Below are 57,671 nucleotides of genomic sequence, written 5' to 3' on the forward strand. Positions count from 1 at the left end.
CATCGGCGCCTACCAGCGCGGCAGCGATCCGGCCACCGACGAAGCATTGGCGCGCTGGCCGGAGATCGTCGAATTCCTCGGCCAGGACGTCCACCGGGCCGCCGACCTGCCCGACAGCCTGTCCGCGTTGCAGCGCCTGGTCGAACCCGAGAACTAATCCATGATGCAATCCAAACGGATCGATCCGCTGCTGCGCCGCGCCCAGGAACAGGAAGACAAGGTGGCGCGCGACCTGGCCGAGCGCCAGCGCGCCCTGGACACCCACCAGTCGCGTCTGGAAGAGCTGCGCCGCTACGCCGAGGAGTACGCCAACAGCCACATGGCCGGCACCAGCGCCGCTGCGCTGAGCAACCGCCGCGCCTTCCTGGACCGCCTGGACAGCGCGGTGCTGCAGCAGGCGCAGACCGTGGAGAACAACCGCAACAAGGTGGAAGCCGAGCGCACCCGGCTGCTGCTGGCCAGCCGCGAGAAGCAGGTGCTGGAGCAACTGGCCGCCAGCTACCGCGCGCAGGAGAACAAGGTGATCGAGCGCCGCGACCAGCGTGAGATGGACGATCTCGGCGCGCGTCGTTCGCGCCTGACCCGCAGCGAAGACGCCCACGGAGAATCCGCATGAACCCCCTGTCCGCTTTTGCCGCCGGCCTCGGCGCCCTCGCCGGCACCGGCAGGAAATCCAGCTACAGCGATCCGGCGTCCGAGCCGGATGCCGGCCAGGACCCGTTCGCGCGCATGCTCAATCCGGCCAACACGCCGAACCAGGCCCCGCCGCAGGCGCCCGAGCGCGTGCCGGCCAGGCAGGCCGCGCCCAAGCCCAACCAGCCCGACAGGCAGCGCAGCGACGACGACCGCGGCGACGATGCGCCCGGCGATGCCACTGCACGCCCGCGCGCGCAGGACGGCGATGCCAAGGCCCCCACGTCCGGTTCCGCCAGGGAACCGGCTGCCGCCGACGCCGGCAGCGCCGCCGGCACCCCCAAGACCGGCAAGGGCAGCAGGACCGCCACCAACGGCGACGACGCGCCGGCCGATGCAGCCGGTGCAGCCGACACTCGCTGGCCACCGCCGGGCCTGGGTGGCTTCGGCATGGGCCTGCTGACGCAGGCGCTGCCCGGTGGCGATGTCCTGGCGGCCGCGGCGGCGGCACTGGCGGCCGGCGTGAGCGCTGCTGCCGGCACCACGCCGAGCGCAGCCGCGCTGCCGACCGACGCGAGCGCAGCCGGCGCGGCCGCAACCGCCGGCACCGCCCTGCCCGCGTTGGGCGCGCTGGCACCGGCTGCCGCCGCCGGCGCCAAGCCCACGTCCGTCACTGCCTTGAGCGGCGAGGCCCAGACAGCCGCGCTGATGAGCATGGCCGCCAGGGCGCTGGAACCGTCCACCGATGACAGCCCTGCCCCGGCAGCGCCGGACGCCCCGGCGTTCGTGCTGCCGACCACCACCGCGGCCGCGCTCGGCCGCCTGCAGGATCCGGCGCCGGTGTTCAGTGCCTCGCCCACCCCGACCCCGGAGATGGGCAGCGACAGCTTCGACGATGCCATCGGCGCACGCATGAGCTGGCTGGCCGACCAGAAGATCGGCCATGCCCATATCAAGGTGACCCCGAACGAGATGGGCCCGGTCGAGGTGCGGCTGCACCTGGACGGCGACAAGGTCACTGCCAGCTTCAGCTCCGCCAACGCCGACGTGCGCCAGGCGCTGGAGCAGAGCCTGCCGCGCCTGCGCGAGATGCTTGGCCAGAACGGCTTCCAGCTCGGCCAGGCCGATGTCGGCCAGCAACAGCAGGGCCAGTCCGGCAACCGCAATGGCGGCGGCAGCGATGGCAATGGCCTCAGCCTGGACGACAGCCCACCCGTCGGAATTCCGTCGGTGGTGTTACGCCAGCGTGGATTGCTGGACGCCTACGCCTGAGCCGGCGCACCGGGCACGCCCCGGCGCCGCCAAAACCCGGGTGCCGGCGATCTCCGGCACCGCCCTTCGACCCTCGCAGCGCAAGGCCTGCGGGGGTTTTTGCATCTGCCATGCCTGCGCGCCGGGAAACCGTCGCCGGATTGGCATGCCAATTGCATCCACCGGGTGAGCATTCCCCCTGGAGCAGACTGTGGCAGCCGCGGAAAAACCCAAGAAGACCGAAGACAAAGACGACAAGGGCGAAAAGAAGAAGGGCGGCAAGAAACTTCTGCTGATCGCCGTCGGCGTCGTGGTGCTGGCGGCTGCCGGTGGCGGCGCCTGGTTCTTTCTCGGCCACAAGGGCGACGAGAAGGGCGGCAAGCACGACGCCCCCAAGGTTGCCGAAGTGCCAAAGCCGGCACAGTACTTCCCGATGGACCCGGCGATCGTGGTCAACCTGGCCGACCCCGGCGACGGCCCGCAGTACCTGCAGGTCGAAGTGCAGCTGGTCACCCGCGACCCGGAAGACCTCAAGTTGATCACCGAAAACGCCCCGGCCATCCGTGCGCACCTGCTGATGCTGCTGTCGCAGGTCAAGGCCACCGATGTGGCCGACCTGGTCGGCAAGCAGAAGCTGCAGAAGGCGGCGCTGGCCGAAGCGCAGAAGGTCATGACCGGCGAGACCGGCAAGAAGTGCGTCGAAGAACTGCTGTTCACCAGTTTCGTCACCCAGTAAGGCCTGCCCCATGAGCGTCAGCGATCTGCTTTCCCAGGACGAAATCGATGCCTTGCTGCACGGCGTGGATTCGGGTGCGGTCAACACCGAGCCGGAGCCGCTGCCCGGCGAGGCGCGCCAGTACGACCTGTCCAGCCAGGACCGCATCATCCGCGGCCGCATGCCGACCCTGGAGATGGTCAACGAGCGCTTCGCGCGGCTGTGGCGCATCGGCCTGTTCAACCTGATCCGGCGCTCGGCCGACCTGTCGGTGCGCGGCATCGACCTGGTCAAGTTCAACGAGTACATGCACTCGCTGTATGTGCCGACCAACCTCAACCTGATCCGCTTCAAGCCGCTGCGCGGCACCGGCCTGATCGTGTTCGAACCCACGCTGGTATTCACCGTGGTGGACAACTTCTTCGGCGGCGACGGCCGGTACCACACCCGTATCGAAGGCCGCGAATTCACCGCCACCGAGATGCGCGTGGTGCAGCTGATGCTCAAGCAGACCTTCGCCGACCTGAAGGAAGCCTGGGCGCCGGTGATGGACGTGGACTTCGAGTACATCAACTCGGAGATCAACCCGCACTTCGCCAACATCGTCACCCCGCGCGAGTACGTGGTGGTGTGCCGCTTCCATGTCGAACTGGAAGGCGGCGGCGGCGAGATCCACATCACCCTGCCGTATTCGATGCTGGAGCCGATCCGCGAACTGCTCGATGCAGGCATCCAGAGCGACCGCAACGACCGCGACGACTCCTGGAACGTGATGCTGCGCGAGCAGCTGGACACCGCCGAGGTGACCCTGTCCAGCGTGCTGGCCAGCAAGCGCATGAGCCTGCGCCAGCTCACCGGCCTGAAGGTCGGCGACATCCTGCCGATCGACCTGCCCGCACAGGTGCCGCTGTGCGTGGAAGAGATCCCGTTGTTCACCGGCGAATTCGGCGTTTCCAATGGCAACAACGCCGTCAAGATCACCGCGATACGCCCGCCTGGCGTGCAAGCCCCACGCGCCGTTCCCTCCCAGGATTCCAGCAAATGATCAACTCCGACATCCTCGACGCCGCGCCTGCCACCTTCGACAGCCTGCAGGCCGAGCACGACCAGAACGCCTCCGACCTCAACCTGGACGTCATCCTGGACGTGCCGGTGACGCTGTCGCTGGAAGTGGGCCGCGCGCGTATACCGATCCGCAACCTGCTGCAGCTCAACCAGGGCTCGGTGGTGGAGCTGGAGCGCGGCGCCGGCGAACCGCTGGACGTGTACGTCAACGGCACCCTGATCGCGCATGGCGAAGTCGTCGTCATCAACGACCGCTTCGGCATCCGCCTGACCGATGTGGTCAGCCCCAGCGAGCGGATCCGGAGGCTGCGGTGATCGGCCTGCTGGCCACCGCCGCGCCGGTCGCGGCCAAGGCCACCCAGGTCGGCGCGCAGGCGCCAGCCTCGCCCAGCCTGTTTGGCGCGGTGTTTGCATTGCTGCTGGTGCTGGCGCTGATCGTCGGCCTGGGCTGGTTGCTCAAGCGCATGCCCGGCAGCGGTTTCCGCAGTACCGAGGGCCTGCGCGTGGTGACCAGTCTGGCGGTGGGTGCCAAGGAGCGTGTGGTGGTGGTGGAGGTGAACGGCCAGCAGTTGCTGCTGGGCGTCACCGCCGGCGGCATCACCACCCTGCACACCCTGTCCGAACCGCTGCCGTCCGCGCCCGCTCCCACCCTGCCCGATTTCAGGCAACTTCCCAATTTCGCCCAGCTGCTGGCACAGAAGCTGCGCAAGGATCCGTGACATGTTGAGTCGTTGGAATCGCTGGGGGCGCAGCCTGCGCCTGGTGCTGATCCTGCTGGTGATGAGCTGCCCGCTGCTGGCTGCCGCCACGCCTGCCGCATTGCCGGCCATGGCCCAGGCCGCCGCTCCCGCCGCAACGCCGGCGGCCGCCCCGGCCGGCGCCAGGCAGCTGCCGTCGTTGCCGAACGTGAGCGTCGGCCGCATCGGCGACCAGCCGGTGAGCCTGCCGCTGCAGACCTTGCTGCTGATGACGGCAATCACCCTGCTGCCGTCGATGCTGCTGGTGCTGACCGCCTTCACCCGCATCACCATCGTGCTGGGCCTGCTGCGCCAGGCGCTGGGTACCGGCCAGACCCCGTCCAACCAGGTGCTGCTGGGGCTGTCGATGTTCCTGACCGCGCTGGTGATGATGCCGGTGTGGCAGAAGATGTGGGGCGCCGGGCTGTCGCCGTACCTCAACAACCAGATCGATTTCCAGACCGCCTGGACGCTGACCACCCAGCCGCTGCGCGCCTTCATGCTGGCGCAGATCCGCGAGACCGACCTGATGACCTTCGCCGGCATGGCCGGCGACGGCAAGTACGCCGGCCCGGACGCGGTGCCGTTCCCGGTGCTGGTGGCCTCGTTCGTGACCAGCGAGTTGAAGACCGCGTTCGAGATCGGCTTTCTGATCTTCATTCCGTTCGTGATCATCGATCTGGTGGTCGCCAGCGTGCTGATGTCGATGGGCATGATGATGCTGTCGCCGATGCTGATCTCGGCACCGTTCAAGATCCTGCTGTTCGTCCTGGTGGACGGCTGGGTGCTGGTGGTCGGCACGCTGGCGGCGAGCTTCAACGCGTCGTAGCGGCGCGGTTGCACATGCGTGGCCTGCCGGCGACCCGGCCTGCCGCTCCAAGACGAGGTGCCCGGGCCGGGCAGCAAACGCCGACGCTGCCGCAGAGCAAACGGCAACCGCACCAGCCAGTGCGGCCAATGGCAGCCGAAGCCAGCAGCCGAGCAACGAACCAGCGGAGCCACACAACACGCGTGGCTTCGCCGCGTACCCTCACCCCAACCCCTCTCCCGCTGGAGAGGGGCTAGTTTCTGCAGACCGCACGTTCGCCAGATCACACACCGCTGCACCAGCTCCAATCTCATTCCCGATTCCCGATTCCCGATTCACGAATCCCATNCGTACCCTCACCCCAACCCCTCTCCCGCTGGAGAGGGGCTAGTTTCTGCAGACCGCACGTTCGCCAGATCACACACCGCTGCACCAGCTCCAATCTCATTCCCGATTCCCGATTCCCGATTCCCGAATCCCATCCCCTGGCACCCCACTTGCATTCCCACACCCATGAGCCCTGAAATCGCCCTGACCGAATTGCGTGGTGGCCTGGTCACCGTCCTGTGGATTGCCGGACCGATGTTGCTGGCGGTGCTGGTCGTCGGTGTCGTGATCGGTGTGGTGCAGGCCGCCACCCAGTTGAACGAACCGACCATCGCCTTCGTGGCCAAGGCGGTCGCGCTGACGGCCACCTTGTTCGCCACCGGCAGCATGCTGCTGGGGCATCTGGTGGAGTTCACCATCGCGCTGTTCCAGCGCATACCGCATCTGATCGGCTAGCGGAGCGCAGCGGATGGATGCCGCCACCCAGATGGTGATCGACGGCCAGCGCGCGTTTGCGATGGTCGGGGCGATCATGTGGACGATGCTGCGCACCGGTGCGTTGCTGACCGCGATGCCGTTGATCGGCACGCGCGCGGTGCCGGGGCGGGTCCGGGTGATGCTGGCCGGGACCTTGTCGATGGTGCTGGCGCCGCTGCTGCCGCCGGTGCCGGACTGGGACGGCTTCACCGCGCAGGCGGTGCTCAGCGTCGCGCGCGAACTGGCGGTGGGTGCCAGCATGGGCTTCATGCTCAAGCTGATCTTCGAGGCCGGCGCGCTGGCCGGCGAGCTGGTGTCGCAGGCCACCGGCCTGTCGTTCGCACAGATGTCCGACCCGCTGCGCGGCGTGACCTCCGGGGTGATCGCGCAGTGGTTCTATCTCGGCTTCGGGCTGCTGTTCTTTGCGGCCAACGGCCATCTTGCGGTGATCGCGCTGCTGGTGGACAGCTACAAGGCCTTGCCGATCGGCACCGCGATTCCCGACGCCGCCGCCTTCGCCGAGGTGGCACCGACGCTGTTCCTGCAGATCCTGCGCGGCGGGCTCACCCTGGCATTGCCGATGATGGTGGCGATGCTGGCGGTCAACCTGGCCTTCGGTGCGCTGGCCAAGGCCGCGCCGGCCTTGAACCCGATGCAGCTGGGCCTGCCGCTGACGGTGTTGCTGGGGCTGTTCCTGCTGTCCAGTTTCGCCAGCGAGTTCGCCCCGCCGGTGCAGCGCCTGTTCGATACCGCCTTCGACGCCGCCAGGGAACTGACCGCCTAGCGGACACATCCGTAACCGTGAACTGCCTCAAGTTTTTGCCCGGCCAGCCGTCAACGCCACTGGACGATTGATACCGCCAATCGTCATCACTCCCCCCTCGCCCACGCTCGCGGGAAACGATGCCCAACGTGTCTGCGCTGTTGACTAGGATTGCGTCACGAGGCGGCCACTGGTCGGCCAGGGCCTGCCTTTGGCTTGCCGGGCTGGTGATGTGCAGCCACGCCCAGGCGCAGACCTACAGCTTCCGCGACTACGCCCAGGCCGATGGCCTGCAGGGCATGACCGTCAACAGCCTGCTGGAAGATCGCCAGGGCGTGGTCTGGGTGGGCACCGAGCTGGGCCTGCACCGCTTCGAGCGCGAGAGTTTCATCCCGGTCGGCCAGGAAAGCGGCCTGGATGCGCGCTATATCCGCGCACTGGCGCTGGATGCGGCAGGACGGCTGTGGGTGGCCAGTGCCAACGGCGTGTTCGTACGCGACGGCGGCACGTTCGTGCAGCTGCTGTACGACGGCCAGCCGATCCGCGCCGACAGCGGCAACGTGCTGGCCACCTACGCCGACGGCATGGTGGTGGTCAGCGAGAACGCCTTGCTGCGCCTGTCGCCGGAACCCAGGGGCGGCTGGTCGGTGCGCCCACTGCCGTTGCAGCTGGCCGATGGCACCCGCCTGCCGGTGGGCAAGGCGCTGCTGGCCGATGGCGCGGCGCTGTGGGCCAGCTGCGGGCAGCACATCTGCCGGATCGACCGGAACGGCCGCACCGCGCTGCTCGGCCACGCCGACGGTGTGCCGGAGCGGCAGTGGCGGGCGATCTTTCGCGACCACCAGGACACGCTATGGCTACGCGGCGGCGGGCTGGTGCTGTCGCGGGCGCCCGGCCAGCGCGTGTTCCGCAGTCATCCGGCGCCGGCGGGCACCAGCTTCGACACGCTCTCGGCGGCCACTACCCTGTCGGAAGACGCGCAGGGCCGCCTGCTGACGCGCTCCGATCGTGGCCTGGTGCGCTGGGAAGGCGATCGCTGGCGCTACTTCGGCCACAACCAGGGGCTGCCGATCAGCCCGATGGTCGGCCCGCTGATGATGCAGCGCACCGGCCAGCTGTGGATCGGCACCCGCGGCCTGGGAGTACAGCGCTGGCTGGGCTACGGCAACATCGAGCACTGGGACGAAAGCCAGGGCCTGGCGGAAGCGCCGACCTGGGTGATCCAGCGCCTGCCCAGCGGGGAACTGCTGGTCGGCAGCGATGCCGGCTCCAACGTGCTGGATCCACGCAGCGGGCGCATGCAGCCGTGGACGCTGGAGGACGGGCGGCCGCTGCTGCAGTCGATCTCCATGGCGCTCTCGCCCATCGATGGCGCGGCCTGGGTGGCGCGCTCCTCCGGCGCACTGGCGCGGCGCGATGCGCGCACCGGCAGGACCGTGGACGTGCTGCAGCTGGGCCTGCCGGTCAACAAGCTGCTGTTCGACGCCGCCGGCACCTTGTGGATCACCACCCCGCGCGGCCTGTATCGCATGCCACCGGGTGCGCCGCACCAGGCCAGCCGCGATCCGGGCGTGCCGGCCGCCTTCGTGGGCGACGTCGATCTCGACCAGCAGGGCCGGCTCTGGGCCAGTACCCGCGAGGGCCTGTACAACCGGCGGGCGGACGGCAGCTGGCAACGCGTGCAGGTGCGTGGCGCGCTGCCCAGCCAGGATTTCTTCCTGATCGATTTTGCGCCCGATGGCGAACTGTGGATCTCGCTGCGCGATACCGGGCTGTGGCACGGCCGCCTGCAGGCCGATGGCGTGCTGGCGCTGACCGCGGTCGACGATCCGCTGGTGGCACGGGTGATGCCGTTCATCCTGCGCCACGACCGCAAGGGCCGGCTGTGGCTGGGCAGCAGCCAGGGCCTGGACCTGCTGGAAAACGGCCGCTGGTCGCGGGCCACGCGCACCGAGGGCCTGCTGTGGGACGACATGTCGGCCAATGCGTTCTTCGAGGACGTCGATGGCAGCATCTGGCTCGGCAGCAGCCGCGGCGCCACCCATCTGCTCGATCCGTTGCGCGTGTTCGCCGCACCGCCATTGCGCGTGGACATCCTGCGGGTGCGGCGTGGCAACCAGACGATCACGCCGGGGGCGCAGCTGGATTGGTCGCAGGTGCCGCTGGATGTGGACATCAGCGCACCCGGCGCCGAAGGTGGCCCGGACCGCATCAGCTTCCGCTACCGGGTGGAGGGTCACCAGGCGCGCTGGACCCAGACCTCGCTCAGTCATCTCACCTATCCCCTGCTGCCGCCCGGCACCTACACGCTGGAAGTCCAGGCGCTGGATGCCTACCAGCGCAGCGCCAGCCCGGTGGCACGCTTGCGTTTCGTGCTGCGCCCGCCGTGGTGGCGCGGCGCCCCGGCAGTGGCCGGCTACGTGCTGCTGAGCATTGCGGCGGTGATCGCGCTGCTGCGCTGGCGCACGCGCAAGCTGCTGCGACGCAAGCGCGAGCTGGAGCAGCTGGTGGCCGAACGCACCGCCGAGCTGGAACAGGACAAGCGCGAGCTGGAGGCGGCACGCGCCGAACTCGCGCTCAAGGCCACCCACGACGAACTGACCGGGCTGCTCAATCGCGCCGGCATCCTGCACGCACTGCGCGGCATGCTGGCGCGTGCCGACACCAGCGCGCGGCCGCTGGCGGTGGTGCTGATCGACCTGGACCACTTCAAGCTGGTCAACGATCAGCACGGCCATCTGGCCGGGGACGCCGTGCTGGCCGAGGTCGGCCGGCGCCTGGATACGCTGATGCGCGGGGACGACCGCATCGGCCGCTATGGTGGCGAAGAATTGCTGGCGTTGCTGCCGGGGCTCGGCGCCGAGGCCAGCCACCGCCTGCAGGCACTGCACCGCGGGATCTGCGGCGACTACCCGATCGATGGCGGCGTGTTGCCGGTGACCTGCTCGGTCGGCGTGGCCTGGTTCCAGCCGGGCGAAACCCTGGAGCAGCTGCTGGCGCGCGCCGACGCGGCGCTCTATCGCGCCAAGCGCAGTGGACGCAACCGCATCGATTACGACCATGTGCGCTGGGACGCGGCGGCCAGCGGCTGAGCCTGCGTCCGGACGCAGCAGCAGCAGCAGCGCCGGCGCCGATGCCGCGAATGGCCTGCCGGGCCGGCGCGGCTCGAAAAACCCGCCACGTCATGGCCGTGCACGCTGCGCAATCACGCCGCCGTGTCTGCCCAGGCATTAAAGAATCACGCATGCGCAGCCGCTAGACGGTTGACTGCGGCCGACGATAGCGGCCGCCCATGGCAAGCGTAAGACCCCCGCGCGCGGAGCGCGGACCATACGTGCCGATGCGTGGGAGAGTGCAACGCTCGTGGGGTTTCAGTACTGCCAATGCAGGTCCTCAGGCCGGCGTGCACCGTTGCTGGCGGTGCTGCTGCTGGCCGTGCTGTCGTTGGCCGATGCTGCAGGCGCGCAGAGCGCGAGCATTCGCCGCTATGCCCACGACCAGGGCCTGCTCGGGCTTGCCGGCACCTGCCTGCTGCAGACCCGCGCCACGCTGCTGTGGGTGTGCACCGAAAGCGGCCTGTATCGCTACAACGGGCGCAGCTTTCGGCAGGTCGTGCTGGATGGGCTGCGCAACGAACCGATCACCTCGATGAGCGAAGCCGCCGACGGGCGGCTGTGGGTGGCCGGCTTCCAGGCCCTGTTTGTCGGCGACGAGCACGGCTTTCGCAAGCTGGCCCCCGATGAGGCCGAACACCTGCAGGAAGGCATGCAGCTGGCCAGTCCCTCCTGGGGCACGGTGCTGGCCAATGGCGGCATGCTGGAGCGCTTGAGCGCACGCGGCAATGGCCGCTGGCACAGCGAACCGCTGCTGGACACCGCCACCCGGGCGCGCGTGCCCGAACTGTCCAAGGTGCTGAGCCTGTCGGTGGAAGGCGACACCCTGTGGGCCGGCTGTGCCAGGCGGCTGTGCGCGATCGATGCGCAGCGCAAGGTGCAGGTCTACGGGCCGGACCAGGGCGTACCGGAGGATCGCTGGTACAGCGTGTTGCGCGATCACGACGGCGCACTGTGGGTGCGCGGCACCGGCACCCTGCTGTACCGCGCGCCGGGCGCAAGCAGGTTCAGTGTGCGGCCGCTGCCGTTGCTCGATGGCAGCACCGTCGGGCGCCAGGCGCCGTTGGTGCTGGACCGCGAAGGGCGCGTGCTGGTGCGGCGCAACGACGGGCTGGCGCGCTGGGAAAACGGCCGCTGGCGCAGTTTCGGCGTCGCCAACGGGCTGCCGCCCGGCAGCAGCGATGCGATCGTGGTGGACCGCGATGGCGATGTCTGGATGACCGTCGATGGCGAAGGCCTGGTGCGCTGGGCCGGCTACGAGTGGATCGAGAACTGGGACGCCTCGCAGGGCATGCCGGCCGCCCCCACCTGGTCGATCGCCCGCGACGCGCAGGGGGCGCTGCTGGTCGGCAATGAACACGGGGCCGGCCGCCAGGCCGATCCGGGCGGGCGCTTCGTTCCGGCCTTGCCGGCCTCCGGAATCCAGATCGTGGGCATGCAACGCAGTGCCGACGGCAGCCTGTGGACGCTCAATTCGGCCGGTTTCCTGCACCGCAACTGGCCCGATGGCCGCAGTACCCAGGTCGCCAAGCTGCCGCGCACCGCGCGCCGCCTGCTGATCGACCGGCAGGGGCGGATGTGGATGCTCAGTGCGGGCGGTCTGTTCGTGATCCGGCAGCCGCTGGAGGGCGGCACGATGGAAGCGGTCGCCGGGATGCCCGCGATCGCCTTTACCGACATCCAGCAGACTGCCGATGGCACGCTGTGGGTGTCCACCGCCAACGGCCTGTTCCGCCTGCAGGGCGCGCGCTGGTCCAAGGTCCAGGTGCGGGTCAATGGCGGTGCGGCCGAGCCGTGGATCAGCAATTTCCACATCAGCGATGGTGGCGAGGTGTGGCTGGCGTTCTACCGGCCCGGTGTCTGGCACGGCATGCTGCTGGGCGACCGGCTGGACCTGCAGGCGATCAGCGACGATGCGCTGCGCGATGTCGGTGTCTACCTGATGCACGGTGACAGCTTCGGCCGGATCTGGGTGGGCCATGCGCGTGGCGTGGAGATCTACGACGGCGAACGGTGGGCGCATCTGTCGCAGTCGCAGGGCTTGCTGTGGGACGACATTTCCGAAGCCGCCTTCGCCAAGGACCCGGATGGGTCGGTATGGATCGGCACCTCGCGCGGGGTGAGCCATCTGCTGGATCCGGCGCGGCTGTTCGACGCGCGCCCGCCCAGCGTGCGTATCGACAGCGTCAGCCGTGGCGGCGTACCGGTACAGCACGGCCAATTGCTGGGCTGGAGCGACAAGCCGCTGCATATCGAGCTGTCCACCATGGAGGTGTACGACGACCCGAGCCGCCTGACCGTGCGCTACCGCGTGCGCGGCCTGCACGACGCATGGATCCAGGGCGACAGCCTGTCGATCGACCAACCGCCGCTGCCCTCCGGGCATTTCCGCCTGCAGGTACAGGTGCTGGACCGCTACCGCCGCACGGCCTCGCCGATCGCCGAGCTGGCATTTGCCGTGGCCCCGCTGTGGTGGCGCAGCCCGCCGGCGATCGCCTTGTATGTGCTGATCGGCAGCGCGCTGCTGGCCGGCCTGTGGCGCTGGCGACACCGCCATCTGGTGGCGCGCGAGCGCATGCTGGCCGAACTGGTGGCCGAGCGCACCTACCAGCTGGAACACGAAAAGCGCCATCTGGAAAGCGCGCGTGCGGCGCTGGCACTGAAGGCCAGCCACGATGCCCTGACCGGCCTGCTCAACCGCTCCGGCGTGCTCGACGCCATGGCCGAGCAACTGCAGGCCTGCGCGCACGGCGGGCATCCGCTGGCGGTGGTGCTGATCGATCTGGACCACTTCAAGCTGGTCAACGACGAACACGGGCATCTGGTCGGCGATGCGGTACTGGCCAAGGTCGGCGCCCGCCTGGCCGCCTGCCTGCGCGACTCGGACAAGGTGGGCCGCTACGGCGGCGAAGAACTGCTGCTGTTGCTGCCGGGCATGTCGCGGCATGGCCAGCAGCGGTTGCGCGCCATCCACGACAAGCTCAGCCTGGCACCGTACGAGGTCGGCACCGCGCGGCCGCTGCCGGTGACCTGTTCGGTCGGCGTGGCCTGGTTCCGCAGCGGCGACACCGCCGCCACGTTGCTGGCGCGTGCCGACGAAGCGCTTTACCGCGCCAAGCGGCACGGCCGCAATCGCATCGAACCGGAAGAGCCCGAATCGTCGGTGGCATGAGTCCGCACGGCCACCGGTCGGGCACCGTCATCGCGATCACCGAGCGGAGCTGCGATGCACGCGCCCATGCACGCGGCGGCAGCGACACGCATGCCGATCACCGCGCCGCAGCAGTGCTCCCGCCGCCTCGCACGCAGCCATCCCGGCCCCGCCCCATCGGCGCATCGCGGCTGCCCGCACCGCGCCGGCCAGCCCGGCGGCGATCGATCGCCGCCGGCTGCCCGCAGGCGCTCAAGAAAAGACGCTTGAGGTCGCTGTAAGCTTGGGCAAGCGCGTCCTTCGACGCTGGAAGCGGATGGGTGGTCGGAACCTATAACCCTGGCATGGTGATGCTGTCGCTGGTGGTGGCCATGCTGGCCTCCTACACCGCACTGCATCTGGCCGCACGTGTGACTGCCAGTCGTGGCGGCACGGCCGTGGCCTGGCTGTTGGGCGGCGCGGTGGCGATGGGGGTCGGCATCTGGTCGATGCACTTCATCGGCATGCTGGCGTTCCGCCTGCCGATTCCGCTGGGCTACGACCTGGCGTTGACGAGCTGTTCGATGCTGGCGGCGATCCTGGCCTCGGCCCTGGCGCTGTGGCTGACCTCGCGTACGGATCTGCCATGGCCGCGGCTGGTCATGGGCGCGGTACTGATGGGGATGGGCATTGCGCTGATGCACTACATGGGCATGGGTGCGCTGCGCATGTTCCCGGCCATCAGCTACGACCCGTTGCTGTTCGGGCTGTCCATCGCGATCGCCATCGGCGCTTCGGCGGCGGCGTTGTGGATCGCCTTCCGGCTGCGCCACGACGGCCGCCGCTACAGCCTGCGGTTGATCGCGGCGGCGATCATGGGCGTGGCGATCGTGGGCATGCACTACACCGGCATGGCGGCGGCGCAGTTCGCGCCCGGCAGCATCTGCGGCGCGTCCGCCGACGCGCATCTGCCGCTGCCCTGGCTGGCCGCAGTGGTGGTCCTGGTCACGCTGGCGCTGTTGGCGCTGGCACTGGTGATCTCGGTGCTGTCGCGGCGGTTCCAGCAGCGCACCGATGTGCTCTCCGAATCGTTGGCGCAGGCCAATGCCGAGCTGGTGCTGGCCGCCCTGCACGACCCGCTCACCCGCCTGCCCAACCGCGTGCTGCTGCACGAACACGTGCTGCAGAGCATCGACCGCGGCCAGCGCGACGGGCAGCGCTTTGCGGTGATGCTGGTCAACCTGGATGGCTTCAAGGCGATCAACGACGGCTACGGTCACCAGTTCGGCGACCAGTTGCTGGTGGCGGTAGCCGAGCGCATGCGCGCGCACCGGCGCACCCACGACAGCCTGGCGCGGCTGGGCGCCGACGAGTTCGTGCTGGTGTCGGCCATTGCCGACCCCGAGGATGCCGCCGCGATCGCCACGCACCTGCTGCAGGCGCTGGCGCTGCCGTTTCTGGTCGGCGACCAGGAATTGCGCCTCAGCAGCAGCGTCGGCATTGCGCTGTATCCCGAGGATGCCGGCAGCGAGCATCAGTTGATGATCCATGCCGATGCGGCGATGGGCCACGCCAAGCAGGCCGGCCGCAACCGTTACAGCTTTTTCGAGCGCTCGATGACCGGTACCACCCGCGAGCGCCTGCAGCTGCTGCAGGATCTGCCGCGTGCGCTGGAACTGGGCCAGTTCGTGCTGCATTACCAGCCCAAGTACTGTGCCGAGGACGGCCGTCCGGTCGGCGCCGAGGCGCTGATCCGCTGGCAGCATCCCGAGCGCGGCCTGGTGCCGCCGGACAGCTTCATCCCGCTGGCCGAGCGCAGCGGCATGATCGGCCCGCTCGGCAGCTGGGTGCTGCAGCAGGCCTGCCGGCAGATGCGCGACTGGCGCGAGGCCGGACAGGGGCACTGGCGGGTGGCAGTCAACCTGTCGGCCACGCAACTGGCCTCGCCCAGCCTGCTGGACGAGGTGGCTACCACCCTGGCCGATTACGCGATCCCGCCGGCCCAGCTCACCCTGGAAATCACCGAGAGCATGGCCATGCGCGACGCCGAGGCCTGCCTGCGCACGCTCGCCCAGCTCAATGCGCTGGGCGTGCGCATCGCCATCGACGACTTCGGCACCGGCTATTCCAACCTGATGTACCTGCGCAGGCTGCCCGCGCACGAACTCAAGATCGACCGCAGCTTCGTGCAGGCCCTGGACAACGGCCCGGAAGACATCGCCATCGTCGCCGCGGTGGTGGCGCTGGCCCACACCATGCGCCTGCAGGTGGTGGCCGAAGGGGTGGAGACCATCGCCCAGCGCAACACGCTCGAACGGCTGGGCTGCGACCAGCTGCAGGGCTACCTGCTGGGTCGGCCGCTGGACGCCGAGCGCTTCATCGCGCGGGTGGTCGCCCAACGCGACGGCCCACGCGCCCTGGCCAGCTGAGTCACTACCCGCATCAAGACGCCCGCCGCCCCGGCATCTGGCGGGCAACTCCGGCGCGCCCGCGAACCGGCAATAGGTCTGGACGCGGTCGAGCACGTCCCGGGCCGGCGCGCTGCCCTGCCCGCTCACACCGCAGCCACGATGCGCCGGCGGCTCCACACGATCACCGCTCTCCGACTCCCGATTCCTGACTCCTGACTCCTGACTCCCGGTCCAACTGGAACGCAGCTTGCATGGAACCAGGCTGATCCCCCACCGGCACCTCCATGTCCGAGTCCGAAGACGGCGGCGAACGCACCGAGCTTCCCACCGAAAAACGCCTGCGCGAAGCCCGCGAGCAGGGCAACGTCCCGCAATCGCGCGAGTTGTCCACCGCCGCGGTGTTCGGTGCCGGCGTGTTCGCGCTGATGGCCCTGGCCCGCGGCATCGGCGATGGCGCCAGCGTGTGGATGAAGACCGCGCTCAGCCCGGACCCGAAGATGCGGGAAAACCCGATGGCGCTGTTCGGCCATTTCGGCGACCTGCTGCTGCAACTGCTGTGGGTGATGCTGCCACTGATCGGCGTCTGCCTGCTGGCCGGCCTGGCCGGCCCGTTGCTGATGAGCGGGCTGCGTTTTTCCGGCAAGGCGATCATGCCCGACCTCAACAAGCTCAACCCGGCCAACGGGATCAAGCGCATGTGGGGCAGCAACAGCCTGGCCGAGCTGGTCAAGTCGGTACTGCGGCTGCTGTTCGTCGGCCTGGCCGCCAGCCTGTGCATCTCCAAGGGCCTGCACGGCCTGCGCTCGCTGGTGAACCAGCCGCTGGAACAGGCCGTGGGCAACGGCCTGGACTTCACCAAGAGCCTGCTGTTCTACACCGCCGGCGCGCTGGTGCTGCTGGCCGCCATCGACGCGCCGTACCAGAAGTGGAACTGGCTGCGGAAGCTCAAGATGACCCGCGAAGAGATCAAGCGCGAGATGAAGGAGAGCGAGGGCAGCCCGGAGGTCAAGGGCCGCATCCGCCAGATGCAGATGCAGATGTCGCAACGCCAGATGATGGAGGCGGTGCCCAAGGCCGACGTGGTGCTGATGAATCCGACCCACTACGCGGTGGCGCTCAAGTACGAAGGCGGCAAGATGCGTGCCCCGATCGTGGTGGCCAAGGGCGTGGACGAAATGGCCTTCCGCATCCGCGAAGCCTGCGAGCAGCACCGGGTGGCGATCGTCACCGCCCCGCCTTTGGCACGCGCCTTGTATAGGGAAGCACAAATCGGCAAGGAAATTCCCGTGAGACTCTATTCGGTCGTGGCCCAGGTGCTGTCCTACGTCTACCAGCTGCGTGGCTGGAACGGCGGCCCGATGCCGGAACTGCCGTCGCTGGACGTGGATGAATTCGGCAAGGGAGCCAGCGCATGAGCGCCCAACCCGCCCCGATGAACGCCCGGCGCATCATGGAGTTGCTGCGCAACGGCCTGGGCGCGCCGCTGGCGCTGATGGCCATGCTGGCCATGCTGATGGTGCCGCTGGCCGCGCCGGTGCTGGATGCCCTGTTCACCTTCAACATCGCCATCTCGCTGATGGTGCTGCTGGCGGTGGTGTACGTGCAGCGCCCGCTGGAATTCACCATTTTCCCGATCGTGCTGTTGATGACCACGATGCTGCGGCTGGCGCTGAACGTCGCCTCCAGCCGCGTGATCCTGATCAACGGCCAGGACGGCCATGCCGCGGCAGGCAAGGTGATCGAGGCGTTCGGCCAGTTCGTCATCGGCGGCAACTACGCCGTCGGTATCGTGGTGTTCGCGATCCTGACCATCATCAACTTCGTGGTCATCACCAAGGGTGCCGGGCGCGTGTCGGAAGTAACCGCGCGCTTCATCCTGGACGCCATGCCCGGCAAGCAGATGGCCATCGACGCCGACCTCAACGCCGGTTTGCTGACGCGCGAGGAAGCCAAGGCCCGCCGCGAGGAAGTGCGCGAGGAGGCCGACTTCTACGGCGCGATGGACGGTGCCAACAAGTTCATCCGCGGCGACGCCATCGCCGCCATCCTGATCCTGTTCATCAACCTCATCGGCGGCATGGCGGTGGGCATGTTCCAGCACGGCATGAGCTTTGTGGATGCCGCCTCCACCTACACCCTGCTGTCGATCGGCGACGGCCTGGTGGCGCAGCTGCCGGCGCTGCTGGTGTCGTCCTCGGTCGCCCTGCTGGTGACCCGCGCCTCGCGCGCGCAGGACATGCGCGGGGCCATGATCAGCCAGGTGTTCGGCCAGCACCGCGCCCTCGCGGTGGCCGCGGCCATCCTGGGCCTGGTCGGCCTGGTGCCCGGCATGCCCAACGTCGCGTTTTTGACGCTGGGCCTGATCCTGGGCGTGATCGCCTGGAAAATGTACAAGCGCAGCCTGGTCATCCCGCCGACCGGCGACCCGGCCACCGACCCCAAGGCCGCCGCTGCGGCCAGCGCCGCCCAGGCCAGCTCCGAACTGAGCTGGGACGAGCTGCGCCCGATCGACCCGCTGGGCCTGGAAGTGGGCTACCGGCTGATTCCGCTGGTGGACAAGCACCAGGGTGGCGAACTGATGGCGCGCATCAAGGGCGTGCGCCGCAAGCTCACCCAGGACATCGGCTTCCTGGTGCCGCCGGTGCATATCCGCGACAACCTGGAGCTGTCGGCCAACGCCTATCGGCTGCTGGTGCATGGCGTGCCGGTGGCCACCGCGGAAATCTATCCCGACCGCGAACTGGCACTGGACCCGGGCGGTGCGCTCGGCCAGCTGGACGGCATCCCCGGCAAGGACCCGGCGTTCGGCCTGGATGCCACCTGGATCCAGCCGCATCAACGCGCCTATGCCGAATCGATGGGCTATACGGTGGTCGACCCGGCCACCGTGGTCGCCACCCATCTGTCCCACCTGATCCGCGAACACGCCCCGGAACTGCTCGGCCACGAGGAAGTGCAGCAGCTGCTGGCGACCCTGGCCAAGACCGCGCCGAAGATGGTCGAGGACCTCACCCCCAAGGCGCTGCCGCTGTCGGTGGTGGTGCGCGTGCTGCAGAACCTGCTGATCGAGCGCATCCCGGTGCGCCAGCTGCGCAAGATCGTCGAAGCGCTGGTCGAACACGCCCCGCACAGCCAGGACCCGACCACGCTCACCGCCGCGGTACGCACCTCGCTGGGCCGCTTCATCGTGCAGGAGATCGCCGGCATGTCGGCCGAGCTGCCGGTCTACACGCTGGCCCCGCAGCTGGAGCGCGTGCTGCAGGAATCCACCCACGGCAACGGCGTGGCGCTGGAACCCGGCCTGGCCGAGCGCCTGCACCAGAGCCTGGCCGACTGCGTCGGCAAGCAGGAGGCCCGCAACGAACCGGCGGTGGTGCTGGTCCCCGGCCAGGTCCGCGCCGCGCTGGCCCGCCTGGTCCGCCACAGCGTGCCGAGCCTGTCGGTGCTGGCCTATAGCGAAGTACCCGAAGACAAGCGCCTGAAGCTGGTCGGCACGATCAGCTGAGGCGTAGGAGCGCACCCGGGCGCGACCGGGCTTTCCCAGGACAGCCCCATCGCGCCCACGTGCGCTCCTACGGATCGCCGGGGCCGTGCGTGGCCGTTATGTCTCCACCACGCCGACCGGCGACATCCGCAGACCAGCGATCGACCACCANCCATCTCGTAGGAGCGCACCCGGGCGCGACCGGGCTGTCCCGGGAACGCCCCATCGCGCCCAGGTGCGCTCCTACGACACGCCGCACCGCCCCTGTAGGAGCGCCCTTGGGCGCGACAGGCTTTCCCGAGACGGCCCATCGCGCCCAAGGGCGCTCCTACGGAATCGTCGGGGTCCTGTCTGGCCGTTATGTCTCCACCACGCCGACCGGCGACATCCGCAGACCAGCGATCGACCACCATCTCGTAGGAGCGCACCCGGGCGCGACCGGGCTGTCCCGGAAACGCCCCATCGCGCCCAGGTGCGCTCCTACGGGATCGTCGGGACCCTGCCTGGCCGTTATGTCTCCAACACGCCGACCGGCGACACCCGCAGACCAGCGATCGACCACCATCTCGTAGGAGCGCACCCGGGCGCGACCGGGCTGTCCCGGGAACGCCCCATCGCGCCCAGGTGCGCTCCTACGACACGCCGCGCCGCCCCTGTAGGAGCGCCCTCGGGCGCGACAGGCTTTACCGAGACGNGGCGCGACCGGGCTGCCCCGGGAACGCCCCATCGCGCCCAGGTGCGCTCCTACGACACGCCGCGCCGCCCCTGTAGGAGCGCCCTCGGGCGCGACAGGCTTTACCGAGACGCCCCATCGCGCCCAAGGGCGCTCCTACGGGGTCGTCAGGGGCCTGTCTTCACCACGCCGCCAGCAATGCCTGCAGACCGGCGACCGACCGCCGTAACCGGCGTCGGAAATCCGCCACCGGGCCAGACCTCCAATCGATTGCATGCCGCCGGCCATGTTCGGGCGTTCCGGGCCCTGCAGGGCCGGCGTCCGTCGCGCCAGCGCGTCCGCCCGCACGGGTCACGCCAATGCACTGCATGCGCGGAAAAAGATCAATCAATCCAATGCCTTGATGCCATTGAACCGGACCGGCCGCGCAGCTCCCCCCGCGCCCCGACCCACTGCAACCGCGCGCCGGAACACCGGCACCGCGTTTTGGCACGCCGCGTGCATTAGCTCTGGCGAGACCGCAGCCAGCTCCACCGCTGCGGGGCGGGAGCAGGACTTGGAACAACCGAACGGGACAGGCAACTCATGACGCTGGCAACACACCCACATTCATCGCGCACCCGTCCGGCGTCCGGCAGGTCCCGTTCCTGGAGGCAACTGGCATGAAAATCAAACGCTTCGTTGCCCCGGACATGCGCACCGCATTCCGCATGGTGCGTGAAGAACACGGCCCGGACGCAGTGATCCTGTCCAATCGCCGCACCGCCGAAGGTGTCGAGATCGTCGCTGCCAGCAACTACGACGAGGAACTGGTGCAGCGCGCCCTGGAAACCGCGCGCTCCGAGACGCCGGCCGTTGCCGCCGCGCCGCTGCCGTCGGCACCGCCGCAGCAGACCGCGGCCCCGCAGGCAGCGGCCGCACCGGTCCACGCACCGCGCACGCCGGCCGCCGATGCCGGCACCAGCCAGCGCCAGCGCGTTGCCAGCGCCGCCGAGGACATGATCGCCGCGATGGCGCTGCGCCAGCCGGTCAATGTGCCGCGCCAGCCGCCGGTCGCCGCACCGGTGCGTAGCGCCGCCGTCCCCTCGCCGGCCGCCCAGGCCCTGGCCCGCGCCGTCGCCGTCTCCGCCGCGCCGCGCCAGGAACACGCGCTGTCGGCGGTGCCGGAACAGCTGTTCGCCGACCTGCTGACCACCGCTCCGGTGCAGCGCGCCGCCGAGCAGGTCGCCCCGCTGCAGGCGCCGACCCCGATCATGGCCGCCGCCCCTGCGCAGGCCGGCTACGACCAGGACGAAGACGCGCTGGCCGACGACGCCGACTTTGATCTGGACGCGCTGCCGCAGATCCTGCCGCCGGCCGCGCTGCCGCCGCTGGTAGTCGCCCCGCCGGCGCTGGCCGCGGTGCCGGTCGCCGCCGCCCCGGCGCCGCAGAACGACGAGGAACTCAAGCAGTTGCGCGGCGAGCTGGCGCTGATGCGGCAGATGATCGAGCGCGAAATGAACCGCCTCACCGACGAGCGCCTGCGCGGCTCGCCGGTGCGTGCGCAGGCCCTGGAGCTGATGGACGACTACGGCTTCGATGCCGGCCTGATCCGCGATGTCGCCCTGCAGATTCCGGCCGACACCGAATTGCACCGCGGCCGCGGGCTGATGCTGGGCCTGCTGTCCAAGCGCCTGCCGGTGGCCCCGGTCGACCCGCTGGAACGTGGTGGCGTCATCGCCCTGGTCGGCCCGACCGGTGCCGGCAAGACCACCACCATCGCCAAGCTGGCGCAGCGCTTCGCCGCCCAGCACGCTCCGCGCGACGTGGCCCTGGTCACCACCGACACCCTGCGCGTGGGCGGCCGCGAACAGCTGCACAGCTACGGCCGCCAGCTCGGCATCGCCGTGCACGAGGCCGACAGCGCCGAGAGCCTGCTCGAGGTGCTGGAGCGCCTGCGCGACTACAAGCTGGTGCTGATCGACACCGCCGGCATGGGCCAGCGCGACCGCGCCCTGGCCGCGCAGCTGAACTGGCTGCGCGCCGCCCAGCAGGTCACCTCGCTGCTGGTGCTGCCCGCCAACTCCCATTTCGCCGACCTCGACGAGGTCGTGCGCCGCTTCGCCCATGCCAAGCCCCAGGGCGTGGTGCTGACCAAACTCGACGAGACCGGACGCTTCGGCAGCGCCCTGTCGGTGGTCGTCGATCACCAGATGCCGATCACCTGGGTCACCGACGGACAGCGCGTCCCCGATGACCTGCACCGTGCCAATGCCGCCAGTCTCGTTCTTCGCCTTGAAGATTTGCGGCGCGCTGCCGATAAGCCCTGTACTCCGGAGCACAACCATGCAGTCGCGTGAATACGCAAAGCTGACCAACGCCTTCCCCCTGTCGGCGACCCGTCCCGAGCCCCTGGGCCCGGTGCGCACCATTGCCGTGACCGGTGGCAAGGGCGGCGTGGGGAAAACCAACATCTCCGCCAACCTGGCCGTGGCCCTTGCCGACATGGGCAAGCGCACCCTGCTGCTGGATGCCGACCTGGGCCTGGCCAACCTGGACGTGGTACTGGGGCTGTCGCCCAAGTACACCCTGGCCGACCTGATCGCCGGCCGCTGCACGCTGGACGAGGTGATCATCGAAGGCCCCGGCGGCGTGCTGGTGGTGCCGGCCGCCTCCGGTCGCCGCCACATGGCCGAACTGGCACCGGCCCAGCACATCGGCCTGGTCAACGTGTTCTCCGAACTGGAACGCGACCTGGACGTGATGGTCATCGACACCGCCGCCGGCATCACCGACAGCGTGCTGACCTTCTGCCAGGCCGCCCAGGACACCGTGGTGGTGGTCTGCGACGAGCCGGCCTCGATCACCGACGCCTATGCGCTGATCAAGGTGCTCTCGCGCGAACGCGGCGTGGACCGCCTGCAGATCATCGCCAACATGGTGCGCGACCCCAACGAAGGCCGCCTGCTGTACGACAAGCTCTCGCGCGTCTGCGAGAAGTTCCTCGGCGACGTGTCGCTGAACTACCTCGGCCACGTGCCGCAGGACGACTGGCTGCGCCTGTCGGTGCAGCGCCAGCAACCGGTCATCAAGGCCTACCCCGCCAGTCCGTCGGCCCAGGCCATCGCAGAAATCGCTCGCCGTACCTCGCGCTGGCAGGCCCCCACGGCGCCGCGCGGCAATGTCGAGTTCTTCGTCGAACGCATCATCCAACGGGGAGTGGCCGCATGAGCACCGCTACCGCAACCGCGGCCACCGCGCAGTACCGTGCCGTGCAGCGCAACAACGCCAACGACATCGTCACCCAGCACGCCGACCTGGTGCGCCGCATCGCCCACCACCTGGCCGCGCGCCTGCCGGCGAGCGTGGAAGTGGACGACCTGATCCAGGCCGGCATGATCGGCCTGATCGAAGCCTCGCGCAGTTACGATTCCGAGCAGGGCGCCTCGTTCGAAACCTATGCCTCGATCCGCATCCGCGGCTCGATGATCGACGAGATCCGGCGTGGCGACTGGGTACCGCGCTCGGTGCACCGCCGCGCACGCGACGCCGCCGCGGCGGTGCGCAAGATCGAGCAGCACACCGGCCGCGCCGCCGCCGCCACCGAGGTGGCCGCGGCGATGGAGATGCCGCTGCCCGACTACCTGCGTCTGATGGAAGATGCCGCCCGCGGCCAGGTGCTGAGCCTGGAGTCGCGGATCGAGGATCATGGCGAACTGGACACCACCGCCAAGGGTGGCCCCAATCCACAGCAGATGATGGAGCGTGGCGAATTCGGCCGCGAGCTGGGCAAGGCCATCGGCCAGTTGCCCGAGCGCGAGCAGCTGGTGCTGTCGCTGTACTACGAACAGGAATTGAACCTGAAGGAAATCGGCGCCGTGCTCGGTGTCAGCGAATCGCGCGTCTGCCAGATCCACGGCCAGGCGGTGGTGCGTCTGCGCGGCCGCCTCAAGGTCTTCGAACTGGCCGATGCCGGTGTCGAAATTGACGAATGATTTTTTCGCGTATTTTTTAGTGTTAGGAGCTTGATGTGAACAAGAACATGCGGATCCTGATCGTGGACGACTTCTCGACGATGCGACGTATCGTCAAGAATCTGTTGGGCGATCTTGGCTTCACCAATACCGCAGAGGCCGAAGACGGCAACAGCGCATTGGCGGCGTTGCGGGCCGGCCCGTTCGATTTCGTGGTCACCGACTGGAACATGCCCGGCATGACCGGCATCGACCTGCTGCGCAACATCCGCGCCGACGCCAAGCTCAAGCACCTGCCGGTGATGATGGTGACCGCCGAGGCCAAGCGCGAGCAGATCATCGAAGCGGCGCAGTGCGGCGTGAACGGCTACATCATCAAGCCGTTCACCGCGCAGACGCTGGAAGAGAAGCTGGGCAAGGTGTTCGAACGTCTGGCGGCGACCGCCTGATGAACGCCACCGTGGAAGCCGATGCCGAACGTGCCGCCTTGATCGAGCGCCTGCAACACGCACTCGATGCACTGGAAAGCGGTGACCAGGTCGCCTGGCGGCGCGAGGTGGACCACCTCGCCGCGCTGCGCACGCGTCCGATGATGCAGAGCCTGAGCCGGCTCGCGCGCGAACTCGGGCAGGCGCTGGGCGAGTTGCCCACCGTGCCCGAGGAAGCCGGCGAACTGGACGATGCCTGCTCGCGCCTGGACCACGTGGTGGAGATGACCGAGAAGGCCAGCCATCGCACGCTGGACCTGGTCGAGGAATGCCGCGAGCTGGCCAACCAGCTGCGCGACGGTGGCCTGAACCAGGACCAGGGCGCGCTGATGGACAAGATGCGCCATAACCTGACCGAGCTGTCGCTGGCGCAGAGCTACCAGGACCTGAGCGGCCAGATCATCCGGCGCGTGGCCGGGATCGTGCGGCGCGTGCACGAGGGCTTCGGTGCGCTCGGCCTGCCGCCGAAGAATCCCGAGCCGAAGAAAGACGACGGCGGTCTTGCCGGTCCTGCAGTCAAGGGCCTGGACCGTCACGCGGTGTCGCAGGACGACGCCGACGACCTGCTGTCCGGATTGGGGCTGTAACCATGAGTGCTGTTCCAGACGATATTGCTGCCGATTTCATTGTCGAAGCCCAGGAGATCCTGGATCGCCTTGGCGAACAGCTGGTGTCGCTGGAACAGGCACCGGACGAAGCGGACCAGCTCAACGCGGTGTTCCGCGGCTTCCACACGCTCAAGGGCGGCGCCGGCTTCCTGGCGATCAAGCCCATGGTCGAGCTCTGCCACGCCGCCGAGGAAACCCTCGGCATGGCGCGCTCCGGCCAGGCGGTGTTGCAGGCGCACCACTTCGATGCCGCGCAGCAGTCGCTGGATTATCTGCAGGCCATGCTGGACGCGATGGGCTCGGGCGAAACCGTGCCGCATGCCCCGGCCACGCTGATCGCGCAGTTCGATGCCAAGAGCGGCCCGCCGGCGGTCCAGGCCACGCCCAAGGCCGCCGCCGCGCCTGCGCACGATGATGGACATGGCGCCGCCGCGGCTGGCGCCAAGGCCGCACCGAAGGCAGCGGCCAAGGGCGCCGACGCCGAGCAGACCGTGCGCGTGGACACCAAGCGCCTGGATGCCATCGTCAACCTGATCGGCGAACTGGTGCTGTCGCGCAACCGTCTCAAGACCCTGCGTACCCGCCTGCGCGACGAAGAACTCGACCGCGCGGTCAGCACGCTGGACATCGCCACCGCGCGCCTGCAGACCGCGGTCATGCGCACCCGCATGCAGCCGGTGAGCAAGGTGTTCGCGCGCTTCCCCAAGGTGGCCCGCGACGTTGCGCGCACCTTGTCCAAGGAAGTGGAGCTGGAACTGATCGGCGCCGAAACGGAACTGGACCGTAATCTGGTCGAAGCCCTGGCCGACCCGCTGGTGCACCTGGTGCGCAACGCGATCGACCACGGCATCGAATCGCCGGCCCTGCGCGAGGCCACCGGCAAGCCGCGCAGCGGCCATGTGCGCCTGTCCGCGCAGCAGGAAGGCGACTACGTCAGCATCGAGATCCAGGACGACGGCGCCGGCATCGACCCCGAGCGCCTGCGCGAAATCGCCCGCAACAAGGGCCTGATCGACGCCGAAGCCGCTGCCCGCCTGAGCACCGACGAGTGCCTGCATCTGATCTTCATGCCGGGCTTCTCGACCAAGGCCGAGGTGACCGACATCTCCGGCCGTGGCGTGGGCATGGACGTGGTGCAATCGCGCATCCGCGAACTCAGCGGGCAGATCCAGATCCAGTCCGAACTGGGCCGCGGCAGCCGCTTCATGATCCGCGTGCCGCTGACCCTGGCGATCCTGCCGACCCTGCTGGTGCAAGCCGGCGAAGCGGTCTACGCCTTGCCGCTGGCCCGCGTGGTCGAAGTGCTGCACGCCCCGCAGACCTCGCTGGGCTGGTTCGACGGCCGCGCCGTGCTGGACCGCCGCTCGCACACCCTGCCCCTGATCGACCTGCGCCGTTGGCTCGGCGTGCCGGCCGAACAGCCGCCGCTACTGACCGTGGTGCTGCTGCAGGCCGGCGAAACCCGCTTCGGCCTGGTGGTGGACCAGGTGCGCGGCCGCGAGGAAGTGGTGATCAAGCCCCTGCCCCGCGCCCTGCGCGGCCTGCCCGGCTACGCCGGCGCCACCCTGATCGGCGACGGCCGCATGGCGCTGATCCTGGATGTGGATGGATTGCGTTCCAGCGATCATTGAGGTTGGGGATTCGGGATTGGGATTCGGGATTGGGGGAATAGGGAATCGGGAATCGGGAGTCCTCAAGACGATCCTGGCTGCCTGATCTAACGACAACGGCCGCGTACTGCGGCCGTTGTCGTTTCACTACCAGCATCGCTGCCGATCTATGCCGTTACGCGCGCAGGCATGGGCGCGATGGTCTGGCGACGGTCAGGCTGCCGTGGAAGTGAACCTGGAACCGTTATTTGGACCTCGTTATCTCGTTGCGAAACACTCAGCGCGTCATCGAAGGACCAGCCTGGCTGACCGCTTGCTGGGACTGCTCCAGCGCCTGCTGCTGTTCGCGCGCCTGGGCCTGAGTCTGGTTGATTGCCTGCAGGCGATCGAACGACTGGGCCTCTGGTGTCTGCACGGCGTCCATGGTCGACATATGGGCACGCTGGTGAGCCGGGTCGTTGAGGGCGCCCTGAACGACGAAGACCTTCTCGCCGCCCGCCAGCTGAGCCGTTGGGTTGTTGAGCACCACATGATCCACCCGCGACAACCCTTCTTCTTTTGCCAGCGCAAGCAGACTGGCTGTCATGCGCTCGCTCGATGCATCCCACTGCCTGCCATGTGCGCTATCGAGCTTTTGCACCCCGCCTCTGATCTGCTGGTATAGCGGGTGATCCGCATGGCCTGGATCTGACGGAAGAAGGTGAGGTGACGTCCCTTGCGATGGGGATTCACGTGCACGGAGCTCCTGCTCCAGCTGTTGTGCAGAGATCGGCGAGACATGCAGATGCGTGTTCTTGCTGTGCTGGAACAAGCCCGGCGTCGGTGGCTGCGTGCTGCTGTCGAGGTAAGGCATGGGGCGGGTATTGCTGCCCAGGTCGATGCCGTTGCGCTCCAGTACTTCTTCCTTCAATCCCAAGCGCTGCATGTCCAGGATCATCGGCTGTTCCGGGTCTCCTGGCTTTGGCTTGTTGTAGTGGCGCTCGTAGATGGCAGCCGTTCCAACCACCCAAGGGCCGTAGTGGTTGGCGTAGTCGGACTGACCCGTATAGCCAATGCGAGTGCTCTTGGCATCCTTGTCGAAGAAGTTTGCCCCCATTGCCTCGACGTTGGCAGGAGTGACGGGCATCGTCATATCTGCGTTCAAGGTAAGGTTGGACTTGAGCGCGTAATTGAATTGCGGCATTCCACCAGTTCGATCAATGAAGTCGTGCATACGGCCGGGTGCTTCCCGAAAGATATCCTCAAGGGAGGCATCCGGCTTTGCTTGCTTTACCCTACTGACGGTCGCATTCCAGCCTGCAATTTCTGCGCTTGCTTCATCTACACGGTTGCTTGATAAAACCTTCTCCGCTGCGTCCGAATAATCGTGCGTGGTCTTGGCTATCTGCACCGCAGCGGTTTCGAACGCCTTACGGGAAGCAGCTGCGGTTGGGCTGTACATGGCGTGCTGCAGTTCATGCCCTAGCACAAACGTCATGTCACCGGAATCAAGAAACTTGCCACCAGGCCCATTGGAAAGCCTGGAAAGCGGCAGTCGGATGGAATTCTGATCCGGCGTGAACGTCCCTCCTGCATTCGGATCATTCAGAGGCTTTAGACTGAGTACGCGCTGCTTGGCAACCGCATCATTGAATTGGTCAAGCAACATGGGCGATGCGGCAAGTACACCCTGCAAATTGGTGACATGTTCGGGGGCGACGCCAGGTTGGCGCCCAAATTCATCAACAATAGCTTGCGCCTGTGGACTCAATGGCATGACCTTTCCTTGGATTAACGGATGTAGATCCATTCGACGCAGTGGTGCTCCACCCGCTCCTGCGGTGCATCGGCCTCGCCTCGTGGAAACACTTCCACGCGCATGCCTGGGCGGCTGAAGAAGTCACTCATCCATCGCCCGTCTTCCACCATGTTGCGTTGACGTACAAATCCGATGTCTTCCAGTTTCTTGGTAAACGTATCGAAATCGATCTTGCAGATCTCCGTCATGGGAGGTGAAGAACCCGCCTGCGCCGGAACAAAGGTGAACTCGAACCAACGCCCCGCAGTAGGCGTCTGGTCCATGCCAAAGCTGTAACCCCACTCACTGGTAAGCGGAGCACTGGCGCCGTAGCGCTTAGGATCTGACGCAGCACGCGTCACCGACACCCCCATTTTTGACTGCAGGTAGTCAGGTGTCAGATCGTCCAGTCCGTCAATAGCTTGAATCAACGCAAGCATGCGGGTGAGCGCATCCTCTGCCGTTCGTATTGGCCCGCTGGGTTCGCTGCCAGTGGGAGTGACTGCGGATTCGGATGAGGAACGCATGGCAGATGCCTCCGTGACGGTTGCCGGGGCTGGGGTGGCCGCCGTGTGGGCGCATGCGCCCAGGGCGAAGGTGGCGAGCAAGGCGTAGAGGGGGCGCGCGATCATGAAGCGTCCGTTGTGCGCTGGTGTGGCTGTGACGCTAGTGGCATCGGGCGCCGAGGTCAATTGCAAGGCTTCTGGCAGTTGATCGATGTGACACTTGGTAACTCCAGGCTCATTGCCGAAATCATTCAAAACTCTCAAAGCATCAGGACTGAGTGACATGTCCGCTCCCTGGACTTAACGGATGTAGACCCATTCGACGCATTTGTGCGCTACCAACGCTTGCGGTTCCGCAGCCTCACCACGCGGAAAAACCTCTACCCGCATTCCAGGACGCGTAAAGAAATCACTCATCCAGCGCCCTTCTTCGACGATGTTGCGCTCACGCGCAAATCCCATCTGCTCAAGCTGCTGGGTAAAACGATCAAAGTCCAGGCGACAAATTTCGGTCATCGCAGGCGATGCACCGGACACATTGCGATCGAAGCGGAATTCGAACCATCTGCCATCAAGCTTGGTTTCATCGACTCCAAATCCATAACTCCAATCCTTAGTGAGCGGGCCGAAGGCCCGATATCGGCGTTCGTCGCCTTTCATGAACTGAACCGCCTGCCCCATCGTGGAATTCAGACGCTCGGGAGTGAAGTCGGAGATGTCCTGGCTGCCCTTGATCAACACAAGCAGCTGACCAAGCAAGCCTTCCGCAGTGAGCTTGCTAGGCGGCACAGTGGTAGGACTGGATGAATTTATGGCAGATGTCTCCGTGACGGTTGCCGGGGCTGGGTTGGCCACCGTGTGGGCGCATGCGCCCAGGGCAAAGGTGGCGAGCAAGGCGTAGAGGGGGCGCGCGATCATGAAGCGTCCGTTGTGCGCTGGTGCGGCGGGGACGCTAGTGGCATCCGGCACCGAGGTCAATCGCAAGGGGTCTGGCAGCCGCAGCATCATCGCCGCACGCTGCGCGCCTTGGCCGGCACTTCCACTGACGGCAACACCTCCATCAACAGCTGCCCTTCGCTTGCGGTGATGCGCAGCTTGGTGCCGATGGCAAAGCCCAGTTGTTCCAGCCATAGGCCGCTGAGGCGAACGTGGGGCACGTGCTGGTCGCCACCGTGGTCNGCGGTGATGCGCAGCTTGGTGCCGATGGCAAAGCCCAGTTGTTCCAGCCATAGGCCGCTGAGGCGAACGTGGGGCACGTGCTGGTCGCCACCGTGGTCGTGGGCGCCGGGGTAATGCGTGTAGCTGACGGTGCATTGGCGCGGGCGGCGGGCGCGGCGGGGTGCGCGCAGCGTGCCGGGGCCTTGCGGAGAGGCGTCCGGGTCGGGTGGCAGCATCGGTGGCAGCTTGGTGCGGTCGGGCTCCACAACCACCCACTGCANGTGTAGCTGACGGTGCATTGGCGCGGGCGGCGGGCGCGGCGGGGTGCGCGCAGCGTGCCGGGGCCTTGCGGAGAGGCGTCCGGGTCGGGTGGCAGCATCGGTGGCAGCTTGGTGCGGTCGGGCTCCACAACCACCCACTGCACCCGCTTGGGCGGCGTGGGGCGCGCACGCGTGCGGGTGGGCCGTGCGCTGGCAGATGCCGTGGGTGGGCGGCGGCGTGTCATGGCGCCTCCGATTGGCGGCGGGTAGCGCTGGGTGAAGCGACGCACTGCTGCAACGCCACGTCGATGCGTGCAGAAAGGCTATGCAAGGCCTGCGACAATACGCCGGGCTGGTTGAGCAACTGCTGCGCAAGATCGTCGCTGGCCTGCTCAACGGCCGCGCGTGCGGCCAGCCGGCGCAGCACTTCGCCTACCTCGCTCAGCAAGCTGTGGGCGGAAGCTGGCAACAGATAACCCGGCACCGACGCCGGCATGGATGGTGCAGTAGACATGGCAACGCCCTCCTGGAACAACCCAAGAACCGCCGCCAACGGCGACGGGATGTCGGGAGGTTCGAAACCGCTAAGAGCCGGCGGGCGTATTCCCCTTGCNGGCTTGTACCTGCAGGATGCAGGCACAAAAAACCCACCGGTTTGACGGAGGTGGGTACCGCTCTTAGAGGAGTTTCGACGCTCCTTGGGACTAGATTGCAAGTACACGGTCTGGCGTGTCAATACACACTGGCGGGTCTCGCGCGGCTGTGTGCGCCGCTGGCGCAGTTCCATAAGAGCCACGCAAGCCGAACGCCGTCGCCTGATAAGTGCACCTGACCCCATCACGGTTACCCCATCACGGTTTCACTACTAGCATCGCTGCGATCTATGTCGCCAAGCGCGCAGGCATGGACGCGATAGTTTGGCGAAGGTCAGGCTGCCGTGGAACTGAATGTGGAACCGCTATTGTCAGAACTGTCAGGAACCTTCTGATGGCACCCTTTCTCATGGTCACGGCGGCCAGCCGGGAGAACTGTCTATCTCGGCGAGCGCTCGCCCACAACACTCAGGAATCGCTGCATCATCTCGACGTGAGTTGCACCGCGACCGACGATGGCAAGGAGATCAGGAAGATGCAGATCCACCATCAGACCTCTGCGAGGATTGATAAGAACAGCCTCCTTCCATGCACTCCCATGACCTTCAATCTCTGCCACAAGCGAGAGCATCCAATAGATCAGGACTTGACGGTAGTCTGCACCACCAAAGTTTCCTGAAACACACTTAACCTCGACGAGGCAGTCGCCGACAGCATAATCCCCCCACGAGTTTCCTATCCACTGGCATCCGGGCACCGAAGGACGTACTACAAGGGGTCCACCCATAGTCCCTTCAGCAATCAAAAGTGATCGATAAAGCGAGTCACCCACCAAGCACGCTGTAGACCAATCCTGGTCACCGATCGTTTCGACACGCCTCGCATCATAGAACCTGCTTTGCTGAAGCCACGCCTCTGCAAGACATGACCCAGCATCATCTGCGGCCTCATTCCCTTCGACCAACCTATCAGCCCGGACGCAGGCGACCTCGAAGAGCAAAGCCGGACTCATGACCGAGCTTCTGATCAGATCGTCGCTCACGGGCGCGTCCGGAAGCGCAGACCTTGAGCCATTAAGATGCGCCACGAGGCCTGGAGTGAGGCCGGGGAAAACGATCTCAAAGAGTCCCGGAAGCTCACGTGCGACAGTCCTAGGGTCAACTATCTCAGTTCTCATCATCAGCCCATCTTGCAAAGACTGCCGAAAATGTTTCAGTCTCCGTCCCTTCGAATCCTAAACCCCCGCCTCCCACTAGCGACCTTTGACGCTGTCTACGAAAATCTATGCCTTGATTACCAAAAAATTTGGACGCAACCCAAGCAGCCCGCCGGGCCTCTTGGTGCATTCCTGTCCAGAGATTCGCTATTGAGTTGAGATCTCCATGCGCAGCCCAATGACCGATACAGTCTAGACAACCTCTCTTTACGGTAACAGATTCTGAGTTATCAAAAACGTTCCACACGAAAGCTGACCGCACACCGGACCTTCCAAATCTTAGCGCGCGAAGAAAATGGAGCTGATTTCCCTCATTGGTTAACAGATAGGCTGAGTGTGATATCACGGCATCCAAGCACTGATCAATCTGCAGATGTATCTCGGCATATGCTGGCAAAGACCGCAAATGAGATATACCTCGCATGATGGTGGACCAAGATCCTCTGAAGGACCGCAGGCTGGGTTCAGCCAGCAGCGTCATCACGAGGTCGAGTGCAACAGCTGGCGGGTGAAGCCCGAGAGTTCTGCCAACCTGCGCAACCAAGAAGTTATCCGGCACTGACTTCTCAAGTTCTAGGCTAAGCAACCTCTGAACATCCAACGACTCTACGGTCACTCGGAGACTTTCGTAGTCATCGACAGGCGAGTCGGAGTACGGATCGAAATGAAGATCTATCTGCTTGAGAGCGCCTACGTCCCCGTCGTCAGAGCCCAATTGAGCCCGTGCATAATCAGCAAAGGCGGTCGCCTTTAGCAACGTAGTCTTAGTTCGATTCAGTGACAGACCGTAGTTGGCCAATCTTTTAGACAAGTAGGCCAGATGCTCATGAGCCGTCTGGAAGTCAGGAGCGATTAACACATAGTCATCAACGTATCTTAGCCAATTGATGCCTTTTCTATCTAGAGACTGATCTATAGGAATCATGAAAGCCTCTGCCACGATTCGCGAGAATTGACTTCCAACAGGTAGCGCAAACGATCTACCAGCGGAGAAGCGCGAGAGCAGACCGTTCGCCTGGGCTGCGCACTGGTCACCTACTAGGCTCCTAAGTGTGTCCTCGATATGGTGATGTGACACACGCTCATAGAAGCTTGAGATATCTGTCTGAACAACCACCGCGTCGTCGCCCGCTTCTACAGCAGAAGAGATACAGCCCTCTCTAAATTTTCGCCAACTGTAGGACCGATCGAATATTTCGACCGCGTCATTTGTCGCGAGAAACCTGTACGAGCACGCCCTATGTGACCTCTCTCCTTCAGACGCACGTGCGACTGCTACCCCGATTCCATTGAGGTAGACATTCCAGAACGGATGTATCTTCGTTACGACTCTGAAGCCAGCGGTACCGGTCGCTACAAGCAGACGCTCAGAGAATGGTTCGAGGCCCCAGAGTGTTGCCTTTGCTGCACTAGGACTCGTGGCTGCAAGTTCCTGGTAGAGATTGTTAGCTATGTACGCCAGAGATGCCGCTTTTGCTTTAACGAACCTCGCGTCTCCATCGAATGGAAGAGTGTCGTTATCACCGTGCGCACCAACCTCGCGCGCCGCCCTCATGAAATCCTCTTGATCCATCCCCACCTAACTCCAAACTGCGCGATTCCACATAAAGAGACTGCCGACTTTGAGTGACACGAAGCTCTGCAAAGCCCGCGACACCCTACTGACAGGTGAAGTCCAATGATGCACTTTAGCGTAGACAGTGGAAACTCCGCGCCGAAGCAAATTATCCTGAACCAGCCGACCCGCCCCAAACAAAAAGCCCCGACCAACGCCGGGGCTTTCTGCTGTAACTAGAAATAACGATTCCAGGTTCACTTCCACTATAGCCCAGCCGCCGCCGAACCGTCGCGCCCATACCGCCACGCGGCAGGCATGGGCACGACACGTTGGACCTAGAACTTGTAGGTCAGCCCCAGGTACGCCAGCCGGCCTGCGTAGCCGCCGGTATAGAAGCGGGCGCGGGTGTCCTCGCCCAGGTGCGAGCGGGACTCCTGCTTGGTCAGGTTCAGCACCGAGGCGGTGAGGCTGAGCGCCGGGGTGATGTTGTAGGCCGCGTTCACGTCGATCTGGTAGTACGGCTCCTCAAAGACGTTCAAGCCGGTGACCAGGCCTTGCACCAGCTCACCGCGACGGTTGTACGAGGCGCGCAGCAGCAGGCTGTCGGTTTCGTAGAACACGGTGAGGTTGGTCTGGTTCCTGGCACTGCCCGGCATGGCGGTCTCGCCGGCCTCGGTGCCGTCCTCCAGCCGCACCGCCGCCTTGCTGGCATCGTTGTAGGTGTAGTTGAACTGCGCACCGAGGCCGGACGGCAGCGTGTGCTGCGCGTACAGCTCCACACCCTGCGAGACCGCGTCCTGGCCGCCGGCCTGGGTGCTGTAGTTCTGCACGGTGACCGGTTGCCCGTCGACCGTCATGTTCACGTCGCTGATGACGTCGACCGCGAAGTTCTCCACGTTCTTGCGGAACAGTCCCATACCTGCCACCGAGCCCGGCTGGAAATACCATTCCAGCCCCAGGTCGAACTGGTTGGCCTTGTACGGCTCCAGGTTCTTGTTGCTGCCCGAGCCGTACCAGCCCTGCTCGCTGGCACCGCCGGTCAGGCGCCGGTCGGCCACGTACTCGGGACTGTAAAACTCCAGGCTGCCGGGCGCGGCAATGTCGTTGTAGCTGGGACGTGCGATCACCTTCGCGGCCGCCGCGCGCAGCAGCAGGTTCTCGGTCAGGTCGTAGGCCAGGTTGAAACTCGGCAGCACGTCGGTGTAGTTGCGGTCCAGCCCGCTGACCACGAACGACTCGGTGCGTTGCACGCTGTCGGCCAGGCGCCAGTAGCCTTCGGTCCCGCAATAGGTGTCGGCCGGGGCGCCGCTGGGCATGGCAGCGCCCTGCTGGCAGGCCAGCGGGTTGCCGTCGGCGCCGTCGAAGAAGTAGTCGTTGTAGGCGGTCACCTTGTCGGTGGAATCGGCACGCTGGCCGGTACGCGCCACCCGCACGCCGACGTTGCCACGCAGCCGCTCGGTGTGGAAGTTGAGCTGCAGGTAGCTGGAATAGATCTCTTCGTCGACGTTGTAGACAAAGTTGTCTTCACTGCGGGTCTGCATCGCGCCGTAGGTCTGGTTCAAGTAGCCGATGTAGCCCGGGAAGTTGATCGCCGGGAACGCGCTGGCATTGACGCCACCGGCCAGGTTGTCCTGCGCGAACAGCAGCCCCGGCGAGAACTGGGTGGCGATGGCATTGCAGCGCCCGTTCCAGTAGCGGTTGTCGTAGTCACCCGGGTCGGTACCCGGGCACACCCAGTAGTTGTTGCCGGTACTGCGGTGGATGCCGCCGTCGCGACGTTTGATGCCGAACTGCAGCGAGTCGACGACCTCGCCGTCGAAATGCCAGGTGGTATCGATCTGCGCGTACTGCTGCTGGTTGGTGTTGCGGGTCCAGGACGAGCCGGTCGAGCCCAGGTCGACCTGCAGGATGCCGTCGCGCAGGTTCTGCATCAGCTCCGGCGAGAATGTCATGGACGGCGTGCCGGTCAGGTCCCAGGCGCTGGCAAAGTTGGCATTGGTCCAGCTGCCGTCGGCGTTCTGCAGGCGCGGCTTGATCGGCAGGGAAAACTGCAGCTCCGGCCCGCCCTTGGCCCAGGTGCGGCCGGCCTTGAACGCCACGTCCACCTGCTCGCCACGCCATTCGCCGCCCAGGTCCACCGTCTGCGACTGCGATTTTTCGATGTTGTAGCTGCCGGTGATCTGCGGCGTGGGCACCGTGCAGTCGTCCGAGCCCCAGCCGCCCGGCGGCAGGCCGGCCGCAGCGGCCTGCGCCTCGCTGCAATAGTAGGTCTTGCCCGGGCGCAGGCTGTAGGCGGCGCCGGTGACGATGGTGCCGCTGGGATCGAACTGCAGCCGGTCGAGCAGACGGCCGCCGCGCCAGTTGCCGTCGCCGTTGTAACGGGCGATGTTCCACTCGGGAATCTTGATGGTATTGGTCTGCGAGTCCTGCGACAGGTCGAAGCGGAAGTAGTTTGCGGTCAGCGTCAGGTCGTCGGTCGGCTTGAACTGCAAGGTCAGCTGCCCACCCTTGCGCTCGCGCTCCTCGCGTTTGGCGCCCAGGCTGACCGCGGTCGGCATCATGAAACCGGTGGAGTAATTGCCGTCCTGGGTCCAGAAACCGGTCCCGCCCCACCAGTTGGCATTGAAGTCCGACGGATTGCCGTTGACGTCGACCGCCGGGCCGCCTTCGTCGCGCCCGTACCACTGCCAGCTCTCGGTGCTGGCATCGAGTGTTCGTGCGGTGCGCTTCTGCTGCGTGTAGCCGACGAAGACGCCGAAGCGGTTGTCCTTGTCGTGCCACGAGTACGAGCCGGAGAACTGGCCGTCGGTCTTCTTGCTGGTATCGGACCAGGTGCCCTCGGCGGAAACGAAGCCGGAGTTTGGCTCCAGTTCCAGCGGGCGCCGCGTCTGCAGGATCACCGTGCCGCCGATGCCGCCTTCGTCGATGCGCGCTTCCGGGGTCTTGTACAGCTCCGCGCTGCCCAGCAGGTTCGAGGGCAGCAGCGTGTAGTTGAACGAGCGCGTCGGGTCGCCGTTGGACTCGGCGGTGGCGATGTAGTTGCCGTTCAATTCGGTCAGCACCAGCTCCGAGGACAGGCCGCGCACACTGACGTTCTTGCCCTCGCCGCCGTCGCGGCTGATGACCACGCCGGGCACGCGCTGCAGCGCATCGGCCACGTTCTTGTCGGGGAACTTGCCCACGTCCTCGGCGGTGATCACATCGACCACGGCGTTGGCGTTGCGCTTCTGCTCCAGGCTTTTTTCGATCGCGTAGCGGTAGCCGGTCACCGTCACTGCGTCCAGGTCCGTGGCCTGCACCTCGGCCTGGCCGGTGGACGCCGGCGTGACGTCGGCCTGCTGGGCGACAGCGGTGGTAGAGGCGACGCTCGCGAACAAGACGATGGCGATACCGGCGGACAGCGTGCTGCGGTTGCGTGCGAATGGCATGCAGTTCATTTCGATCATGCTCTCCCAATAGTGATCGGCTTCGGCGGATTCCTGTCGATCCAACGATCGGACAAAGACGCCGCGCGAAGTGACGCAGAAATATCCGGCGCCGTTGCGCCCCCCCCTCCTCTTGCGTCCGCTTCCACGCAGATGCAATTAGATCGTTCTAAAGCCGTGGAAAGCTAAGTAGCACAGCCGATGCGGCAGCGCATTCTGCCCCGCAACAGGCCCGCGGCGTTGCAAGGCATCCACGATGGCCGGCCGGCCCGCCACGCTTGCGCGCGGCAGGGCACGGCCTGCCGCGTTGCCGGCTGCAGCAGCGTGATCGCTGCAAGCAACACACCCTTGCCCGCAACCGGACGCAAGCGGTTTGCCGAAGCGCCAGCACACACCTCATTTGAAACCGAGCTCAGCAAGGGACTGGATCGGCGTGACGGCATCGCCCACCACACGCCGCTTGGCCGCCATCGCCAACGCGGTTGCCACACCGAACATGCGCGCGCTTGTTGCCTGCGTACACGCGCAAGGGCGGCGGGGCCTGCTGCGGCATTGATGACACGCCTTGGTCGGAAGCGCATGCGCCGATGACCTGTCAACCCTGCATCGACGCCAGCGTGGAAGCGGCCCATGCCGCAAAACGACAACTTTCTGGCGCATCGACCGAGCGCATCTATCAAGTCCGCCGCGTTCGCGCCGATATCGCTTCCATGGACAGACTCAGCATTATCGGACTGGTGCTCGCGATCGTGGCGATCGTGGGCGGCAGCGTGTTGAAAGGCGCCGGCATTTCGTCGCTGTGGTCGCCGGCTGCCTTCGTGATCGTGATCGTCGGCACCGTGGCGGCGATCCTGCTGCATACCTCGCCGGCGGTTTTCCGGCGCGCGTTCAAGATCCTGCGCTGGGTGATCCAGCCGCCGGCCAGCGACCGCCCGCAGTTGCTGGCGCGCATCGTCGAGTGGAGCAACATCGCCCGCCGCCAGGGCCTGCTGGGCCTGGAAGACCAGCTCCCGCGCCAGGACGACGCGTTCCTGCGCAAGGGCCTGCAGATGCTGGTCGATGGTGTGGAACCGGAAGCCATGCGCCACATGCTGGAAATCGAGGTGGACAACCAGGAGCGTCAGGATCTTGCCGCGGCCAAGGTGTTCGAGGGCATGGGCATCTATGCGCCCACGCTGGGCATCATCGGTGCGGTGCTGGGCCTGATGGCGGTGATGAAGAACCTGGCCGACCCGGCCATGCTCGGCCATGGCATCGCCGCGGCGTTCACCGCCACCATCTACGGCATCGCCTCGGCCAACCTGCTGTTCCTGCCGGTGGCCGCCAAGCTCAAGAGCGTCATCCACTGCAGCACCAACGAGCGCGAAATGGCGATCGAAGGCTTGATCGCGATCGCCCAGGGCGAGAATCCGCGCAACATCGAGTCGAAATTGGCAGGCTACTTGCATTAGTCCCGCCATGGCCCGCCGTCGCAAACATCACGAAGAGCATGGCAACCACGAAGCGTGGGCGATTCCGTATGCCGATCTGATGACGCTGCTGCTGGCGTTCTTCGTGGTGATGTACGCGATCTCCTCGCTCAACGAGGGCAAGTACAAGGTCATGGCGCAGGCGCTGACCACCGCCTTCGGCGGCGCGTCCACCGCCGCCAGCCCGGTGCAGATCGGCAAGAGCCAGGCCCTGGGCGCCGACTACGACCGCCCCTCGGTGATCAAGGCCGGCGCGCCGATGGCCGCCTCCAACGGACCGACCGACCCGACCCTGCTGCCGTCGATGGCCGCGCAGATGCGCATGCCGGTATCGCTGCGCAACCAGATGCAGCTGGCACGCGCGCAGCGGCAGATGGACGCGGTGGCCCAGCAGCTGGGCAAGACGCTGGCGCCGCTGATCGAGCAGAAACTCATCACCATCCGCCGCAACGATCTGTGGATCGAGGTGGAGATCAACAGCGACATCCTGTTCGGCACCGGCTCGGCCACCCTGGCCGGCGGCGCGCGCGGCACCCTGTCGACGCTGGCGGCGGTGCTGCGCGATGCGCCCAACGGCGTGCGCGTGGAGGGCTATACCGACAACCAGCCGATCGCCACTGCCCAGTTCCCCTCCAACTGGGAGCTGTCGGCCGCGCGCGCCGCCAGCGTGGTGCACCTGTTTGCCGACGACGGCGTCGCTCCGCAACGATTGGCGATGGTGGGCTATGGAGAATTCCGCGCACGTGCCGATAACAGCACTGAGGCGGGACGGAATGCGAACCGGCGTGTGGTGTTGATCATCCTCGCTGACTCGGCTGGCTCACTCGCACCCGATCCGCCATCGCAGATGCATGCGACCGCCGCCGGGGCGCCCAAGCTTCCCAAGTCTGACGGCGGCCAAACGGCCGTCACCACCGAAAGCGGCACAAGTTCCGTCCCCGCCGTAATTCAAGGAGTGCAGTGAGATGCGTATCTGGGCAATCGCCAACCAGAAGGGCGGCGTCGGCAAGACCACCACGACGCTGGCATTGGGTCGTGGCCTGGCCGCGCTCGGCCACCGGGTATTGTTGATCGACCTCGATCCGCACTCCTCACTCACCCGCGCGTTCGGCGTGGCGATCGACCCACCGCCGCGCGGGGTGCTGGACCTGTTCGGCACTCCGCCGAGCGACCTGGCCAGCCTGTCCCACGAAAGCGCCATCCCCGGCCTGTCCTATGTCTGCGCGCAAGCCGCATTGGCCACGCTGGAACGCCGCAGCGCCAACCAGCCCGGGCTGGGCCTGGCCCTGCAGAACGCGATGACCCGGCATGCCGGCCAGCACGACTACATCCTGCTCGACTGCCCGCCCACGCTCGGCCTGCTGATGATCAACGCGCTGGCGGCCTGCGACCGCGTGGTGGTGCCGACCCAGGCCGAGCCGCTGGCGCTGCATGGCCTGGCCAGCATGGTACGTACCGCCGACATGGTGCAGCGCTCGCGCCGGCGCGAACTGCCGGTGTCGATCCTGCCGACCCTGTTCGACCGCCGCACCCGCGCCGGCACCGAGACGCTCAAGGAGATGCAGGACACCTACGGCGCGGTCGTCTGGGAAGACGCGGTGCCGGTGGATACCCGAATCTGCAATGCCGCCGCACTGACCGTCCCCGCCACCGGCGGCGACTACCAGGGCCGCGGCCTGTCCGCCTATCGCCGTGCGCTGGAATGGGTGCTGGCCGATGACGCGATGCGTATGGAGCAAGCCGCATGAGCAACCACACCGCCAACGGTGAGCTGGACGATTATCTGGAAGGCCTGCTGCACGATGCCGGCGTGGAGCCCCCTGCCCCGGCTGCCACTGGCATCGTTGCGGCGGTACCGGCAACTGCCGGGGCAGACCTCACGCTGGCCGAAGCGCCGGTGCAGGCTGCCGCGGCCCCCGAAGCCGCCGCTGTCTCGGAAGCGGCCACTTCCAATGCGATCGCCGCGGTGCTCAGCGCCGATGCGATCGCCACCGACTTCCTCGCCGAAATGGATGCCGACCCGGCCTTTGGCCCGCCGGTGGTCGCCGCGCCCAGCGCCGCGGATATCGCCGCCGATTTCCTCGCCGAGATGGATGCCGACCCGGCCTTCGGCCCGCCGGTGGTCGCCGCGCCCAGCGCTGCGGACATCGCCGCCGACTTTCTCGCCGAAATGGATGCCGACCCGGCCTTCGGGCCGCCGGTGGTCGCCGCGCCCAGCGCTGCGGACATCGCCGCCGACTTCCTTGCCGAAATGGATGCCGACCCGGCGTTCGCCACGGCGGCGCCCAGCCCGTTCATGAGCCTGTCTCTTATACACATCCANCTTTCTCGCCGAAATGGATGCCGACCCGGCCTTTGGGCCGCCGGTGGTCGCCGCGCCCAGCGCTGCGGACATCGCCGCCGACTTCCTTGCCGAAATGGATGCCGACCCGGCCTTCGGGCCGCCGGTGGTCGCCGCGCCCAGCGCTGCGGACATCGCCGCCGACTTCCTTGCCGAAATGGATGCCGACCCGGCCTTCGGGCCGCCGGTGGTCGCCGCGCCCAGCGCTGCGGACATCGCCGCCGACTTCCTTGCCGAAATGGATGCCGACCCGGCGTTCGCCACGGCGGCGCCCAGCCCGTTCATGAGCACCGCCGACCTGATGGCCGAGATGGACGCAGATCCGGCCTTCGCCGGCACTGCCTCCGGCGCCGACCTGCTGGCTGCCGACCTGCTCTCGGAAATGGACGCCGACCCGGCCTTCGCCGATGCCGCAGCTGCCCCAGCGGCACCGGCGCGGCCTGCGCCGGCACCGATGCAGGCCGCGCACCGCGCGCCGCCGTCGCCGTCGCCGATCTATCCGCAAGGCCTGCAGGCCCTGCTGGCCCCCGGCCAGGCCGAGCACATCCAGGCCGAGCGGCGCGCGGCCGAACGCAGCACGCGCTGGCTACGCCTGCGCTGCGGCGAACAGACCTATGCGCTGGAATTGCTCAAGGTGCAGGAGGTGGTACTGCCGGTGCCGCTGCTGCCCCTGCGCGGCACCGCCAGCGCGATGCTCGGCATCATGAACCTGCGTGGCCAGGTGGTGCCGGTGATCGACCTGGGCATGCACCTGGGCTCGGCGCCGATCCACATGGATCTGCAGACGCGCGTGGTGGTGCTGGAGGAAAACGGCGAGACCATGGGCCTGCGCGTGTCGGCGGTGGAAGACGTCACCAGCCTGACCGATCAGCAGATCGAACCGCCGGACAACGCCCGCCTGTGCCGCATTTCCAACAACCTGTTCCGCGGCGTCGCGCGGCTGGGCCATCAGCCGATGATCCTGCTCGATGCCAGCCATCTGCTGCACTGATTCACCGCGCAGCTGACGCGCACCTGCACGCGCAACGATTCACCGTTAAAGCTTTCCCGCCGCCCGCCGTTAGTACGCATAGAACCATCCGTTCGGAGCAACAATGAGCACAGTCACATTGGGTGAGGATCTCGGCATCGAGACCAGCGCCGACCTCAAGCAGAAGCTTGCCGCGTTCCTGACCCAGGACGGCGATCTGGTGCTCAATGCCGGCGAGGTCCGGCGTATCCATACCGCCAGCGTGCAGTTGCTCTGTGCCTTTGTGCAGACCCGCCGCCAGGCGGGCTTGCACACCGAATTCGATGGCTGCAACGACACTTTTAGAGATGCGGCCCGTCTGCTCGGCGTCACCGACGCGCTCGGACTTTCCGCATCCAATGACAACCTGAAATCTGTGGAGAACGCCGCATGAGCGCACGTATCTTGGTGGTGGACGATTCGGCGTCGATGCGCCAGATGGTCTCTTTCGCCCTCACCTCTGCCGGCTTTGCCGTCGAAGAAGCCGAGGACGGCGCCGTGGCGCTGGGCCGCGCGAAGGGCCAGCGCTTCAACGCGGTGGTGACCGACGTGAACATGCCCAACATGGACGGCATCTCGCTGATCCGTGAGCTGCGCCAGCTGCCGGACTACAAGTTCACCCCGATGCTGATGCTGACCACCGAGTCGGCGGCCGACAAGAAGTCCGAAGGCAAGGCCGCCGGTGCCACCGGCTGGCTGGTCAAGCCGTTCAATCCGGAACAGCTGATCGCCACCGTCCAGAAAGTTCTGGGTTAATTCCACTTGCCTCACCATCGGATCTCACGCCCATGAGCATGGACCTGCAACGTTTCCACGCCACCTTTTTCGAGGAAAGCCGCGAAGGGCTGGACGCGATGGAGGCCGGGCTGTTGTCCCTTGAAGAGGGCAACCGCGACCCGGAAATCATCAACTCGGTGTTTCGCGCCGCGCACTCGATCAAGGGCGGCGCTGCCACCTTCGGCTTCGAAGCGGTCGCCGGCCTGACCCACGTGCTGGAAACGCTGCTGGACGAGTTGCGCTCCAACAAGCGCCAGCTCGAACCCAATGCGGTCGATGCCATGCTCGGCTCGGTCGACGTGCTGCGCGCGCTGCTGCGCGAAGCCGAACACGGCACCCCGGCCGACCCGGCCGCGGTCAAGGCCGTGCACACCCGCCTGAACGCCGTGCTGGCCGGCGAAGCGCCGACCGCCGCGGCGGTGGCCAAGCCGAAGGAAGAAGAACCCGAAGCCTGGCACATCGGCTTCACCCCGGCGCCGTCGCTGTTCATGAGCGGCAACGACCCGCTGCGCATCATCCGCGAGCTGGAGCACCTGGGCCCGCTGCAGATTGCCGCACGCCTGGAGCGCATGCCGGGCTTTGAGAACATCGACCCGCTGGAAGCCTACCTGGCGTGGGATCTGGGCCTGATCGGCAAGATTCCGCGCAGCAAGATCGAAGACACCTTCGCCTGGGTGGTGGACGATTGCGAGCTGGACATCCGCCCGATGGCGGTGCCCGGCCCGCCGCCGAGCCTGGCCGTCGAAGCCGCTGCCACCGCACCTGCCGCGCTCGCCGCGGCACCGGCCGCCGCTGCCGAACCTGCCGCCACTGCTACCACGCCGGCCAAGGCCGCCGCTGCCGAAGCGGAAACCTCGATCCGCGTCAGCGTCGACAAGGTCGATGCCCTGATCAATCTGGTTGGCGAGTTGGTCATCACCCAGGCCATGCTCAAGCAGGTCTCCACCGGCCTGGACCCGGCACATGCCGAACAGCTGTTCGCCGGCCTGGATCTGCTCGAACGCAACACCCGCGACCTGCAGGAAGCGGTGATCGGCGTGCGCATGCTGCCGGTGGACGCGGTGTTCCGTCGCTTCCCGCGCCTGGTCCGCGACCTCTCCAGCCGCCTCGGCAAGCAGGTCCGCCTGCGCACCATCGGCGAAGGCACGGAACTGGACAAGGGCCTGATCGAAAAGATCGCCGATCCGTTGGTGCACCTGGTGCGCAACTCGATCGACCACGGCCTGGAAATGCCCGATGCGCGTCGCGCCTCCGGCAAGGACGAGACCGGCACGATCACCCTGGCGGCCTCGCACCAGGGCGGCCACATCGTGATCGAAGTCAGCGACGACGGCCGCGGCCTCAATCGCGCCAAGATCCTGGAAAAAGCCGCCGAACGCGGCATCGCCGTGCCGGACAACCCGACCGACGCACAGGTGTGGGACCTGATCTTCGCACCGGGTTTCTCCACCGCCGATGCGGTGACCGACCTGTCCGGCCGTGGCGTGGGCATGGACGTGGTCCGCCGCAACATCCAGGGCCTGGGTGGCGAAGTGCAGCTGGAAAGCAACGCCGGCAGCGGTACCCGCGTGCTGATCCGCCTGCCGCTGACCCTGGCCATCCTCGACGGCATGACCGTCTCGGTCGCCGGCGAAACCCTGATCCTGCCGCTGGCCTATGTGCTCGAGGCACTGCAGCCGGCGCCGGAAGACATCCGCTCGATGGCCGGCGACGGCCGGGTGCTGCGGGTCCGCGGCGAATACCTGCCGATCCTGTCGCTCACCGATTACTACGGCTTCGGCGGGCAGCAGTCCTCGCAGGAACCGCTGGTGGTGGTGGTCGAAGGCGACGGCCAGAAGATCGCGCTGGAAGTGGACGAACTGCTCGGCCAGCAGCAGGTCGTGGTCAAGAACATCGAGAACAACTACCGCCGTATCCCGGGCGTGTCCGGCGCCACCATCCTGGGCGATGGCCGGGTCTCGCTGATCGTGGACATCGGCGGGCTGGTGCGCTCGCTGCGCGTGCCGCAAGCGGCGTAGGACGCCAAGCCACGCAACAACTGCAATGTGATCCCTTCTCCCACCGGGAGAAGGTGCCCCGAAGGGGCGGATGAGGGTACGAGCACAGCCACGCGCATTTGGAGTCACACGTGGCTGCGCCGGTACCCTCGCACTCCCCCTCTCCCGCAGGGGAGGGGCTCGAAGCGCCCAGGCCGCCACGTTGTGCGGCAACGACAGAGCCCTGGCAGCGATGCCGGGGCTTTGTCGTTGTGGTGCGTCTGTGTGCCCGGTGTTTGCTGCCTGCCTGCCCGTGGCTGAGCACGCCTGCATGCGCGCGGCGTGCTCAGCGTCGGCCGTGCGCGATCTGCAACATGAGCTCAGGTCACCGCGTTCCTCACCCCGCTCTCCCACACGCGCACTGCGCAATGCGTCACATCTGAAGAACGCAAGCGAGCCAACAGACGCCGGTCGGCTCAAGAAAATCGGCTGGCGGACGCTACCGCTGTTCTCCTTTTCCCTCCCTCCCTCCTCCCGAGAACATCATGAAATTCCTGCACTCCCTCACCGTCGGGCGACGCCTGGCGCTGGCATTCGCGTTGCTGATCGTTTTGTTGGCCGGCTCGACCAGCCTGGCGCTGTACGAGTTCAAGACCGTCAAGAACCAGGTCTCGATCATCATCGAAATCAACAACCGCAAGGCGCAGCTGCTCAACCAGATGCGCGAGAGCAATATGCTGGGCGAGCGTTACATCCGCGACTTCATGCTGGCCTCGCCGCAGCAACAGCCCGCGATCGATGCGCAGCTCAAGGCCAATCGCGCGCACTACGCCGCGTTGTGGGCTGCGCTCAAACGCCTGCCGACCACCGCAGACGGCATGCGCGCGCGCCAGACCATCGAAGACAGCCTCACCGCCGCCCGTGCCACCAACAATCGCCTGCTCGGCATGATCCGCGACGGCAACCTGGACGGTGCCAAGCAGTTGTTGGGCGGTGAAGCGCAACCGTTGCTGGAGCGCCGCTCCAGGGCGATCGCTGCCGCAGTGGAACTGCAGAACACCCAGAACGCCGCCGGTGCCGCCGCCATCCTGGGGAGCGTTGCGCTGGCCAATCGCGCGTTGATCGCCTTCGGCCTGCTGTCGGCCGGCCTGGCCGCTGCACTGGCGTGGCTGATCTCGCGCAGCCTGGTACGTCCGCTGACCCAGGCCACCCGGGTCGCCGACGCCATCGCGCACGGCCGGCTGGACAACCCGATCGGCCCGCAGCCCGGCGATGAGCCCGGCCAGCTGTTGACCAGCATGCGCGGCATGCAGGACCAGCTCAAGGCCGTTGCCGCCGCACAGCGGGACATGGCACGCCGCCACGACGACGGCCAGATCAGCTTCCGCATGGACGAAGCGGTGTTTCCCGGCGAATACGGCAGCATGGTGCGCGACACCAATGCGCTGGTCGATTCGCATATCACGGTGAAGATGAAGCTCGCGCAGATCATGTCGCGCTATGCGATCGGCGACCTGAGCCAGGACATGGACCGCCTGCCCGGCGAGAAGGCCGTGCTCAGCGACACCATGGACGCGGTCAAGCGCAATTTGTTTGNCGCTATGCGATCGGCGACCTGAGCCAGGACATGGACCGCCTGCCCGGCGAGAAGGCCGTGCTCAGCGACACCATGGACGCGGTCAAGCGCAATTTGTTTGCGATGAACAGCCAGATCAAGCTGCTGGCGCAGGCCGCGGCCAAGGGCGATTTCAGCGTGCGCGGCGACACGCAGCGCTTCCAGTACGACTTCCTGGCCATGGTGGAGAGCCTCAATCAGCTGATGGCCACCGCCGATGGCAACCTGGGCGCCTTGTCCAAGGTGCTGCAGGCCATTGCCGCCGGCGACCTGACCGAGCGCATGCATGGCCAGTTCCACGGTGTGTTCGCGCAGATGCGCGACGATGCCAACGCCACCACCGAGCAATTGTCCGGCATCGTCGGGCGCATCCAGCACGCCACCGTCTCGATCAATGCGGCGGCCAGCGAGATCGCTGCCGGCAACAACGACCTGTCGCAGCGCACCGAACAGCAGGCTGCCAACCTGGAGGAAACCGCCGCCTCGATGGAGGAGCTCACCTCCACCGTCAGGCAGAATGCCGAAGGCGCCCGCCAGGCCAACCAGCTGGCGATCGGCGCAGCCGACGTGGCCTCGCAAGGCGGCGCGGTGGTCGGCAAGGTCGTCGCGACGATGGCCGACATCCAGGCCTCGTCGAAGAAGATCGCCGACATCATCAGCGTCATCGACGGCATCGCCTTCCAGACCAACATCCTGGCCCTGAATGCGGCAGTGGAAGCGGCACGCGCCGGCGAACAGGGCCGCGGCTTTGCGGTGGTCGCCTCCGAAGTGCGCACCCTGGCGCAGCGCTCGTCCGGTGCGGCCAGGGAGATCAAGCAGTTGATCGACGACTCGGTGAGCAAGGTCGCCGAAGGCACGGTGCTGGTGGACGAGGCCGGCACCACCATGAGCAGGATCGTGGACAGCGTGCAGCGTGTCACCGACATCATGGGCGAGATCTCCGCCGCCTCGCAGGAACAGTCGGCCGGCATCGAACAGGTCAACCTCACCGTGACGCAGATGGACCAGGCCACCCAGCAGAACGCGGCATTGGTGGAAGAAGCCACCGCCGCCGCGCGTGCGATGGAAGAACAGGCCGGGCAGTTGTCCGATGCGGTGGCGATCTTCAGGATCCANGCAGAACGCGGCATTGGTGGAAGAAGCCACCGCCGCCGCGCGTGCGATGGAAGAACAGGCCGGGCAGTTGTCCGATGCGGTGGCGATCTTCAGGATCCAGCCGGATGCTGCGCTGTCGTCGGCGGGCCGCAAATCCGCCACGCGGCACCTGACGGCGGTCTGAGCGCACGCACCTGCGCCCCGCCCGGGTCCGGCGTGCTGCGCGCGCCCTGCTGCGGGCGGAAAAAAACGCCCTGTCCGGCTTGACGCCCTGGCAGGGACAGGCAAAACGCCCCGATCCGGTCGGGGCGTTTTGCCGTCCGGCAGTGGCCGACGAGCGCCCCTGCGACCTCCAGGCAAGGCTGCCGTTGGTCGAAAGGCGATCAAGCCCGGGCTTCGGCGGCCGATACAACGGGGCAATGAGGGCTGCACGGCCCGCGCCACCTTCGAGGAAGTCCGCATGCCTACCATCAACTCACCACGCTCTGCCCGGCACGTGCTGGGTTCGGTGTTCGCCATCGCGCTGCTCGCTGCCAGCGTGTCGTTGCCGCCGTCCTTCGCCGCACCGGCCGCGCCGGTCTCGGTGCTGCTGGACAACGTGCCGATGAGCGCGCTGCAGTCGCTGGCCATCGACCTGGTGCAGCTGCGCGACGACCAGCGGGCGCAGCTTGCCGCGGCGCACGACCCCGCCCGCATCGAGGCCTACGACGAGCGTCTGGGCCACCTGCGTCAACGCATCGCACGGCATGCGGGCTACTTCCAGGCCAGCGCGCCCAAGGGCGAGCAGGCGCGCCAGTTCGCGCTGGTGCAGCAGCAGCTCGGCCAGTACCTGGCCCAGCATCGGCAGGCCAATCGCGCCCTGCACGACGGCGACCTGCGGCATGCGCAAGCGCTGTCGCTGGGCCATGCGGGCGACACGCAGCAGCGGCTGTGGACCGAACTGCAGAGCCTGCAGCAGTCGCTGGCCAGCGTAAGCACCACCCAACGCCACTGAGCACTGCCCGCGTTGCGACCCCGGTGGCCGCAACGGCGTCGCAGCCTTCCCCGCCCGCGCTGCGCCCGACCGGCGGCCTGCCATGCGGGCACGCGTGCGCCCTGCCATCCGCCGTCGATCCTGCGCCCGCGCGCCCTGCTCCGCGCCGGTGCGCGCTGCCGCCGCGTGCCGATGACAGCCCCTGCGAGCGGGGCGGCGTGCGGGTGACGCCGCCCCGGAATGTAATGAAAAACCATCGCCGCACCGGCCGTCGCACTGCGCTCAACATTTTGGGGATCAGGTCGCTATTCGACTTATCCCGGTCACATTCCTTTGCTGGATATCTGCCATGACGTTCAAGACCACGATTGCAAACACGCTGGCCAATGTTCCGCTGAAGCGCAAGTTCCTGGCGCAGACCGCGCTGGTGGCGCTGGGCATCATCGCGCTGGCGGTGATCGCCGCGCGCATGCAATACATGGATCTTACCGATACGCGCCGCGATGGCCTCAAGAGCCAGACCGAAATGGCCATCGCGGTGGTCAATGGCTACGCCGAGCGCGCCGAGAAGGGCGAGATGGACGTGGACAGCGCCAAGAAGGCCGCGCTGCATACCCTGTCCACCATGCGCGCACGCGGCGGCGTGGACTACATCTACGTCACCGACCAGGCGCCGGTGATGCTGATGCACCCCACCCGCCCGGACCTCATTGGCAAGCCGCTCAACGATGTGCTGAGCCCCGACGGCAAGCGCATCTTCCCGGCCTTCGTCACCGCGGCGCAGTCGGGCGGCGGCTACGTCGATTACGCCTGGGCCAAGCCCGGCGAAAAGGAGCCGGTGCAGAAGACCTCGTACGCCTCGCTGTACAAGCCGTGGGGCTGGGTGATCGGCACCGGCGTGTATCTGGACGACACCCAGGCGCAGGCGCTGGTCTTCACCGGCATCGTCACCCTGGCCGGCGGCGCGCTGGTGCTGCTCAACCTGCTGGTGGGCTGGCTGATCGGCAATTCGATCCTGGAGCCGGTGTCGCGCGCGCTCGCCGCCATCAAGGGCGTGGCGCGTGGCGATCTGAGCGTGCGCACCGCCCAGCATGGCAGCGATGAAATCGGCCAGATGCTCAAGGCCACCGACGACATGGTGCATACGCTGGAGCGCTTCTCCGCGCAGACCAAGGTGATGGTGCACATGCACGCCGGCGAAGACGTCAGCCACCGCATGCCGACCGATTTCCCCGGCGTCTACGGCGAGCTGGCCGGCGGCATCAACACGATGATCTTCGAACACCTGGACGCCATCATCGACGCGATCGGCATCCTCAACGACTACGCGCAAGGCGATCTGTCGCGCGACGCCGTGCGCCTGCCCGGCACCCGCGCCATCCTGCACGAGGCGATGGATGCGGCCAAGGCCAGCCTGCTGGCGATCAACACCGAGATCAAGCGCCTGGCCCAGGCCGCAGCCAATGGCGACTTCAGCCAGCGCGGCGATGCCACGCGTTTCAGGCACGACTCGGCGCGCATGATCAGCGACCTCAACGCGATGATGGACGTCAGCGACCGCAACCTGGGCAAGCTGTCCGAGCTGCTGGCCGCACTGGCCGAAGGCGACCTCACCGCCCGCCTGGACGGCGAGTTCCACGGCGTGTTCGCGCGCATGCGCGATGACGCCAACACCACCGCCACCCAGCTGGCCGACATCGTCGGGCGCATCCAGCAGGCCGCCGGCGCCATCACCGGTTCGGCCAGCGAGATCGCCGCCGGCAACAACGACCTGTCGCAGCGGACCGAGCAGCAGGCCGCCAGCCTGGAAGAAACCGCCGCCTCGATGGAGGAGCTCACTTCCACCGTCAGGCAGAACGCCGAAAGCGCGCGCCAGGCCAACCAGCTGGCGATCGGCGCGGCATCGGTGGCCTCGCAAGGCGGCCAGGTGGTCAGCCAGGTGGTCGACACCATGTCCGGCATCCAGACCTCGTCCAGGAAGATCGCAGAGATCATCTCGGTCATCGACGGCATCGCCTTCCAGACCAATATCCTGGCCTTGAACGCGGCGGTGGAAGCCGCTCGCGCCGGCGAGCAGGGNATCATCTCGGTCATCGACGGCATCGCCTTCCAGACCAATATCCTGGCCTTGAACGCGGCGGTGGAAGCCGCTCGCGCCGGCGAGCAGGGCCGCGGCTTCGCCGTGGTCGCCTCGGAGGTGCGCACCCTGGCCCAGCGCTCGGCCGGCGCGGCCAAGGAGATCAAGCACCTGATCGATGACTCGGTCGGCAAGGTCGCGCAGGGCTCGGCGCTGGTGGACCAGGCCGGCAAGACCATGGCCGAGATCGTGTCCTCGGTGCAGCGCGTGACCGACATCATGAGCGAGATCTCTGCCGCCTCGCAGGAACAGTCGGCCGGCATCGAACAGGTCAATCTCACCGTGACCCAGATGGACGAGAGCACCCAGCAGAACGCCGCGCTGGTGGAAGAAGCCACCGCCGCCGCCAACGCCATGCAGCAGCAGGCGCAGCAGCTCGACCAGGCGGTGTCCAGTTTCCGGGTGAGCGCAGCCGCGCCCGCGCAGCGCGAACATGGCCGCAGCGTCGCGCGCGCGGGCGCCTTGCGCGTGGCCAGCTGATCGCCGCCAGGTCGCTTCCGCACCACCTCCCTCACTTCGAAGCCACGCGCATGCCCTCGTCCTCCATGCAATCCCGCTCCGGCGGCAGCCTGGCGTACCGCCTGATGCTCGGCACCGCAGTCGCCGCATTGCTGTGCTTCGGCCTGACCGCGGCGATCAGCTACTGGCAGAGCAGTCGCGCGTTGATCGCTTCGGCGCAGACCACGATGCAGGGCGCGGCGCGCTATCAGGCAGAGCAGATCGGCAACGAGCTGGGGCAGGCATTCACCACCGGCCAGTCGCTCGCCAGCGCCTTGCTGGCGCAGCGTGCGCATGGCGGAGTGAGCCGCGAGGCAGCGGCGGCGATCATGCACGACGCGTTGCAGGATCATCCCGAATGGGTCGGCATGGGCACGTTGTGGGAACCGCAGGCCTTCGACGGCAGGGACGGCGAGTATGTCGATGCCCAGGGCCACGACAGCAGCGGTCGCTTCATGACCTACTGGGCCTACAACGGGCAGTCACTGATCCGCGAGCCGTTGGTCGGTTACGAAAAGCCCGGCGACGGCGACTGGTACCTCAAGCCCCGCGAACTGGGCCGGCAGATCGTGGCCGGCCCCTACGATTACCAGATCGGCGGCAAGCCGGTGCTGATGACCACCTTGTCCACGCCCATCCTGGACCAGGGCAGGTATGTGGGCGTGGTGTCGGTGGATTTCGCCCTGGCCGCGCTGCAGAAGCGCCTGAGCGCGTTGCGCCCGATGGACGATGGCTATGTCGAGCTGATCTCGCCGGCCGGGGTGGTTCTGGCCTCGCGCGACGCTGCGCGGATCGGCAAGCCGGCCGACAGTGCCGACTACCGCGCGATGCTGGCGGCCACCAGGGCCGGCAAGGACTATCTGGACTTCACGCCGGATGCCGCCGGCACGGTCAGCGCCTATGTGCCGTTGCAGATCGGCCAGGCGCAGGAGCGTTTTGCGCTGGGCGTGGTGGTGCCGTATGCGGCGATCATGCAGCAGGCACATCGCCTGCTGTGGACCATCCTGGCCGTCGGCCTGGGCTCGGCGCTGGTGCTCAGCATCGCGTTGTTTGCCCTGCTGCGCCGTCAGGTGGTGGGGCCGCTGGATGCCGCCGCAAAGGTGGCGGACGCCATTGCCTCCGGCAAGCTGGACAACCAGATCGCCGCGCAGCGCCAGGACGAGGTGGGCCGCCTGATGGGCGCCATGCAGCGCATGCAGACCGACCTGCGCCAGCGCATCGAACGCGACGCGCAGATTGCCGACGAGAACCTGCGCATCCGCACCGCGCTGGAACACTCGGAAATGGAAGTGCTGCTGGCCGACGAGCAGCACACGGCGGTGTTCATCACGCAGGCGCTGCACAACTCGTTGAAACGCAGCGAAGCGGCGTTTCATGCCAAGGGCCAGCAGGGCTTCAGCGCCGATGCGGTGGTCGGCAGTCCGCTGGAGTATGTGTTCGGCACCGATGCCGAGGGCAAGGCACGCCTGCAGCGCCTGCAGCAAGTACAGTCCACCACGTTGGAGCGCTACGCCTTCGGCCCGGTGACGCTGGATCTGACCGTGACCCCGCTGTACGCCGCCGATGGCCATCGCAGCGGCAGCATGCTGCTGTGGCGCAATGTCAGTGCCGAAGTCAGCACGCAGGCAGAAGTCGCCGCGCTGGTGCAGTCGGCCTTGATGGGCGACTTCGGCCGACGCCTGGCGCTGGACGACAAGCACGGCTTCTACCTGGAATTCGGCCGCCAGCTCAACGGCTTGCTGGACACCACCTCGCAAGGCCTGGAGCGCGTTTCCCAGCTCCTCAGCGCGCTGGCCGAGGGCGACCTCAGCGTACGCATGGACGGACAGTTCCAGGGCGTGTTCGCGCGCATGCGCGACGCTGCCAATGCCACCGTGGCGCAACTGACCGGCATCGTGTCGGGCATCCAGACCTCGGCCACGCAGATCAACGCGGCCGCCAGCGAGATTGCCGCCGGCAACAGCGACCTGTCGCAACGCACCGAACAGCAGGCGGCCAACCTGGAAGAAACCGCCGCCTCGATGGAGGAGCTCACCTCCACCGTCAGGCAGAACGCCGAGCACGCACGCCAGGCCAACCAGCTGGCGATCGGCGCGGCCGATGTCGCCTCGCACGGCGGCGCGGTGGTGGCGCAGGTGGTCACCACCATGTCCGGCATCGAGGTCTCCTCGAAGAAGATCGCCGAGATCATCTCGGTCATCGACGGCATCGCCTTCCAGACCAATATCCTGGCCTTGAACGCGGCGGTGGAAGCCGCTCGCGCCGGCGAGCANATCATCTCGGTCATCGACGGCATCGCCTTCCAGACCAATATCCTGGCCTTGAACGCGGCGGTGGAAGCCGCTCGCGCCGGCGAGCAGGGTCGCGGCTTTGCGGTGGTGGCCTCGGAGGTGCGCACGCTGGCGCAGCGCTCGGCCGGTGCCGCGAAGGAAATCAAGCAGCTGATCGACGACTCGGTCGGCAAGGTGGCGCAGGGCGCGTCGCTGGTGCAGCAGGCCGGCACCACCATGGCCGAGATCGTGGCCAGCGTGCAGCGCGTGACCGACATCATGGGCGAGATCTCCGCCGCCTCGCAGGAGCAGTCCAGCGGCATCGAGCAGGTCAACCTCACCGTGACCCAGATGGACGAGGCCACCCAGCAGAACGCCGCGCTGGTGGAAGAAGCCACTGCCGCTGCACGGGCGATGGAAGCACAGGCCGGCCAGCTGGCACAGGCGGTGTCGCGCTTCACCCTCGCCGATGCGGCCACGCCGATCGCGGCAGTGCCGGCGCTCGCACCTGCCGCGACCACCCCCAGGCGCTCCGGCGCGGCCGTTCCACGCAAGCCGGCAACCGCATCGACGGGCACCACCGGCACCGACGGGCACTGGCAGGACCTCTGAGCCGCGCGTGCACTCAGCGTTGGCCGCGGCAGCGCGGCCGCGTCTGCCCCGCCATCGCTCTGCCCGCCCTGCCCGCCATGGCGGCGCTGCCGGCGACCTGAGCGCCGCGCACGCAGGCCGGACGCTGCAGCGTTCATCCTTCAAAGATAAAGAATCATGCCCGGCAGCCGTTAGCGTGCTGGAGAGCATTTCCGCGCGACATCCCGGAGTCACTGATGAACAAGTTCAACGATTGGCCGATCCGCCGCAAACTGATGGTGGCATTCTGTCTGAGCGCCGTGCTCACCGCCTTGCTGGGCGGCCTGGGCTACTCACGCATGCGGCAGATGCAGCAGCAGGCCGTGCTGATCAACGAGGAGGTCGTCCCGATCCTGAGCAAGCTCTCGGAGCTGCGCGCCTTCGGCGGCGAATTCCGTATCTACGAATCCGGTCAGTTCGTCAATCTCGAAGACCCGGAGCGCTACGCCTACTTCCTCACCCGCATGGATGAGATCCAGGGCAAGTATGCGCAGACGCAAAAGGCACTGGAAGCCAAGATCGGCGCTGCATCGCCGCTCAAGGCCGCGTACACCAGGCTTGCCGAACAAAGCGCGAGCTACTTTCAGGCCAACCAGACGCTGCGCACGCTCTACAAGCAGCCCGACTATGCGGCGGCAGTGCTGGCAAACAAGCAATCCGGCGACATTCGCAAGGAATTGTTTGCGACGATCGACACGATGTACACCGAGCAGTCGACCGCGCTGGCCAACATGGTTGCCGCCAGCAGCGCCTCGTTCAAGCTGACCAGCGCAGTGTTGCTGCTGGGCACGCTGCTGATGGCGGCGCTGTCGGTGACCTTTGGCTGGCTGATCGCGCGCAGCATCACCAATCCGCTGGCCAAGGCGCTGGGCGCCATCAAGGCGGTCTCGCGTGGCGATCTGGGCGTGCAGGTCAACAAGACCAGCAACGACGAAATCGGCCAGATGCTGGAAGCCACCGGCGGCATGACCCAGATGCTGCGCCGCTTCAGCGAGGAAACCGCGCGCATGTCGCACCTGCACGCGGCAGAAGACATCACCCACCGCATGCCGGAGGATTTCCCCGGCGTGTACGGCACCCTGGCCGGCGGCATCAACACGATGATCTTCGAGCATCTGGATGCGATCACCGACGCGGTGCGCATCCTCAACCAGTACGCACAGGGCGACCTGACCCAGGACGCACGCCGCCTGCCGGCCAGCCGCGCGATCCTGCATGAAGCGATGGATGCGGCCAAGGCCAGCCTGTTGTCGATCAATACCGAGATCAAGCAGCTGGCGCAGGCCGCAGCCGCCGGCGACTTCAGCGCACGTGGCGACGCGGCACGCTTCAAGTACGACTTTGCGGTGATGGTGGCGGATCTGAACTCGATGATGGAAGTCAGCGACCGCAATCTGGGCAAGCTGTCGCAGCTGCTCGGCGCGGTGGCCGACGGCGACCTGACCGCACGCATGGACGGGCAATTCCACGGCGTGTTCGCGCGCCTGCGCGACGATGCCAATGCCACCACCCAGCGCCTGACCGATATCGTCGGGCGCATCAAGCACTCCACGCTGGCCATCAACACTGCCGCTGGCGAAATCGCCGCCGGCAACAACGACCTGTCGCAGCGCACCGAGCAGCAGGCCGCCAACCTGGAAGAAACCGCCGCCTCGATGGAAGAGCTGACCTCCACAGTGAAGCAGAACGCCGAGCATGCGCGCCAGGCCAACCAGCTCGCCATTGGTGCGGCCGACGTGGCCTCGCACGGCGGCGCCGTGGTCGGCCAGGTGGTGGACACCATGTCCGGCATCCAGACCTCGTCCAGGAAGATCGCCGAGATCATCTCGGTCATCGACGGCATCGCCTTCCAGACCAACATCCTGGCCNGACAGGTGGTGGACACCATGTCCGGCATCCAGACCTCGTCCAGGAAGATCGCCGAGATCATCTCGGTCATCGACGGCATCGCCTTCCAGACCAACATCCTGGCCCTGAATGCGGCGGTGGAAGCGGCGCGTGCCGGCGAGCAGGGCCGTGGCTTTGCCGTGGTCGCTTCGGAAGTGCGCACCCTGGCCCAGCGTTCGGCCGGCGCCGCAAAGGAGATCAAGAGCCTGATCGACGATTCGGTCAGCAAGGTCGCCGAAGGCTCGGCACTGGTGAACCGGGCCGGCAGCACCATGAGCGAGATCGTCTCCTCGGTGCAGCGCGTCACCGACATCATGAGCGAGATCTCCGCCGCCTCGCAGGAACAGTCGGCCGGCATCGAGCAGGTCAACCAGACCGTCACCCACATGGACGAAGCCACCCAGCAGAACGCCGCGCTGGTGGAAGAAGCNGCCTCGCAGGAACAGTCGGCCGGCATCGAGCAGGTCAACCAGACCGTCACCCACATGGACGAAGCCACCCAGCAGAACGCCGCGCTGGTGGAAGAAGCCACCGCCGCCGCCCGTTCGATGGAAGAACAGGCCCAGCAGCTCACCGAAGCGGTGGCCTTGTTCCGCCTGTCGGCCGAGCTGGAAGCGGTGACCCGTGCCACCCCGGTGGTGCGCCAGCTCGCTGCCAAGCGGCCTGTCGCCGCCAGCGCACCGGCGCCTAGGCCGCAGGTCGCCAGGCCGGCGGGACGTGCTGCCGTGGCGTTGGCACCGTCCAACGAATCGGACTGGGCCGAATTCTAGGCCACCCCGCAGCGGCCGCGTCCCGGCCCCTGCCCACGGAAGCCGCGCTCCGCAGAGCGCGGCTTTTTTATTGCCGCAGCACGCTCGACGGAGGCACATCAGTCGCGGACAGGGAATAAAACGACCTTAAAATAACTTTCAACTTATGTAATATCTTTTTGATTGTCGAGCCCGGCATTATGTCCGCAGAATACGATTCCACCACCCGATTAAATCGTATCCCCTCGGCACATTATATTTCACAAGCCTGACCGGGTTATATATTTTCCGATATCGAGGTATTCAGCGATGCCGTTGCGCGCCGTTACTGCGCATAGCGATCTGTGATGCAGGCACTGCCTGGCATCACCTGGACGCTTCCATCCAACGCGCACGCCTGCCGGGAATTGATCATGACTGCATTTCTTCAACGCTATAACGTCGGCCCCCGACTGGCGGCGGCATTCGCCGTGCTGATCGTCCTTTCCGCCTGCATCGCCCTCATCGGCTATCGCGGGTTGAGATCGGCACGCACGCTCGTCGATCATCTGGTGCACCAGAACATGGTGAAGATCCGGCTGTCCAACGACATGATGACTGCCAACTACACTATTGCGATGCAGATCCGCAATGTGGTCTTGCCAACCAGCAATGAAGATAATCTCAAGTTTATCGGGATCATCAACAAGGCGCGCGCCGACTACACCAAGGCGCGCGATGCGCTCTATGCGACGCCGCCATCGGACCAGGGCCGCGAAATCCGCGCAGAAATCGATCGCCGGCGCGCCCTGGTCAAGGCGTTGAACGACCAGGTGGTGGACCTGGTCATGACCGGCCGTAGCGATGAGGCACTGCCGTTGCTGCTGACCAAGGCCGCACCCGCGATGCAGCAGTGGCAGGAGAAGATCGCCGAAAACATCGCCCTGCAGGACAAGCTGGCCAGCGAGGCATCCGCTGCCGCACTGCAATCCATGGACGACTCGCGCAAGCTGCTGATCGCCGGCACCGTGCTGGTGGTGCTGCTGAGCGGGACGCTGGGCCTGCTGATCACCCGCAGCCTGACCCAGCCGCTGGGCCGGGCCACCCGCGCGGCCGAATCGATTGCCGGCGGCAAGCTGGATAACGACGTCGACACCCAGTTCAACGACGAAAGCGGCCGCCTGCTCAAGGCAATGAGCAAGATGCAGCTGCAGCTGCGCAACCTGCTCGCCGCGCAGACCGACATGGCCAGGCGCCACGACGACGGCCAGATCAGCTTCCGCATCGATGCCGATGCCTTCCCCGGCGAGTACGGCCGCATGGCGCACGACACCAATACATTGGTGGGCTCGCACATCGCGGTGAAGATGCGCCTGGCACAGATCATGGGCCGCTACGCGATCGGCGACCTGTCCGAGGACATGGAGAAACTGCCCGGCGAAAAGGCCGTGCTCAGCGAGACCATGGCCCAGGTCAAGATCAATCTCGGTGCGATGAATACCCAGATCAAGCACCTGGCGGTGTCTG

General features: G+C 66.7%; 42 protein-coding genes and 4 pseudogenes (2 of these 46 only partly in view). 36 read left to right on the forward strand and 10 right to left on the reverse strand.

Annotated elements, in window-relative coordinates:
• From fliI to C0541_RS11495, 21 genes are all read left to right on the forward strand, one after another.
• Window positions 1–157, forward strand: the end of a protein-coding gene (gene fliI / locus C0541_RS11395) for a flagellar protein export ATPase FliI (protein ID WP_115048444.1). Its footprint begins 1,220 nt before the window's first position; the window shows 157 of its 1,377 coding nt (coding positions 1,221–1,377); its start codon lies off the left edge, out of view; it ends in the stop codon at window positions 155–157.
• 3 nt (window positions 158–160) lie between these two features.
• On the forward strand, window positions 161–616 hold the full coding sequence (fliJ, locus tag C0541_RS11400; protein ID WP_115048447.1) for a flagellar export protein FliJ: 456 nt from the start codon (window positions 161–163) through the stop codon (window positions 614–616).
• On the forward strand, window positions 613–1,905 hold the full coding sequence (locus tag C0541_RS11405) for a flagellar hook-length control protein FliK (protein ID WP_115048449.1): 1,293 nt from the start codon (window positions 613–615) through the stop codon (window positions 1,903–1,905). Before fliJ ends, C0541_RS11405 begins: the two co-directional genes overlap by 4 nt.
• A gap of 190 nt (window positions 1,906–2,095) precedes the next feature.
• Complete coding sequence (locus C0541_RS11410) at window positions 2,096–2,620, forward strand: flagellar basal body-associated FliL family protein (RefSeq protein WP_115048451.1); 525 nt, start codon at window positions 2,096–2,098, stop codon at window positions 2,618–2,620.
• Between the two features lie 10 nt (window positions 2,621–2,630).
• Window positions 2,631–3,644: a flagellar motor switch protein FliM gene (fliM, locus tag C0541_RS11415; protein ID WP_115048453.1), complete on the forward strand. Its 1,014-nt coding sequence runs from the start codon at window positions 2,631–2,633 to the stop codon at window positions 3,642–3,644.
• Window positions 3,641–3,979: a flagellar motor switch protein FliN gene (gene fliN, locus C0541_RS11420; protein WP_115048455.1), complete on the forward strand. Its 339-nt coding sequence runs from the start codon at window positions 3,641–3,643 to the stop codon at window positions 3,977–3,979. The genes fliM and fliN overlap by 4 nt, the downstream gene beginning before the upstream one ends.
• Complete coding sequence (gene fliO / locus C0541_RS11425) at window positions 3,976–4,383, forward strand: flagellar biosynthetic protein FliO (protein WP_115048457.1); 408 nt, start codon at window positions 3,976–3,978, stop codon at window positions 4,381–4,383. Before fliN ends, fliO begins: the two co-directional genes overlap by 4 nt.
• A 1-nt stretch (window position 4,384) precedes the next feature.
• Entirely contained in the window at window positions 4,385–5,230 is an 846-nt protein-coding gene (gene fliP / locus C0541_RS11430) for a flagellar type III secretion system pore protein FliP (protein ID WP_115048459.1), read from the forward strand.
• A gap of 492 nt (window positions 5,231–5,722) precedes the next feature.
• Window positions 5,723–5,992 carry a flagellar biosynthetic protein FliQ gene (locus tag C0541_RS11435; RefSeq protein ID WP_005917968.1) on the forward strand — a complete coding sequence of 90 codons (270 nt, stop codon included), beginning with the start codon at window positions 5,723–5,725 and terminating at the stop codon, window positions 5,990–5,992.
• Between the two features lie 13 nt (window positions 5,993–6,005).
• Entirely contained in the window at window positions 6,006–6,797 is a 792-nt protein-coding gene (gene fliR / locus C0541_RS11440; protein ID WP_115048461.1) for a flagellar biosynthetic protein FliR, read from the forward strand.
• Between the two features lie 119 nt (window positions 6,798–6,916).
• Complete coding sequence (locus C0541_RS11445) at window positions 6,917–9,868, forward strand: ligand-binding sensor domain-containing diguanylate cyclase (RefSeq protein ID WP_115048463.1); 2,952 nt, start codon at window positions 6,917–6,919, stop codon at window positions 9,866–9,868.
• A gap of 271 nt (window positions 9,869–10,139) precedes the next feature.
• Window positions 10,140–13,061 carry a ligand-binding sensor domain-containing diguanylate cyclase gene (locus C0541_RS11450; RefSeq protein ID WP_115048465.1) on the forward strand — a complete coding sequence of 974 codons (2,922 nt, stop codon included), beginning with the start codon at window positions 10,140–10,142 and terminating at the stop codon, window positions 13,059–13,061.
• A 299-nt stretch (window positions 13,062–13,360) separates the two neighbouring features.
• Window positions 13,361–15,448: a putative bifunctional diguanylate cyclase/phosphodiesterase gene (locus tag C0541_RS11455; protein WP_115048467.1), complete on the forward strand. Its 2,088-nt coding sequence runs from the start codon at window positions 13,361–13,363 to the stop codon at window positions 15,446–15,448.
• Window positions 15,449–15,714: 266 nt separating this feature from the next.
• Window positions 15,715–16,845, forward strand: a complete 1,131-nt coding sequence (flhB, locus tag C0541_RS11460; protein ID WP_115048468.1) for a flagellar biosynthesis protein FlhB — start codon at window positions 15,715–15,717, stop codon at window positions 16,843–16,845.
• Window positions 16,846–16,862: 17 nt separating this feature from the next.
• Window positions 16,863–18,935 carry a flagellar biosynthesis protein FlhA gene (gene flhA / locus C0541_RS11465; protein ID WP_193725942.1) on the forward strand — a complete coding sequence of 691 codons (2,073 nt, stop codon included), beginning with the start codon at window positions 16,863–16,865 and terminating at the stop codon, window positions 18,933–18,935.
• Between the two features lie 1,314 nt (window positions 18,936–20,249).
• Window positions 20,250–21,926, forward strand: a complete 1,677-nt coding sequence (flhF, locus tag C0541_RS11470) for a flagellar biosynthesis protein FlhF (protein ID WP_115048472.1) — start codon at window positions 20,250–20,252, stop codon at window positions 21,924–21,926.
• On the forward strand, window positions 21,913–22,797 hold the full coding sequence (locus tag C0541_RS11475) for a MinD/ParA family protein (RefSeq protein WP_161960018.1): 885 nt from the start codon (window positions 21,913–21,915) through the stop codon (window positions 22,795–22,797). Before flhF ends, C0541_RS11475 begins: the two co-directional genes overlap by 14 nt.
• Entirely contained in the window at window positions 22,794–23,561 is a 768-nt protein-coding gene (locus tag C0541_RS11480) for an RNA polymerase sigma factor FliA (protein ID WP_115048476.1), read from the forward strand. The genes C0541_RS11475 and C0541_RS11480 overlap by 4 nt, the downstream gene beginning before the upstream one ends.
• 35 nt (window positions 23,562–23,596) lie before the next feature.
• Window positions 23,597–23,989, forward strand: coding sequence for a chemotaxis response regulator CheY (cheY, locus tag C0541_RS11485; RefSeq protein WP_002813536.1), 393 nt, complete (start codon window positions 23,597–23,599; stop codon window positions 23,987–23,989).
• Window positions 23,989–24,615: a protein phosphatase CheZ gene (locus C0541_RS11490; RefSeq protein ID WP_016904946.1), complete on the forward strand. Its 627-nt coding sequence runs from the start codon at window positions 23,989–23,991 to the stop codon at window positions 24,613–24,615. The genes cheY and C0541_RS11490 overlap by 1 nt, the downstream gene beginning before the upstream one ends.
• A 2-nt stretch (window positions 24,616–24,617) precedes the next feature.
• Entirely contained in the window at window positions 24,618–26,267 is a 1,650-nt protein-coding gene (locus C0541_RS11495; RefSeq protein WP_115048477.1) for a chemotaxis protein CheA, read from the forward strand.
• A 256-nt stretch (window positions 26,268–26,523) separates the two neighbouring features.
• On the opposite strand, the gene C0541_RS11500 is transcribed toward C0541_RS11495, so the two are convergent.
• From C0541_RS11500 to C0541_RS11540, 9 genes and pseudogenes are all read right to left on the reverse strand, one after another.
• The gene (locus C0541_RS11500; protein ID WP_115048479.1) at window positions 26,524–28,002 is read right to left on the reverse strand and encodes an XVIPCD domain-containing protein; all 1,479 of its coding nucleotides are present in this window, start codon (window positions 28,000–28,002) and stop codon (window positions 26,524–26,526) included.
• Window positions 28,003–28,016: 14 nt separating this feature from the next.
• A complete protein-coding gene (locus C0541_RS11505) occupies window positions 28,017–28,655 on the reverse strand; it encodes a hypothetical protein (RefSeq protein ID WP_115048481.1) in 639 nt (212 codons plus the stop codon).
• Between the two features lie 174 nt (window positions 28,656–28,829).
• Window positions 28,830–29,447, reverse strand: coding sequence for a hypothetical protein (locus tag C0541_RS11510; protein ID WP_115050262.1), 618 nt, complete (start codon window positions 29,445–29,447; stop codon window positions 28,830–28,832).
• An 86-nt stretch (window positions 29,448–29,533) separates the two neighbouring features.
• Complete coding sequence (locus tag C0541_RS11515; RefSeq protein ID WP_115048483.1) at window positions 29,534–29,986, reverse strand: SymE family type I addiction module toxin; 453 nt, start codon at window positions 29,984–29,986, stop codon at window positions 29,534–29,536.
• Between the two features lie 122 nt (window positions 29,987–30,108).
• Window positions 30,109–30,192 (reverse strand): annotated as a pseudogene (locus tag C0541_RS21715) (SymE family type I addiction module toxin); the annotation flags it as partial.
• Window positions 30,189–30,461: an XAC0095 family protein gene (locus C0541_RS11520; RefSeq protein WP_104628225.1), complete on the reverse strand. Its 273-nt coding sequence runs from the start codon at window positions 30,459–30,461 to the stop codon at window positions 30,189–30,191. The pseudogene C0541_RS21715 and the gene C0541_RS11520, both read right to left, overlap by 4 nt.
• Before the next feature lie 518 nt (window positions 30,462–30,979).
• A complete protein-coding gene (locus C0541_RS20740) occupies window positions 30,980–31,582 on the reverse strand; it encodes a hypothetical protein (protein ID WP_153064982.1) in 603 nt (200 codons plus the stop codon).
• Window positions 31,583–31,706: 124 nt separating this feature from the next.
• Window positions 31,707–33,329, reverse strand: a complete 1,623-nt coding sequence (locus C0541_RS11535) for an RNA-directed DNA polymerase (protein WP_115048489.1) — start codon at window positions 33,327–33,329, stop codon at window positions 31,707–31,709.
• A 320-nt stretch (window positions 33,330–33,649) separates the two neighbouring features.
• Complete coding sequence (locus C0541_RS11540) at window positions 33,650–36,805, reverse strand: TonB-dependent receptor (RefSeq protein ID WP_193725918.1); 3,156 nt, start codon at window positions 36,803–36,805, stop codon at window positions 33,650–33,652.
• Between the two features lie 644 nt (window positions 36,806–37,449).
• Here C0541_RS11540 and C0541_RS11545 point away from each other — a divergent pair.
• From C0541_RS11545 to C0541_RS11555, 3 genes are read left to right on the forward strand one after another with little or no spacing between them, the layout of a single operon-like run.
• On the forward strand, window positions 37,450–38,190 hold the full coding sequence (locus C0541_RS11545) for a flagellar motor protein (protein ID WP_115048491.1): 741 nt from the start codon (window positions 37,450–37,452) through the stop codon (window positions 38,188–38,190).
• A gap of 7 nt (window positions 38,191–38,197) precedes the next feature.
• The gene (motD, locus tag C0541_RS11550; protein ID WP_115048493.1) at window positions 38,198–39,172 is read left to right on the forward strand and encodes a flagellar motor protein MotD; all 975 of its coding nucleotides are present in this window, start codon (window positions 38,198–38,200) and stop codon (window positions 39,170–39,172) included.
• A gap of 1 nt (window position 39,173) precedes the next feature.
• Window positions 39,174–39,956, forward strand: a complete 783-nt coding sequence (locus C0541_RS11555) for a ParA family protein (RefSeq protein ID WP_115048495.1) — start codon at window positions 39,174–39,176, stop codon at window positions 39,954–39,956.
• Here C0541_RS11555 and C0541_RS21720 read toward each other — a convergent pair.
• Window positions 39,893–40,525 (reverse strand): hypothetical protein, encoded by a 633-nt coding sequence (locus C0541_RS21720; protein ID WP_429001347.1) that lies wholly within the window; start codon window positions 40,523–40,525, stop codon window positions 39,893–39,895. The genes C0541_RS11555 and C0541_RS21720 overlap by 64 nt on opposite strands.
• Before the next feature lie 19 nt (window positions 40,526–40,544).
• Between C0541_RS21720 and C0541_RS11565 the strand changes: the two genes are divergently transcribed.
• The 12 genes and pseudogenes from C0541_RS11565 to C0541_RS11615 all read left to right on the forward strand — a co-directional run.
• Entirely contained in the window at window positions 40,545–41,540 is a 996-nt protein-coding gene (locus C0541_RS11565) for a chemotaxis protein CheW (protein WP_161960020.1), read from the forward strand.
• Between the two features lie 103 nt (window positions 41,541–41,643).
• Window positions 41,644–41,952: an STAS domain-containing protein gene (locus C0541_RS11570; protein ID WP_115048497.1), complete on the forward strand. Its 309-nt coding sequence runs from the start codon at window positions 41,644–41,646 to the stop codon at window positions 41,950–41,952.
• Window positions 41,949–42,314 carry a response regulator gene (locus tag C0541_RS11575; protein WP_002806565.1) on the forward strand — a complete coding sequence of 122 codons (366 nt, stop codon included), beginning with the start codon at window positions 41,949–41,951 and terminating at the stop codon, window positions 42,312–42,314. Before C0541_RS11570 ends, C0541_RS11575 begins: the two co-directional genes overlap by 4 nt.
• Window positions 42,315–42,346: 32 nt before the next feature.
• On the forward strand, window positions 42,347–44,353 hold the full coding sequence (locus tag C0541_RS11580) for a chemotaxis protein CheA (protein WP_115048499.1): 2,007 nt from the start codon (window positions 42,347–42,349) through the stop codon (window positions 44,351–44,353).
• A 503-nt stretch (window positions 44,354–44,856) separates the two neighbouring features.
• A pseudogene (locus C0541_RS21725) lies at window positions 44,857–45,903 on the forward strand (MCP four helix bundle domain-containing protein); the annotation flags it as partial.
• A pseudogene (locus C0541_RS21730) lies at window positions 45,894–47,039 on the forward strand (methyl-accepting chemotaxis protein); the annotation flags it as partial. The pseudogenes C0541_RS21725 and C0541_RS21730, both read left to right, overlap by 10 nt.
• Before the next feature lie 4 nt (window positions 47,040–47,043).
• Window positions 47,044–47,181: pseudogene (locus tag C0541_RS21735) on the forward strand (methyl-accepting chemotaxis protein); the annotation flags it as partial.
• Window positions 47,182–47,481: 300 nt separating this feature from the next.
• Complete coding sequence (locus tag C0541_RS11595; protein WP_115048501.1) at window positions 47,482–48,015, forward strand: hypothetical protein; 534 nt, start codon at window positions 47,482–47,484, stop codon at window positions 48,013–48,015.
• A 328-nt stretch (window positions 48,016–48,343) separates the two neighbouring features.
• Window positions 48,344–50,611, forward strand: coding sequence for a methyl-accepting chemotaxis protein (locus C0541_RS11600; RefSeq protein ID WP_161960021.1), 2,268 nt, complete (start codon window positions 48,344–48,346; stop codon window positions 50,609–50,611).
• A 50-nt stretch (window positions 50,612–50,661) separates the two neighbouring features.
• The gene (locus C0541_RS11605; RefSeq protein ID WP_161960022.1) at window positions 50,662–53,511 is read left to right on the forward strand and encodes a methyl-accepting chemotaxis protein; all 2,850 of its coding nucleotides are present in this window, start codon (window positions 50,662–50,664) and stop codon (window positions 53,509–53,511) included.
• 215 nt (window positions 53,512–53,726) lie between these two features.
• Window positions 53,727–56,186 (forward strand): methyl-accepting chemotaxis protein, encoded by a 2,460-nt coding sequence (locus C0541_RS11610; protein ID WP_115048503.1) that lies wholly within the window; start codon window positions 53,727–53,729, stop codon window positions 56,184–56,186.
• A 392-nt stretch (window positions 56,187–56,578) separates the two neighbouring features.
• Window positions 56,579–57,671, forward strand: the beginning of a protein-coding gene (locus tag C0541_RS11615) for a methyl-accepting chemotaxis protein (RefSeq protein ID WP_115050270.1). Its footprint extends 1,151 nt past the window's final position; only the first 1,093 of its 2,244 coding nucleotides appear in the window; the start codon lies at window positions 56,579–56,581; the stop codon falls past the right edge of the window.

It is taken from the genome of Xanthomonas arboricola (assembly GCF_003353015.1).
Classification (GTDB): domain Bacteria; phylum Pseudomonadota; class Gammaproteobacteria; order Xanthomonadales; family Xanthomonadaceae; genus Xanthomonas; species Xanthomonas arboricola_E.

What these genes read in the sequence shown, in the direction of transcription:
- fliJ (WP_115048447.1), top strand. Translation starts at nt 161, where the DNA reads ATGATGCAATCCAAACGGATCGATCCGCTGCTGCGCCGCGCCCAGGAA.
- C0541_RS11405 (WP_115048449.1), top strand. Translation starts at nt 613, where the DNA reads ATGAACCCCCTGTCCGCTTTTGCCGCCGGCCTCGGCGCCCTCGCCGGC.
- fliM (WP_115048453.1), top strand. Translation starts at nt 2,631, where the DNA reads ATGAGCGTCAGCGATCTGCTTTCCCAGGACGAAATCGATGCCTTGCTG.
- fliN (WP_115048455.1), top strand. Translation starts at nt 3,641, where the DNA reads ATGATCAACTCCGACATCCTCGACGCCGCGCCTGCCACCTTCGACAGC.
- fliP (WP_115048459.1), top strand. Translation starts at nt 4,385, where the DNA reads ATGTTGAGTCGTTGGAATCGCTGGGGGCGCAGCCTGCGCCTGGTGCTG.
- C0541_RS11435 (WP_005917968.1), top strand. Translation starts at nt 5,723, where the DNA reads ATGAGCCCTGAAATCGCCCTGACCGAATTGCGTGGTGGCCTGGTCACC.
- fliR (WP_115048461.1), top strand. Translation starts at nt 6,006, where the DNA reads ATGGATGCCGCCACCCAGATGGTGATCGACGGCCAGCGCGCGTTTGCG.
- C0541_RS11445 (WP_115048463.1), top strand. Translation starts at nt 6,917, where the DNA reads ATGCCCAACGTGTCTGCGCTGTTGACTAGGATTGCGTCACGAGGCGGC.
- flhB (WP_115048468.1), top strand. Translation starts at nt 15,715, where the DNA reads ATGTCCGAGTCCGAAGACGGCGGCGAACGCACCGAGCTTCCCACCGAA.
- flhA (WP_193725942.1), top strand. Translation starts at nt 16,863, where the DNA reads ATGAACGCCCGGCGCATCATGGAGTTGCTGCGCAACGGCCTGGGCGCG.
- flhF (WP_115048472.1), top strand. Translation starts at nt 20,250, where the DNA reads ATGAAAATCAAACGCTTCGTTGCCCCGGACATGCGCACCGCATTCCGC.
- C0541_RS11475 (WP_161960018.1), top strand. Translation starts at nt 21,913, where the DNA reads ATGCAGTCGCGTGAATACGCAAAGCTGACCAACGCCTTCCCCCTGTCG.
- C0541_RS11480 (WP_115048476.1), top strand. Translation starts at nt 22,794, where the DNA reads ATGAGCACCGCTACCGCAACCGCGGCCACCGCGCAGTACCGTGCCGTG.
- C0541_RS11490 (WP_016904946.1), top strand. Translation starts at nt 23,989, where the DNA reads ATGAACGCCACCGTGGAAGCCGATGCCGAACGTGCCGCCTTGATCGAG.
- C0541_RS11495 (WP_115048477.1), top strand. Translation starts at nt 24,618, where the DNA reads ATGAGTGCTGTTCCAGACGATATTGCTGCCGATTTCATTGTCGAAGCC.
- C0541_RS11500 (WP_115048479.1), bottom strand. Translation starts at nt 28,002, where the DNA reads ATGCCATTGAGTCCACAGGCGCAAGCTATTGTTGATGAATTTGGGCGC.
- C0541_RS11505 (WP_115048481.1), bottom strand. Translation starts at nt 28,655, where the DNA reads ATGATCGCGCGCCCCCTCTACGCCTTGCTCGCCACCTTCGCCCTGGGC.
- C0541_RS11510 (WP_115050262.1), bottom strand. Translation starts at nt 29,447, where the DNA reads ATGATCGCGCGCCCCCTCTACGCCTTGCTCGCCACCTTTGCCCTGGGC.
- C0541_RS11520 (WP_104628225.1), bottom strand. Translation starts at nt 30,461, where the DNA reads ATGTCTACTGCACCATCCATGCCGGCGTCGGTGCCGGGTTATCTGTTG.
- C0541_RS11535 (WP_115048489.1), bottom strand. Translation starts at nt 33,329, where the DNA reads ATGGATCAAGAGGATTTCATGAGGGCGGCGCGCGAGGTTGGTGCGCAC.
- C0541_RS11545 (WP_115048491.1), top strand. Translation starts at nt 37,450, where the DNA reads ATGGACAGACTCAGCATTATCGGACTGGTGCTCGCGATCGTGGCGATC.
- motD (WP_115048493.1), top strand. Translation starts at nt 38,198, where the DNA reads ATGGCCCGCCGTCGCAAACATCACGAAGAGCATGGCAACCACGAAGCG.
- C0541_RS11555 (WP_115048495.1), top strand. Translation starts at nt 39,174, where the DNA reads ATGCGTATCTGGGCAATCGCCAACCAGAAGGGCGGCGTCGGCAAGACC.
- C0541_RS11565 (WP_161960020.1), top strand. Translation starts at nt 40,545, where the DNA reads ATGGATGCCGACCCGGCCTTTGGGCCGCCGGTGGTCGCCGCGCCCAGC.
- C0541_RS11570 (WP_115048497.1), top strand. Translation starts at nt 41,644, where the DNA reads ATGAGCACAGTCACATTGGGTGAGGATCTCGGCATCGAGACCAGCGCC.
- C0541_RS11575 (WP_002806565.1), top strand. Translation starts at nt 41,949, where the DNA reads ATGAGCGCACGTATCTTGGTGGTGGACGATTCGGCGTCGATGCGCCAG.
- C0541_RS11580 (WP_115048499.1), top strand. Translation starts at nt 42,347, where the DNA reads ATGAGCATGGACCTGCAACGTTTCCACGCCACCTTTTTCGAGGAAAGC.
- C0541_RS11595 (WP_115048501.1), top strand. Translation starts at nt 47,482, where the DNA reads ATGCCTACCATCAACTCACCACGCTCTGCCCGGCACGTGCTGGGTTCG.